Here is a 57,671-nt window from a genome sequence, read left to right as displayed (position 1 = left end):
TCACATTTCAGGTAAGATGCGGATGCACTACATCAAAATTTTACCTGGTGACAAAGTAAAACTAGAGATGTCTCCTTATGATTTAACAAAGGGACGCATCACTTATAGATACAAATAAAATGAAAGTTAGATCATCAATTAAAAAACGTAGCGCTGATTGTAAGATTATTCGCCGTAAAGGTAAACTTTACGTTATCAACAAGAAAAATCCGAAATACAAGCAACGTCAAGGGTAATTAGAAAATATTGTAATATACCGTACAACGGTGGCCCGCCGTTCGGAATTACGTAAAAAATAAATAAATATGGCAAGGATTTCAGGTATTGATTTACCAAGAAACAAAAGAGGAGAGATTGGTTTAACTTATATCTATGGTATTGGTAGAACTACTGCACAACGTATTTTAACTACTGCAGGTATCGATCTTAACAAAAAAGTGCAAGATTGGTCTGATGATGAATTATCAGCTATCCGTACAATGATTAACGATGAAATTAAAGTAGAAGGTGCTTTAAGATCAGAGGTTCAGTTAAACATCAAACGTTTAATGGATATTGGTTGTTACCGTGGTTTACGTCACAGAAAAGGTTTACCTTCTCGTGGTCAGCGTACTAAAAACAACTCACGTACTCGTAAGGGTAAGAGAAAAACAGTTGCTAACAAGAAAAAGGCTACTAAGTAATAGATAGATGTGAGATGTGAGATTTAAGATATGAGTACCATATCTTTAAAATCTGCTCGAAATCTGGAACATAAGAAAAAGTAGGATACTGAGTATCGGGGTAGAGAAAGTCTCATATCTCAAGTCTCATATCTAAAATCTAAAAGATAAAATGGCTAAGAGTAAAAAAGTAACAAAAAAACGTATCGTTGTAATTGAGCCTGTTGGTCAGGCACATATCAATGCTACTTTCAACAACATCATCGTTACGTTAACTAACAACAACGGACAGACTATTTCATGGTCTTCTGCTGGTAAAATGGGCTTTAAAGGTTCTAAAAAGAACACGCCGTATGCAGCTGGTCAAGCAGCTTCAGATTGCGGTAAAGTTGCATTTGATTTAGGTTTACGTAAAGTTGAAGTTTTTGTAAAAGGTCCGGGTTCAGGTCGTGAATCTGCAATCAGAACTTTGCAAGTAGCAGGTATTGAAGTAACATCTATTAAAGATATTACTCCACTTCCACACAACGGATGTCGTCCTCCTAAAAAGAGAAGAGTTTAATTAATTTTAAAGCTAAGAATCTTCAGTTACAGGCTGAATGATACTTTAAAAACAGAAAAAAAATGGCAAGATATACAGGCCCAAAATCAAAAATCGCCCGTAAATTCAGAGAACCAATCTTCGGTCCTGATAAGGTGTTAGACAGAAAAAATTATCCTCCTGGCCAACATGGCGTTTCAAAAAGAAGAGGAAAACAATCTGAGTATGCGATCCAGTTAATGGAGAAACAAAAAGTAAAATACACTTACGGTGTATTAGAAAAGCAGTTCAGTAACTTGTTTAAAAAAGCATCTTCACGTGCAGGTATCACAGGTGATAACTTACTTCAATTGTTAGAAGCACGTTTAGATAACACAGTTTACCGTTTAGGTATTGCAACAACCCGTTCTGGTGCACGCCAGTTAGTTAGCCATAAACACGTAACCGTGAATGGTGAAGTTGTAAATATCCCTTCATATCAGTTAAAAGCTGGTGATGTGGTTGCGGTTCGTGAAAAGTCAAAATCTTTAGAATCAATTAGTAACTCAGTTGCAGGCAGAACCATTAACAAGTTCGCATGGTTAGAGTGGAATGCTAGTGAATTAACTGGTAAATTCTTAACTTACCCACAACGTGATGAGATTCCTGAAAACATCAAGGAAAACTTAATCATCGAGTTATACTCAAAGTAATAAATAAGATAGTTAATTACCTCGAAAGGGTAATTAACTTTTTTCTTGTTACTATATATTCAATAACGAATTTAAAAAAATATAAATGGCAATTTTAGCATTTCAGAAACCTGACAAAGTGATCATGCAGAAATCAACAGATTTCGATGGCACATTTGAATTTCGTCCTTTAGAGCCCGGTTTCGGTGTAACAATTGGTAATGCCTTAAGAAGAATTTTACTTTCTTCGTTAGAAGGTTATGCTATTACTACTATTCGTTTTTCAGGCGTTTCGCATGAGTTTTCTACCATGAAAGGTGTTGTAGAAGATTTAACTGATATCATCTTAAACTTAAAACAAGTTCGTTTTAAGAAAACAGGTGATTCTGGTGATGCTGAAAAAGTTTTCATCATTGTTAATGGTCAAGATCAATTCAAGGCTGGTGATATCACTAAATTCTCTAACAACTTTACAGTATTAAACCCTGAGCATGTAATTTGCAATATGGATAAATCTGTGACTTTAGAAGTGGAATTAACCATCAATAAAGGACGTGGTTATGTACCTGCTGAAGAAAATAAAGTTGCTGATGCTGTTGTAGGTGTTATCGCGATCGATTCGATCTACACGCCAATGAAAAACGTAAAATACACAATTGAAAACTTCCGTGTTGAACAAAAAACGGATTATGAGAAATTGGTATTAGACATTTCAACTGACGGTTCAATTCATCCGGAAGAAGCATTAAAAGAGGCGGCTAAGATTCTTATCCAACACTTTATGTTATTCTCTGATGAGAACTTGGTGTTAGAATCTCAGGCAAAAGAAGAAACTAAAGAAGTTGATGAGGAAATTTTACACATGCGTAAAATCCTTAAAACTGAATTAGTGGATATGGATCTTTCAGTTAGAGCATTAAACTGCTTAAAAGCTGCTGATATCCGTACTTTAGCTGATTTGGTTTCTTACGATGTTGCTGACATGTTAAAATTCAGAAACTTCGGTAAAAAATCTTTAACAGAGATTCAAGAACTTGTAAAATCAAAAGGTTTATCATTTGGTATGAACCTGTCTAAATTCAAATTAGACGAAGAATAATTCAATCTTCAGTTGATAGTTTTCAGTTTGGAAATTTGAAATTGAGATTTGAAAATTAATTAATTTTCACTGTGTATAATTCCCTCTGAGACAGAGACGGTATACACTTAATTTAAAAACAATGAGACACGGTAAAAAAGTTAATCACTTAGGCAGAACCGACAGCCACAGAAAAGCGATGTTAGCTAACATGGCTACTTCACTAATCAAGCACAAAAGAATTTCTACAACTTTAGCTAAAGCTAAAGCTTTACGTACGTATGTTGAGCCACTTATCACTAAGTCAAAAAATGATACTACTCACTCACGTCGTACAGTTTTCTCTTACTTACAAGATAAAGAGGTAGTAACTATTTTGTTCCGCGAGGTTGCTGAGAAAGTTGCTAATCGTCCAGGTGGTTACACTCGTATCATTAAATTAAATAATCGTTTAGGTGATAATGCTGAAATGGCTTTAATTGAATTGGTAGATTATAACGAAGTTTACGGTAAAGATGTAGAGGCTAAAGAAGAGAAGAAAACAACTCGTCGTGGTAGAAGTAAAGCTGCTGCTCCTAAGGCTGCTGAAGCGAAAGCTGAAACTGCAGAAGAAGCTGCTCCAGAAACTACAACTGAAGAAGCTCCAGCTACTGAAGAGCCAAAAGGAGAATAAGTTTTTCCCCTTTAAAATTTTAGAAGTCCTGTGCGAAAGTGCAGGACTTTTTTTGTTTATATTTAATTTTATTCTAACCTTAAAAAATGGCCAGATCAATCTTTTTTATTTTAGCCTTCTTAAGTTTTTCGGCTTCAGCTCAGCAGAAACCTATTTCAATTATAAACAAAGTTATTTCTATTTATGGTCGGGAATTAGAAATCAATGCCGATGGTTTTCCAAAGCAAATAAAGTCTTATTACGATTGGGAGTTTAACAAATTTGGTTTTAAGCCAACAAATTTGCTTTATGAACCCATCCATTTTCATTATTTCACTTCTCCCAAAACACAGGAGAAATTGGTGATCAGTACATTCGATATTATCTCGAATACAACCGATTCTGTGGTTTGGCATGCTACGAGTTCCTCTGACAATATTTCTCAATATGTACGGGCTAAAATGAGTGAAGATGGATTTGTGGATCTCCGTGTACGAATCAAGGCATTAAAGGCTGTTGTGTTTTCAACGATCAACTTTCACATTCCGTTTGAAAAGAATGCTGCCAAATATTTGACTGGACTAGGAAACCATGGGTACTTAAGGCCGGATACCGTAAAATGGAGCTGGAAACTGGCTGATAAAATCAGTCCAGCGGTGTTGATAGGGAATGACAATGCTGCCTTGTATATCAATATAGATCAGTCAAAAAAATCGGAAACCTTATCAGCTCAAAATGGCTGGAGAAATGATGATAAAGGAACGATGCAAGTTAACATTAAAGGTAGCTCAATGTTGACCGAGTTTTCTACCGGAGTTGTTTCATTAAGTGCAGGTGATGAATTGACTTTTAACTTTAGCTTGCTTGTAACGCCAATCGATAGGAAAGACGGCAGAAGAGATCTTCAAAAAAGATTTAATAAATATCATTCGAGATAAATACCTGAAAGAAACTATCGCCTATATTCAATGAAAACAGGCAATAGCTAATTTAGTTAATGTAATCAGCGATATATTTTTGCCAGTCTACATTAAAGGGGATGACAACGTATTTTCCTTGCGGACTAACTAAAAATTTCGATGGCCAGGAGGAAACATTATATTTTCTTTCAATCTGATTGTCAGACATGACAACCGGGAAAGTATAATTTAAGTTCTTCATATATTCTTTTACAGTAGGCTCCCGATCGTTACTCGCAATGGTAATGATATTTAAGTTTTTCATTTCTCCTTGCATTGTATTAAGATAAAGTTTCTGCAAATCAGGATGCTCCTGTCTACATGGCGAACACCAGGTACCCCAAAAATCAATTAAAGTCCATTGTTCTTTGTTTTTCCCTGAAACGTATTGATTACTATCGATTTGAGTTAAAGAAAATAATGGTGCTTGTTGGAACTTCTTATTAAACTCATTTAGCCAATAATCACCAAAATTGATTTTACCTTTATACAATGCCTTTGCCTTTTTTTTAAATGAGGGATTATTCATAGACATTGCCATAACCGTTTTAAATTTTTCTTCATCACTTCCAAGAGCAGACAAATAATCCTCTTCAAAAGAATATTTTTCATTTCCGAATAGAAAAATCATATCATAAAAGTACGCATGAGAAACCGTCTTGTCTAAAATATCAGGACTATGTTCATATGCCAGCTTCAAATATCCTAGCTTTTGATCTTGAGTTAATTTTGCATCCTGTGACATAATAAAGTTGCAGTAGGCAAACATATACCTGTACCAGGCTCGTTTCTCATTAATAGATCTTTGGATGGTAGTCAGATCTTCATTTACTTGATGATCTTGTAGGTTGTTATAAATGAGTTTAATGACCTGATCTGCATCTGGCCGAAGTTTATCATTATTGTACATTAACCTAGCGATCATCAAAGCATATCTTGCTTTGCGTTGAGTATAAAAATTGTTGGTTCCTTTCAAATAACTTATATAAGCTTTTCCAATTTCTTTTAGGTTTTCTGGATTTGAAAAATTCTTTTGCGCTTGTATCCAATAAGAAATAGGAAAAACCATCTCTTTAATGAATTGACTTGTATCATTTTCTAACTTTTCCAGAATAATATAGGCGTTTTTTACCGATTCCCGAGTTATTTTCAGTGCAGAGTCTACCGTCATATTCATCCGTTTTAAGCTTGCTAAAAAAGCAGGATCGGTTCGGTATTTTTCCTCATCACGAGGGATGAACGATTGAGCAAAACTTTCATGAAGTAATTCTTCGGCAGCATCTGGCCGAATTGTGGCTAATGCCTGAAGATACCTGATTGCCGAGTCTGGATACTTATCGCGAGCTCCTTGAAAGCCATTGAAGTTTAAGGCATAGTCTTCCATAGAAGCTTTATTTTGTGCGGAAGCCAGAACCGCAAATAACAGGCAAAAAGATAAGAGCGTTAATTTTTTCATTTTAGTAAGTAAGTAGAGGGTTAAACTTTCACATTTTCCATTCCATATTGTTTCAATACATCCTGTGGAACGCCCGTCCACTGGTTTGGCGCATTGCCTGCATAACCAATATCTTTTACACCAATTTCTGTTGTGTAAAAGCCAGAAGCGGTTAAATTTCGCATTCTATTAAAGAAGGTAACTCCTGCCTGAACCTCAGGTTTCGCTTTTTTAGGATAGGCAATTTCATCGATGATCGAAATTTGTTGATCTGAAGAGGCATCGATAAAAGACTTACTAAACTTGTTGAAACAATAAACATCGAGCCATTTTAAACCACCACGCATAGGTACTTTGTGTTCTGGAATATCTTTTACTATAAATTCAATAAATTCTGGCACTTTAGCATCTGATGCACTTCCAGAAATATCGTCTTTCGGGATAATAATATCTGCCAAAACCGTGATCGTAGCCATTTCATGTTTGGTAAAATAAGTTTCAGCTTTCAGTCTTTTATCCCGGTCAATTTCCCACTGTTCTCGTCCAGCTTCTTTGTTTGTTTCATCAGGAGTTGTTGCAACTTCTGTTTTTGTATCGGGTTGTTTGCAAGCCTCTAACAATACCGCTGTACTTACTGCAGTTAAGCCAATTGCTTTTAGGGAATCACGTCTGTTCATATTGCAATTCTTTAAATGTTTTGTTTTTTCTTTTGAGCTAAAATATATTCAGCGGTGCGCATCGAGAGTGCCAGGATTGTCCAGGTCGCATTTTTATCGCCCTGTTGTACAAATGGACCAGCATCAACTACGAACAAATTCTTGCAATCATGCGCCTGACAATATTTGTTTAAAGCAGATTTTTTAGGATCGTCGCCCATACGTATGGTTCCCACTTCATGGATAATTTTGCCGGGAGGGAGTAAACCATAATTGGTTTCAGGGCCTTGAATTTCAGATGTGACTACGCCACCCATTTCTTTCATCATGTTTAAGAAAGTATCCTGCATGTGTTTCGCTTGCAATATCTCTTCCTTTGCCCATTTATAATGGAAACGCAAAACCGGAATACCGAATTTATCAACCGCATTAGGATCTATTTCACAATAATTGTCTTCACGGGCAATTGCAGTTCCCCGGCCAGCCATGCCCACCGTTGTACCATAAAAACGGCGGTAGTCATCTTTTAATGATTTACCATAACCTCCCGCATCTTTCATTTTCCCATCCCGGCCTGGAACCATACCGTTCATTTGCGCCACGCCGCCGCCAAAGCCATAAGCAGGCATTCCCATTCCACCCCAGTATTCGATATGATAACCGCGTGGGAAATTTAGTTTTTTATTATCCAGCCACCAGGGTGAGTAAATGTGAACACTGCCTAAACCATCTTCATTATACCGTTTGCGATCCATTAACTGTGGAAGAAATCCCGACACACTTACTCCTGTAGAGTCGTGAAGATATTTACCAACAACACCACTACTATTGGCTAAACCATTAGGATGTGCTGAAGATTTTGAATTCAGTAAAATACGGGCAGATTCACAGGCACTGGCACCAAGGATAACCATTTTTCCATTAACCTGGTATTCTTGTAAATCTTTTCTATTTACATAAGAAACACCTTTAGCTGAACCATCTTTGTCAGTAATCACTTCACGCACCATAGCCTCGGTAATCACGGTTAAGTTCCCTGTTTTTACCGCCGGGATGACCAGGCAGGATGACGAAGAAAAATCGCCGTAAACTTTACAACTTCTGCCGCATTGGCCGCAATAGAAACATGGAGCCCTATCGCTGTTGTTGGGTAATGGTTCAGTAAGTACGGAGCCACGACCGGCAATTACTTTCACTCCGGCTTTATCTGCTCCTTTTTTTATAAAAAGTTCCGTTAAACGAGGCTTTGGCGGTTTCATGAAAATCCCGTCGGGTTCATTAGGCAATCCTTCTTTGGTTCCGTAGATGCCAATCATGCGATCAACTTTATCATAAAATGGTTTTACATCATCGTAAGTGATTGGCCAATCATCAGTTAATCCATCCTTCGCCTGAAAGTCCAATGGCCCCATTCTCAGAGATATTCTACCCCAGTGATTTGTTCTACCACCCAGCATTCTTGAGCGGAACCATTCAAATTCAGTTTTGTTTTTAGTGGTATAGGGTTCTCCCTCTAATTCCCAACCTCCATAGGAAGCGTCGAAATCTCCAAACGGACGAACGGTACTTGCACCTCTACGGGGTGATTCCCAAGGCCATTTCAATTGGTGGGCATCTAATCTCGGATCGAAATATTGCCCCGCTTCAAGCATTAAAACTTTTTGTCCGGCATTTGCCAAAACATAGGCTGCCATACCACCACCTGCTCCCGATCCAACAATAATAGCATCGTAAACAGTTGGCGATTTTTTTATCTGAAAGTCACTCATGAAAATTGGTTAGAAATGAATTGATATTCTAATCTAAAGCTAATTTTTTTGAAATAAAAGCGATCGGTGATTTTGGAATGATTACAGATAATATCTTGCATAGTGATATTCCTAAATCGTATTAGCTGAATCTTTTCCCAACCGATCGAAAATCAATTTTTAACAGATTTTTTTAGTCAGATTCTGATATCTCCGCTAACAAAAAGTCGCTCAATTGTTACATTCGATTCTACAGTCGGTTCTGCAGATAAATTGGTTTATCTTTGTGGTTTAAAATTTATCGATGGTATTTTCAGCACATTTAGAACAATTTACATCGGCTTTAACACAAAGCCTCAATGCCCAAATTTTTGTTAAGGTTTCGCTAGGGAATTATAAAGGGAAGGAAAATGCGTTGAAGCAAATTCATGTTCGTAAAGTGACTATCAAACGCGAAGATAGACTGGCTTTTACCTATCGCTACCAAACGCGTGATGTTTTTAAAAACTATAGTTTACATGAAGGTATTCGCCTGATTTCGGAATACCTGAATACGGGTTTTAAAATAGGTACGTTGTTTACTACTGAGAAAGATTTAATCCTGGAACAGTTAAATAATGGTAAGGTTGTATTACGGGAAGCAAAAGCTTCTGCGAAAGAACTTCCTGCTGCGAGCCATGATAAGGAAAAATCAAGACTAATCACAGCTGATTCAAAATCATATTTAACCGAATTAAAAATTACAGATGCCGATGGAAAAGTGTTTAAAAACGCACAGGATAAATATAGGCAGATTAATCATTACATCGAAATTTTAAGTTCCCTGATTAAAGAATTACCCAATGGTACCATTAAAAAAGTTGCGGATATGGGTTCGGGAAAAGGCTACTTAACTTTTGCTTTGTATGATTATTTGCATTCCGTTCTAAAACTAGATTCTGAAGTTGTTGGTGTGGAATATCGTCAGGATATGGTTGATTTATGTAACGATGTCGCCAGGAAATCAAGCTTCAGTAAATTGAACTTTGTTCAGGGAACAATTGAAGACTACCATGCGGATGACGTTAATTTATTAATTGCACTTCATGCATGCGATACGGCTACTGACGATGCGATTTTTAAAGGTATTAAAGCTAATGCTGAATTAATTGTGGTTGCTCCTTGCTGCCATAAACAGATCCGTAGGCAAATAGAACAGCACAAAGTGAAAAATGACGTTTCTTTTTTAACCAAATATGGCATCTTTTTAGAACGTCAGGCCGAAATGGTGACGGATGGAATTAGAGCCTTGATTTTAGAGTATTTTGGTTATAAAACTAAAGTATTCGAATTTATTTCTGATGCGCATACCCCAAAGAATGTGCTGGTAGTTGGGATTAAGAGAAGTCCTAAGTCGTTAGTCGGAAGTCAGATAAGTGAGGAACAGAAAGTATTGCTACAAAGAATTAAAGATAGTAAAGCCTATTTTGGAATTGGGTATCATCATCTAGAGCGTCTGCTCGGTTTATAAGTTGGGCTTAGCCGAATGAATCTGGTCGATATTATAAAATATATATATGCATTTATAAATGCAATAAAATGATTGCTACCAAAGCAGGAATGGATTGAACATAAAGAATTTTCTTGCTAGCGGTGGTAGCACCGTAAATGCCGGCAATAACTATGCAGGTTAAGAAAAATATCGCAACATATAATCTCCAGTGATGATTGCTAATACAAAGTGACCAAATTAAACCAGCCGCCAGAAAACCATTGTACAAGCCCTGGTTTGCCGCCAATGTTTTTGTTGGTGGGAATAAATCTTTAGGGATGGTTTTGAAAACTTTAGGTGCTTTTGTCGTCCATGCGAACATCTCTAACCACATGATATAAATGTGAATGGCGGCAACCAGGCCAATCATGATTTGTGCTGCTAACTGCATTTTAACTTGTTTTGGTGCTTTGAAGATACAATAAATAAGGCAGTTCTGCTATTGGATAACTGTACTGATTCTTTATACGGATTGTAGAAAAGCAAATCTCCTACCTAAAAATCTCCTCTCATTGCTTTAATATTTAAAAAGCTATATCTTTCAGAAAATTTCTGTAAATATTATCTCTTTGGTAATCAGCGGGATAAGTTTGTTTTAACTTTTATTTAACTTTTTTTACTTACTGATGCAACCAATGTTTGTAATCTTCCATCTTCTATATACAAACACACAATGAAATTGACGCGGAGCTATACGATAAACGATTTGATGGAGGGCTGCAAAGCAGGCGACCGGAAGATGCAGGAGTTGCTTTACAAGCAAACTGCATCGAAAATGCTGGCGGTTTGTATGCGCTACGCAAAAGATAGAATGGAGGCTGAAGATGTATTACAAATGGGTTATATCAAAGTTTTTCAAAAAATTAAAGAGTACCGGGGTGAAGGTTCCTTTGAAGGATGGATTAGGAGAGTAATGGTGAATACTGCCATTGAAAGCTACCGCAAAAATTTAAGGAGCCTGAATGTGGTAGAGATTGACGAGGCCTATGAGCAACCATCAACAGGGTTTGATTTCGGAACATTGGGCATGCAGGATTTGATGAAAGTGATACAAAAATTGGCTGATGGTTATCGCATGGTTTTTAATATGTACGCCATAGAAGGCTATTCGCACAAAGAAATAGGAGAAACATTAGGTATCTCTGAAGGCGCTAGCAAATCGCAGTTGTCGAGAGCCAGAGCAATTTTAAAAGAAGAAATTATAAAAATGGAGGGATTTGGTTATGCAACCTATACAGGATAAGGATTTTGATAAGTTATTTAAAGATGCTTTCGAAGAGGCAGAGATTACGCCATCGAGAAACTTATGGACTAATATCGAAAGCGAAATTGAACCAAAGAAAAAAAGGATTGTTCCGGTTTACTGGTTAGCTGCAGCAGCAGTTTTGGTAGTGGCAACAGTTGGAATGTTAGTTTACCAACAGCAAGATGTTGAGCCAAAACAGTTTGCAAATAATGTTGAACAAAGTACAAAACCTATTGTTGAAACGCAACCTGTTCAAGATTCTGTGGAAGTTGTTGAAGCCGTAACGCAGAGAGTTGAACCAGCTTTACCAGTTACTGCGAAGCCCGCTCAGGCTATTGCAAAAACCGAGATTAAAGAAATCGTAAAACCTGTAGAAAAGCAAAAAATAATTTCTGCTCCTGAAATGCAGAAACAGGAAACCATGATGGCTCAGGTGGAAAAACCTAAAGAAGACATCAAGGCAAAAATTGAAGATGCGGTTTCAAGAGTAACTCAAGAAACTGTAATTGCATCTACTGCTACAGCTGTTAAGGCAGATGAAGTGACAGGAGAGGATAACCAATCAGATAATAAAGGCATCCGAAATGTTGGCGATGTGGTAAACCTGATTGTAAATAAGGTTGATAAAAGAAAAGATAAATTTATCCAATTCCGTACGGATGATGATGATTCTTCCATCTCCTCGATCAACATTGGGCCGTTTAAGTTTGGTAAAAGGAAAAAGTAATCAGATTCAAAAATTAAAATCAAGCATCTAGCGCTATCATTCGATAATTCATTCATTCAAAATTCAAAACATAAACACACAAAATATGAAACGTCTAATATTTACAACACTTTTAGTAAGCGGACTTGCTAGTGTTATTGCTCCGGGAGCTTTTGCTCAACAAGATAGTACCAAGAAAAATAAAAAAGATTTAAATTATGGTATTGTTACCATTACCAGAGGTGATAAAGACAGTACTCAAACCGATCCAAAAAAAGGTAGGTTCATAGGCGGGGTAACTTTTACCCGAATTGATTTAGGCTTCTCGAGATTAATTGATAATGGAAGCTTTAATCTATCTCCAAATAACGAATTTTTAGATTATCGCGGCGGTAAAACCAGTACTTTCTCTTTTGATGTTTTACAATTCGGCTATCGTTTTAACTCTAATTTTAAACTTTATGTAGCTGGAGGTTTCGACTGGACATTGATCAGATTGAGAGATAATGTTACCATTCAAAAAAACCTGCCTACGTTAACTGCGCTTCCAGAAAATGTTGATTTTTCTAAAAATCGTTTTTCAAGCAGTTATGTGCACATCCCGCTAAATTTTGAGTTCCGCACCAATGAAACTCGTAAAGGAAAAAGATTCTACTTTATCTTAGGTCCAGAAGTAAGTTTCTTATTGGGTGGAAAGGTTAAACAAATCAGCGAGGAGTTTGGAAAGCAGAAACAATATGATAACTATCACTTTCAATCGGTTCGTTACGGCGGTTCATTCAGATTTGGTTACGGCGGGTTAGGCTTATTTACTAAATACTATTTTAACGATATGTTCGATACAGCGGCTCAGGCAGGCCTGAAAAACATGAGCTTCGGCGTAACATTCGGTTTAAATTAAAATATAACAACACACAAATAAGTTAAATCCTGTTTCGGTTAGGCGAAACAGGATTTTTTTTGTTTAAAACATTTTCTTTAAAGCTTTAGTCTTTCTGCTTTAAGCTTTATATTTACCCTGTGAGCGATACGATAATCAGTGTAAAAAACTTAACAAAACAATACCAATCAGAACAGGCTGGGGGGATAAAAAATATTAGTTTTGACATTAATAGTGGTGATGTGGTTGCCATTATCGGCGAAAGCGGAAGTGGAAAATCGACCTTGTTAAAATCGATTTTCGGTTTGTTGAAAACCGATGAAGGGGATGTTTTCTTTGAAGATAAGCGGGTTTTAGGACCTGATGAGCAACTCATTCCCGGGCATAAACAAATGAAAATGGTTACCCAGGATTTTTCATTGAATATTTATGCAAAAGTTTATGATAACATTGCTTCACAATTATCCAATACCGATTTAAAAACCAAGGCCGAAAAAACTTTGGCCATTATGGAGCATCTGCGCATACTTCCTTTACAAAATAAAAAAATTATAGAGCTAAGTGGCGGTGAACAACAACGTGTTGCTATTGCCAAAGCCATGGTTGCCGATACGAAGGTTTTATTGTTAGATGAACCTTTCAGTCAGGTAGATGCCTTACTTAAAAATCAATTGAGAGCCGATATTAAACGTGTTGCGGCAGAAACAGGAGTAACAGTTATTTTGGTTTCTCATGACCCGGCTGATGGCTTATTTCTGGCCGACCAGTTATTGATTTTAAGAAACGGCGAACTTTTACAAACGGGTAAACCATCTGAAATTTATCAGCATCCGAAGCATATTTACACGGCACAAATTTTAGGTAATGCTGTCGTTTTATCTCGTGGCGATGCCGAAAAGATAGGACTTAAAACTTTTTCAGGAAATGTAGTTTTCTACCCGGAGTGGGCAGAGATCAGCAGCAACTGGAGCAGCAGGCGTTTTGAGGTAAAAGACGTCTATTACAAAGGTTTCTATGATGAACTGTTATTGGAAAGAAACGGCGTAACCGTTCGTGCTTTACAATTGAATAGGGGAGAGCATAAAAAAAACGACCACGTTCAATTGAACATTAGTCGTTTTTTAGAGTTTTAGAATGATTTTTTATAAGTCATTTCCAACGAGTACGATCTTTACTCTTACGGTTGAAGTCGGCCTACGTGGCTGAAGTTGAGAATCGGCACTTTGTACATCAATTGCTACTCCTCCTCTATATACTTCATAGCTAAAAGCATCAATATTATAAACGAATGGCAATGCGATATAGCTTGCACCATTGTTATAAGAAATGTAAACTAGTGTTCCCTCATTATCTATGTGAAATTGGTCAATCTCTGGAACAGAAATTTCAGCGCTATAAGTTTTGTTGTCGCTACTAAGTGCCCAGGCAGTTGTTGGAATATCTTTAACTACAGTTAGGATAGTGTTTGAACTTTGAACTACAGTTTCTTTCTTGCAAGATGCCAAACCTAGTGTGACGATGCAAAGCATTAGGATAGTAAGTTTTTTCATTGTGATTAGTTTTTATTTGTGTGTGTATTGGGCGTAACACAAAACAACTGCCAAAAAATCAGTAAACCAGATTATGGATTAATAATTGTTTATTCAGTAGAACACAACATTGAAAATTGAATTAATATCTTATAAAATGAGAGTGATTTTTAGAGTTTTACCTTGGTTAATTTTATTGGTTGCAGGCTACTTTTTTATTTCAAAAAAGTTTAGTATCAACACTTCAGTAGAGAGTAAACATCAGCTATTGGTCGAAAAAATCGAGGCTATGGGCAAATTAGAGCTGGTTCGTTATCAAATTAGCGATGTAATTGAGCATAAAAATAAAACAGATTTCCTGCCCGAAGCCAGTGTTTTACTTATCGTTAAAGCAGAGGCAGTAGGCTGCGTTGACCTTACTAAAATTACGCGTGAAGATATCAAAGTTGAAGCGGATACCGCTGTAGTAAATTTACCACAGCCAGAGATATGTTATGTAAAAATTGACCATGAAAGCTCACGGGTTTATGATACCAAAATGGCCTATTTCAGAGAAGCAAAACTGGTAGATGAGGCTTACAAAGCGGCAGAACAGAAGATATCTTCAGAAGTTAAGAAGTCGGATATACTGGCTCAAACTAAAACCAATGCATCAAGTGTGTTGAAACCTATCATTGAAGGATTAGGCTATAAAAATGTTCGTTTGACTTTTAACTAAAAAACTAACCACAAAGGGTTAGAAGAAAAATGTTTTCTAGTCTTTGTGGTAAATCTATTTTAAAAAATCCTCACGGTGCGGATTGAAAATATCAATTAACAAACCATCTTTTAAACAAACCACACCATGAAATACATTTGATGGCGCAAAGAAAACATCGCCTTCGTTAAGTATTTTCTTGTCATTGCCCATACTCACTTCAAAACTGCCTTTTGCCACATAACTTAACTGTAAATGGGGGTGATTATGGATGGAACCAATTGCATCTTTTTCAAAGGCAACTTTAACCAGCATTAGGTTGTCATCAAAAGGCATTACCTTTCGCTTTACACCTCCACCTAAATCATCCCAATCGAGGTCGTTATCGGTAATTAGTGTTCTATTGGTTAAATCTTTGAAGTTCATTTTTTGTAGGGTTAAGTCATGTTGAACCTGTAGAAACCTTTTTAATGTTTTCGACAGGCTCAGGCTGACAAAGCTAACTAAACCAAATACTCAAATAAAGTCTGGTCTTGGTTTAATTCTATAATTTCAAATTTAAAATCTTTCATGCGTTGCAGTAAGCTTGCATAATCATCTTTATTGGTCAGCTCAATTCCAACTAAAGCCGGCCCATTTTCTTTGTTTGTCTTTTTAATAAATTCGAAACGGGTAATGTCATCCTGTGGGCCTAAAACCTCATTCACAAATAACTTTAAAGCTCCCGGACGCTGCGGGAAACGAACAATAAAATAATGTTTTAAACCCTCAAATAGCAAAGATTTCTCTTTGATTTCCTGCATGCGTTCAATATCATTATTCCCACCACTCACCACGCATACAACCGTTTTACCCGAAATTTTGTCTTTTACTTGCTCTAAAGCCGCAACGGATAACGCACCTGCAGGTTCTACAACAATGGCATCCTCGTTGTAAAGTTTTAAAATAGTAGTACAAATTTGCCCTTCCGGAATCAGGTAAGTGGAGCTTAGCAATTCCTTACAATACTGGTAAGTAATCCAGCCCATTCTTTTAACTGCTGCACCATCAACAAAACGTTCTATATTTTCAACCGTAATCGGCCCACCATTTTTAAGTGCCTCACTTAATGATGGCGCACCCATGGGCTCTACACCGAAAATTTTCACATCAGGTTTTACGGTTTGCAAATAAGCACTCACGCCAGATGCTAAACCACCACCACCAACTGGTACTACAATCACATCTAAATCCGGCAAATCTTCAAAAATTTCCATCGCAACAGTCGCCTGTCCCTCAATCACTTTTTCATCATCAAATGGCGGAATAAATGTAGATGACTTTTCTTCACAGTATATTAAGGCTTCCTTTAAACAATCATCAAAAGTATCGCCAACCAATACAATTTCAATGTTATCGCCGCCAAACATATTTACCTGTTTAATCTTTTGCTTTGGCGTTATTTCAGGCATAAAAATTACACCTTTAATGCCTAACTTTTTACAGGAATAGGCAACACCTTGGGCGTGGTTACCAGCGCTTGCACACACAATGCCATTTTTTAGCGCATCGGCGGGTAAGGCACTTATCTTGTTATAAGCACCACGCAATTTATAAGAACGCACAATTTGTAAATCTTCTCGTTTGAGATAGATATTTGCGTTATACTTTAACGATAATCCTGCATTAAATTCAAGAGGAGTGCGTTTTACAACGCCAGCCAAAGTTTTAAAAGCGCTTTCAAAGTCGAAAGTGTTTTTTATTGTATCGTTCATTTTTTTACCCCAAACCCCTAAAGGGGCTTTTAAAAATCAGGTGTATATTATGCAAATTTCTTTGCGTTATTTTTTTGGAAAGCATGTTCAGTGCTTTTCAGTTATTGAAGTCATGCTATTCGTTGCTCCCGATTTCATTCGGGATCCACTGCTATCAGATTTATTTAACTCAGGTCATTGAAAGGTAAGAGCCAAGCTTTCTTCTAATAAGTTGCTTCCTACCTCGCAATAACGGTTTTGCGCATAAGCTTTCAGCTTTTAAGCCAAATGCAAAGCTACCAATTGGTTCAAGTCAACATCATTTATACCTTGTTTGCTATCTGCTAAAACCAGGAATTGTTTATACACGATGTCTAAATGTTCTTTTTCTAATTTGTGTCCTAAGCGGTCTAAATGATGTTTCAATGCAGCACGACCACTTCTTGCAGTTAATACAATTGTTGCATCGGGGAAACCAACATCTTGTGGTTTAATAATTTCATAATTTTCACGGTTTTTTAAGAAACCATCCTGGTGAATGCCAGAACTGTGAGAAAAAGCATTACCACCTACAATTGCTTTGTTAGGTTGTACCGGCATGTTCATTTGATTTCTCACCATGTGGCTCATTTCGTAAAAACGAGTCGCATCAATTTGAGTATTCAAACCTAAAACTTTATGCGTTTTTAAAATCATCACCACTTCTTCCATTGAAGTATTGCCGGCACGTTCGCCAATTCCGTTAATGGTACATTCTACCTGACGGGCACCATTTTGTAAACCAGCAATTGAATTTGCAGTTGCCAAACCTAAATCGTTATGGCAATGAACCGAGATAATGGCGTTATCAATATTTTTTACGTTTTCTTTCAAAAACAAAATTTTCGAACCATATTGGTCTGGCAAACAGTAACCATTTGTATCCGGAATGTTCACCACAGTTGCACCGGCAGCAATAACAGCTTCAACCATCTTCGCTAAAAATTCAATATCGGCTCTGCCTGCATCTTCTGCATAGAACTCGATATCTTCAACATACTTTTTAGCATATTTTACGGCATCAACAGCACGCTCTAAAATGTCTTCGCGGGTGCTGTTAAATTTATGTTTAATGTGAAAATCTGAAGCGCCAATTCCAGTATGAATACGAGGGCGTTTTGCATAACGCAAAGCATCAGCAGCTACATCAATATCGTTTTTATTTGCACGCGTTAAAGCACAGATAATTGGATTGTTAACCGCCTTAGATAACTCAATTACGCTGTTAAAATCTCCTGGACTAGAAACCGGAAAACCAGCTTCGATAACATCAACACCTAAAAGCTCGAGTGATTTAGCGATTTCTACTTTCTGGTTTGTATCTAACTGGCAGCCTGGTACCTGCTCACCATCACGTAACGTGGTGTCGAAAATATAAACTTTGTTTGGGTCGTGAATCATAATCTTTTATTTAGGAATTGATTAATTTTTGTGATAAGAATTTTAATACCAATTTTCCCATTTCGGCAGTGCCTAAAACTTTAAATCGGTTGGTGCTTTGGTCGGCAATATCGTGTGTTCTAAAACCATCTTTTAAAACTGCATCAACAGTATCAACCAGTAATTTGGCTTCTTCTTTTAGTCCGAAACCAATTTCGAGCATTAAAGCAGCCGATAGGATAGAGGCCAAAGGATTAGCTAAATCTTTACCGGTAATATCGTGTGCCGAACCGTGAATAGGTTCGAAGAAGCCTGTACTCTCGCCTACAGAAGCTGAAGCCAGCATACCCATCGAACCTGCAATTTGTGAGGCTTCATCCGTTAAGATATCGCCAAATAAATTCGCGGTTAAAACGACATCGAATTTCTTAGGGTTTTTAATCAACTGCATCGCAGCATTATCAATGAACATGTGCTCCGTTTCTACATCAGGATATTGCTTTGCAATTTCCTGAACAGTTTCACGCCACAAGCGAGAACTTTCTAAAACGTTTGCCTTATCAACAGAACATAGCCTTTTGTTACGTTGCTGAGCCGCTTGATAAGCCTTGTGCGCAATACGTTCTACTTCATAACGGTGGTAAATCATCAAATCTGAAGCGGTATTTCTATCCTCAGAGCGAGATTTTTCACCAAAGTAAACGTCGCCGGTTAATTCCCGGAAAAATAAAATATCGGTTCCTTTTAATATTTCAGGTTTAATACTTGATGCCTGAAGAAGCTCATCAAATAGTAATATCGGACGAAGATTTGCAAATAAACCAAGTTCCTTGCGGATTTTCAATAGGCCTTGTTCAGGTCTAACTTTCAAACTTGGGTCGTTATCATATTTGGCATGGCCGATGGCGCCAAAAAGGATTGCATCGCTTTTTCTTGCCTTTTCTAAAGTTTCATCAGGTAAAGGTTCGCCTGTAACTTCAATAGCGGCATGGCCCATTAAAGCCTCATCGAAAACAAATTCGTGGCCGAAAATTTCTGCAATTTTTTTTAATGCTGCTTTTCCCCACGTGGTCACTTCGGGTCCAATACCGTCTCCAGGTATTACTAAAATGTTCTTCTTCATTGTATTAATATTGTCGTCATTGCGAGGTACGAAGCAATCTCTTTTGCTGTACTTCTTAAACGAGATTGCTTCGTGCCTCGCAATGACGAGTTTGGGTATTTAAACTTTCGACGACTTTTACCTCGCCTTTTTCTAATAATATTCTTTTCTCTATGCAGGTTGGCAGCTGCGATTCAAAATGGCCAACATAAATTAAGGTCATCCCATTGCTGCATAGCTCATCAACCAATCGGTTAAAATGTTGCGTTTGCAGCTGGTCTAATCCCTGGCAAGGCTCATCCAGAATCAACAATTCTGGATTTTTAATGATGGTTCTGGCTAGTAAAACCAATCGCTGTTTCCCTAAGGGGAGTGAGGTTAACAACTCATTTTTATTGTCGGTTAATCCAAAATATTCAACCAATTCATCAACTTGCTGGCTTTTGCTGTACGGCAATTGCTGAAATAAACCAACGGTATCATAAAAACCGGAGGCAATGCTCTGCCAAACTGTTGCCGAAGCATCAAAATACCAATGAAATTCAGGAGATATTAAACCGATATGCTGTTTGATATCCCAAATACTTTCGCCACTTCCACGTCTGTTGCCAAATAAATAAAGCTCGTTGGCGTAAGATTGTGGATGGTCGCCGTTTACAAGGCTTAATAATGTTGATTTTCCAGAACCATTATGTCCTTGTAATAACCATTTTTCACCTGCTTTAACTTCCCAGTTGATATTTTTTAAAACCTGTTTTTCGCCATAGTTGATATTTACATCAACCATTTTTACAATTTCTTCTGATGAGTAAAGCGGCGATTCTTTTAAGAAATCTGGAATTTCTTTCAAATCTTTTTCAACAGAAACTGATGTTGCCGCTTTTGCATGTGACATACTAATTTTGCCATCTTTTATCTCCGCAAAGCGATTAATTGAAGTGGGTAATTCGATGTCATTTGAAATCAAAATCAGCTGAACGCCATCTCCTGAAACTTCGTCCAATAAAAGATTAAGGTTTTTACGTGATGCGGCATCCAAGCCTGTGTAAGGTTGGTCGATGATTAACAATTGCGGTTTTAGCCAAAGCGCTTTAACCAATTGCAATTTTTTATGTTCCCCGCTTGATAATTCAATCAGTTGTGAACTGGCAAAGGAAGCAAAGTTTAACGCCTCCAAAATTGGTTCAACCTGATCTAAATGAAGACCTTTCTCTTTTCCATAACTCACCAATTCAGCATGAACCGTTAAGGTGTCTTTTGCCTGTTGGCTGGTATAACGCTGCTGATAGTAGAAGTTTGCAACACCTTCCAAATTTTTAAACTGGTACCAACTTTCTACAAATAGAACCTCTGCAGGTAAATGGCTGTTGTTATCGAAATTAACTTTTAGTTCTCCGATAGCACTTAACTGACCCGATATAATTTTAGCCAATGAAGTTTTTCCACTTCCACTTTCACCAAATAAAACATATTGCTCACCAGTATTTATAGTCCAGTTCAAATCCTTTAACACCGACTTTTGGTGGTGTTTTAGGGTTAAATCTTGGATACTGACGAAACTTTCTTTCATGTTTTTATTTGTTTTTACCTTCAGGGTGATTTCACAGTTTTTATGGTTGGGTCGTCATTGCGAGGTACGAAGCAATCCTACAACTCTAGCAAGGATTTTAACCCATCACTTTAAGATTGCTTCGTGCCTCGCAATGACGGGTGTGTTTGCTTTTCGCTTTAGTCTTTCAGCTTTGGTCTTTAGTCTTTCTACTTCTTCTCAAATTCCTCAATCAAATCCTTCTGAGCCAAGATGAAATCAATATCATCATAGCCATTAATCAAACATGATTTTTTGTATGGGTTAATTTCAAATGATTCTTGTGCTCCAGTTTCAACGATGGTAACGGTTTGATTTTCTAAATCAACTTCTAATGGCGAATTCGCATTGTTTTCCACAGCTGTAAAAATTTGAGCTAAGAATTCTTCGCTTACCTGTATCGGCAATAAGCCATTATTCAAGGCATTGCCTTTAAAAATATCAGCAAAAAAACTACTGATCACTACATCGAAACCCGCATCCTGAATAGCCCAGGCAGCATGTTCACGACTACTTCCGCAACCAAAGTTTTTTCCGGCCACTAAAACTTGTCCATTGTAAGTTGGGTCGTTTAATACGAAATCTGCTTTTGGCTGATTATCGTTTTCATAACGCCAGTCGCGGAATAAGTTTTCGCCAAAACCTTCACGAGTTGTCGCTTTCAAAAACCTCGCAGGAATAATCTGGTCGGTATCGATATTTTCTATATTTAATGGCACAATAGCCGAGGTCAATTTTGTGAATTTTTTCATTTTATTAGTATCAAGTAGCGAGTATCAAGTAGCAAGACTTAACTTTCGCAATTTTATATTTTGCTTTTAGCTTTAGTCTTTTAGTTTAAGCCTTCGGCTTAAATGCTTTAATCCTCAATCTTCTATAATCTGCCACCCATTCTCCATTGATAAAATAATTGGGTTTCAGTATATCTACAGCTAAATTTTTAATAGATTCAGCTTGTTCTTTTGTTAGGGTTTTAAATGCATGTTGTGCAAATTGGTTTATCCAAACGTACATCCCTTCTTCGCCGATGAGCTTTGTTGGTCTATCGAATAACCAAACTTGCTCCACTTCAAAGCCTTTAGATTCTAAAAGCGATGAATAAATGCTAACTGATGGAAAGAACCAAAAATTCGTCAGCACTTTATCTGCAAGGCCTAATTGTTCGGCAGCAGCTGTTATGGCATCGGTGATGCTTTTAACGTTGCCTTTTCCACCAAACTCTGCAACTAATCTTCCGCCGGTTTTCAGGCTTTTAAACAAACCTTCAACTAAAGCATCTTGGTTTTCAATCCAGTGGAAAGTTGCATTACTGAAAATGGCGTCAAATTTTTTATGGTATGGAAGCTGCGTTCCATCAACCACTTCAAAATTTAAATTTGGGTAAGTTGTTTTTGCATTTGCAACCATCTCTGCAGATGCATCAGTTCCTAAAATTATAGCGCCACTTTCAGCAATTTGCGCAGCCAGCTGACCAGTTCCGCAACCGACATCTAAAATGTATTCGTTGGCTTTAGGCGCTAACCATTGCAAAACATCCGCACCGTAATCAGATACGAAGTGATGTTGTTTGTCGTATAATGTTGCATCCCAAACTATCTCTGGCATTTTTACTAATTTTATTTTTTTACCATCTAACAAACTTAAGATCATCTAAAGGTTTTTCCGCGTTATCGTCATTGCGAGGTACGAAGCAATCTATTTCATAAAGAGATTGCTTCGTGCCTCGCAATGACGGGTGTATTAGCGTTCCGCTTTATTCTTTCCGCTTTAATCTTTCTGCTTTTAGCTTTCAGCTAATAACTCTCTCACATCCGTAATCACACCAGTTACAGCAGCAGCGGCAGCAGTTAACGGACTAGCGAGTAAGGTTCTTGCATTTTGTCCCTGTCTGCCTTCAAAGTTTCTGTTTGAAGTGGATACACAGTATTTACCTGCCGGAATTTTATCCTCATTCATACCTAAACAAGCACTACAACCAGGTTCACGTAATTGGAAACCGGCTGCCTCAAAAATTTTATCCAAACCTTCAGTTTTTGCCTGTAGCTCTACTTGTTTCGAACCAGGAACAATCCAGACGGTAACGTTATCCGCCTTGCGTTTGTCTTTAACAAAGTCAGCTACTTCTCGTAAATCTTCAATACGAGAGTTGGTGCAACTTCCAATGAAAACATAATCAATCGGTTTGCCGATTAAAGAAGCATCATCATCAAAGCCCATGTAATCTAAAGCCTTTTGATAAGAAAGCTTCTCTTTCTCAGGCTGAGCATTCGTTGCTGGTATATTTTCCTGGATTCCCATTCCCATTCCTGGATTGGTTCCGTAAGTAATCATTGGCGCAATATCTGCTGCGTCGAAAGTTAAAACGCTGTCAAATGTTGCATCAGCATCGCTGTATAAAGTTTTCCAGTAAGCTAAAGCTTTATCCCACTCTTCCCCTGCTGGTGCAAATTCTCTACCTTTAATATAATCGAAAGTGGTTTGGTCTGGCGCTATTAAGCCACCTCTTGCACCCATTTCAATACTCATGTTGCAAATCGTCATCCGGGCTTCCATGCTCAAACTTTCAATTGCCGAACCCGCATATTCAATAAAATAACCTGTTCCACCAGCGGCTGAAATCTGAGAAATGATGTAAAGGATAATATCTTTTGCACCAACACCTTTTCCAAGCTCGCCATTTACCTCAATTTTCATTGTTTTAGGTTTCGACTGCAATAAACATTGCGTAGCGAAAACCTGCTCTACCTGCGATGTTCCGATACCGAAAGCAATTGCTCCGAAAGCGCCATGCGTAGAAGTGTGACTATCGCCACAAACCATCGTTTTTCCTGGTAGGGTAATACCCAATTCCGGACCGATTACGTGAACAATTCCTTGAAATGGATGACCTAAGCCATAAAGCTCAATCCCAAATTCTGCACAATTTTTAGTCAGCATATCTACCTGGTAGCGAGAAAGCTCTTCTTTAATTGGCAACAACTGGTTTAAGGTTGGCACATTATGGTCGGCCGTTGCCACCGTTTGCTGTGGACGAAAAACAGGCAAGCCCCTCTTGCGCAAGCCATCAAAGGCCTGCGGAGAAGTTACCTCGTGTATTAAGTGTGTATCAATGTATAAAATATCAGGAAACCCCTCTTCACTTTTTACAACGTGTGCATCCCAAATTTTTTCTACTAATGTTTTTGACATTTTACCCCCTAACCCCCTAAAGGGGGAATTTAAAGTTTATAATTTTATTTTTTTAACCGTCCAAAAAGCCCCCTTTAGGGGGTTGGGGGTTATGCAGTTTTAATCGCTTTCATTGCAGTCATCGCTTTACGCAGTGTTGCACCAATTTGTTCAACTTCATGAGAGCGGATTGCTTCGTTAACATCAATTAATTTTCTGTTATCAACAGCGCCATCTTTGCCTTCGTTAAAGTTTTTACCCACTAAATCAGTATCTACTTTTTTCATGAAATCAGCCAATAATGGTTTACAAGCCTGATCAAATAAGTAACAGCCGTATTCAGCAGTGTCAGAAATTACGCGGTTCATTTCGAACAATTTCTTACGGGCAATCGTGTTTGCAATAAGTGGCGTTTCGTGTAACGATTCGTAGTAAGCAGATTCTGGTTTGATACCTGCCTGAACCATTGTTTCAAAAGCCAATTCAACACCAGCACGAACAAAAGCAACCATCAATAAATAGTTATCGAAATATTCCTGCTCACCAATTTTAACATCACCGGCAGGTGTTTTTTCGAAAGCAGTTTCGCCTGTTTCAGCTCTCCATTTCAGTAAGTTTTTATCGCCGTTGGCCCAATCTTCCATCATTGTGCGACTAAATTCGCCACTCATGATATCATCCTGATGTTTTTGAAACAACGGGCGCATGATGTCTTTCAATTCTTCCGAAATTTCGAAAGCTTTGATTTTGGCAACATTGCTCAATCTATCCATCATTGCAGTAATACCACCTTGCTTTAAAGCTTCCGTAATTACTTCAACACCATATTGAACCAGTTTAGAAGCGTAACCCGCATCAATTCCTTTTTCAACCATTTTATCGAAAGATAGGATAGAACCTGTTTGCAATAAACCACAAAGAATGGTCTGCTCACCCATTAAATCAGATTTAACCTCCGCAACAAAAGATGATTTTAAAACACCAGCTCTGTGACCGCCTGTACCTACACAATAAGCTTTAGCCTGTGCTAGTCCTTTTCCTTGTGGGTCGTTTTCAGGGTGAACCGCAATTAAAGTAGGTACACCAAAACCGCGAACATACTCTGCTCTAACTTCGCTACCTGGGCATTTAGGTGCCACCATAATAACCGTTAAATCTTTACGGATTTGCATGCCTTCTTCCACAATGTTGAAACCGTGAGAGTACAATAAAGTGGCGCCATCTTTCATCAAAGGCATAATTGCATTTACAACTGCAGTGTGTTGTTTATCTGGCGTAAGGTTAATTACCACATCAGCAGTAGGGATTAATTCTTCGTAAGTACCAACTTTGAAGTTGTTTTCAGTCGCATTTTTCCATGAATCTCTTTTGCCTTCAATTGCCTCTTTGCGCAACGTGTAACTTACATCTAAACCACTATCTCTTAAATTTAAACCTTGGTTTAAGCCTTGTGCGCCACATCCTACAATCACTAGCTTTTTGCCTTTCAAAGCGCTAACGCCGTCTAAAAATTCGTTGCTATCCATGAAATCGCATACGCCTAATTGGTTTAATTTTTCTCTAAGAGGTAATGTGTTAAAATAATTTGACATCGTTTTTGTTATTTATTTTATGGTTCTATTTTCTAATTAGTTGTTCTTTTGAAAAGCAATTTCCAGTGCTTTTCGGTTATTTCAGCCCCGCTTTTCGTTTCAATCTTTTTTAAACGCTTGTCCTTCTATTCCATTTTCGTCACTGCGAAGAGGAACGACCTGGCAATCTTTTTCGTCAACCATCAAAAAAGTATTTCCACTCCAATCGGGTTTATTTTATTTAGGTTTGGTGTTTTCCCTAAACCCTTTCCACACCTTTTTTCAGCGCCCATGCATATCCATAATGCACATTATCATGCCCGACAGTTGTAATTAATACTTCCTCAATACTTTTCATTTCAACGCCGTAAGTAGAAGTTGAAAATGGCGTTATGTTTGCAAATACACCGTTTGCATAATCTTCTTTTATTTTTTGGATGCTTTCTAAGGCAATTAATTTTAGTTCTGCAACCTCTTCCGTTGTTACCGTATAAGTCGGGCGAGTGTCTTTCTTATAAAAGTCATTAAATTTTACTCCATGGGCATCGGCTAAAATTCCTGTGCGTACATAACAAAGTGTTTGCGTACTTACCACAATATGCCCGAAATTCCAGATGATATTATTATTGTAACCATCAGGAATTTTATTCAATTGTTCAATAGTTAAGCTATCCACCAATTGAATAAAAGCTTTGCGGGAGTTTATTATAAAATCAAATACTTCGTTCATCATTTTAAGCTTCTATTTCTGATTCGTCCAAAGGTTGGTTAAAAGTGATCTTATTAAAAAACGGGTCATTTACCGTAACGGCCCAACTTCCATAAAATGTTCTTTCCAAACCTGGTCTGTTATATTTATATTTTTTATCGATTAGCACTTTATGAAATTCCTTCAATCCAGAACAATCGATATGAATATGCGCACCGGGAGAACAATCGCCATGATGCTCACTTAAATGTAATTCAATTCCACCCAATGAAATTTGCATATAAATAGGAGTGTTATCGTCAAAACGATGCTCCCAATCTACTGTGAAACCCAACCAATTCACATAAAACTCGATTGCTTTGTGATAATCGAATATTCTAAGAATGGGTTTTACATTATTGCATTTCATCTTTCTTGAATTTTCATCATTGCGAGGTTCGGTTCATTCGTACCTCGCAATGATGACTTAATTTTTTTGTGCTTCGACAAGCTCGGCATGAAAATTCACTTTAGTCTGTCGGCTTTTGGCTTTCAGCCTGCTTACATAGTAAATATCTTCTCGCCTTTATCTAAAAACTCATTTTCTACCAGTTCTTCTCCAGGTTCAAATGCCTCAAATTCTTTTAATTTTTCATGGAAACCAGCGCTGTCTTTAATAATGGCAACCCTAGCCGAACGAACGAATTCAATCAGTTCATACGGTTCCAATGCTTTTACCAAAGCATCGGTTTCTTCTCTGTGACCTGTTACAGCGAAAACGGTATAATCTTTACGAATTACCACTGCACTTGCACCATATTGTCTTAATAACCTTTCTACAGTTACCTTTTCAGCAATTTCATCTGTAGAAACTTTGTATAAAGCCAATTCCTGCCAGATTATTTCATCATTGGTATTAAAATAAACTTTCAATACTTCGATTTGCTTTTCAATCTGACGGGCAAGTTTCCTCACCACTTCATAACTTTCGTTAATAACGATGTTGAAACGATGGATACCATCAATTTCAGAGGCCGAACTGTTTAAGCTTTCAATATTGATTTTTCTTTTCGAAAAGATAATCGCAATCCTGTTTAATAAACCAATGCGGTTTTCAGCATATACAATAATGTTGTATTCCTGCTTTCCCTCTAAATCAGCTTTATCTATTTTATGTTCTAATGTGTTTTCAGTACTCATGTTTCTTGTGGCAATTATTTATTTGAATTGACTTTCTATCGCTTTAAGATTGCTTCGTGCCTCGCAATGACGGCCCAGGCTAGGCAGTGGGCTTTTAACCTTTAACCTTCTACCTTAACACCCTCAACCTTACTTCAACCTAATCTCGCTTACGCTCATTCCTTGTGGAACCATTGGGAAAACATTATTTTCTCGTCCAACCATTACCTCAAGTAGATATGAACCTTCATGGTTAATCATCGTTTCCAATGCTGCCCTTAAGTTGGCACGCTCATCAACCTTATCAGCTTCGATATAATATGCTTTAGCTAAAGCCACAAAATCGGGGCTGGTAATGTTCACAAAAGAATAGCGTTTATCATGAAATAATTGTTGCCACTGGCGAACCATTCCTAGGAAACGGTTGTTTAAAATCAGGATTTTAACAGCTGCACCAAACTGCATGATGGTACCTAGTTCTTGCGGCGTCATTTGAAAACCACCATCGCCGATAATGGCAATTACAGTTTTATCTGGCGCACCATACTTAGCACCAATTGCTGCAGGCAAGCCAAAGCCCATTGTACCTAAACCACCAGAAGTAATATTGCTGCGGGTGTTGTTAAATTTAGCGTAACGGCAAGCCACCATCTGGTGTTGGCCAACGTCTGTTACAATTACAGCATCGCCACCACAAATCTCATTGATGTTGCGCAATACCTCACCCATGGTCATCTCATCACCTTCAGGATAAAGTTCGGGTGTAATGACCTGGTCAATTTCCTGCTGATTATAATCTTTGAATTTTGCTAACCAATCGTCATGTTTGTTTTCATTAACTAAGTTGGTTAATAGGGGTAAAGTTTCTTTACAGTCTCCCCAAACGCCAACTTCAGCCTTAACATTTTTATCAATTTCTGCCGGGTCAATATCGAAGTGAATTACTTTAGCCTGTTTCGCATATTTATCTAAACGGCCTGTTACGCGGTCATCAAAACGCATCCCGATGGCAATTAACACATCACATTCGTTAGTTAAAACGTTTGGTCCATAATTACCATGCATACCTAACATACCAACATTCAGCGGGTGTGAGGTTGGAATGGCGCCATCGCCCATAATCGTCCATGCAGATGGAATTCCGGCTTTTTCTATAAAGGCTTTAAATTCTGCTTCGGCTTTACCTAAAATAACACCCTGGCCAAATAACACGAATGGTTTTTTCGCTGCATTGATTAATTCGGCAGCCTGTTCAATATATTCAACCCTAACTTTTGGTTTTGGACGGTAAGAGCGGATATGGTTACACTTTACATATTCGGGAAATTCCTCCACTTGTAACTGTGCATTTTTGGTAATATCAATTAAAACTGGTCCTGGTCTTCCGCTTTTAGCAATGTAAAAAGCTTTGGCTAAAACTTCAGGAATTTCCTTTGCATCGGTAACCTGATAATTCCATTTGGTTACTGGTGTAGTAATGTTAATTACATCGGTTTCCTGGAATGCATCAGTTCCTAATAGATGTGCAAAAACTTGCCCGGTGATACAAACCAGGGGAGTACTATCAATTTGAGCATCTGCCAAACCAGTTACTAAATTTGTTGCACCAGGTCCGCTGGTAGCAAAACACACCCCAACTTTACCACTTGTTCTGGCAAAGCCTTGGGCAGCATGAATACCACCTTGTTCATGGCGGACCAATATATGTTGTAGTTTATCTGCGTAATCGTAAAGTGCATCGTAGATGGGCATGATTGCGCCGCCTGGATAGCCGAAAATGGTGGTTACACCCTCTTCAATCAATCCATTCAATAAAACCTGTGAGCCAGTTCCTTTGAATAAGGTTTTTGAGGTTTCTGCTTGTGCCTCCGTTTGTATTTCTTGTGCAGTTTCCATAATCTCTATTCTATATTCGTTTTACCGAATTGTTGAAATATTAGTTTAAGTTTTGGACCGTGATTTTATTTCAGACCCAGATTAATATTCATCAGTTACGCAACCACTAGCTGCATCTGAAACTGTTTTGGCATATTTATAAAGCACACCTTTGCTAACTTTTAAAGGAGGTTGAATATAGTTTTTTCTTCGCTCTGCGATAATCTCCTCACTGACTTTTAAGTCAATGGTATTATTTACCGCATCTATTTCAATCAGGTCATCATCTTGTACTAAGCTAATCAAGCCGCCTTTGTAAGCTTCAGGAGTGATGTGCCCAACAACGAAACCGTGTGTTCCACCCGAAAAACGGCCATCAGTAATCAATGCAATAGATTTACCCAAACCTGCACCGATAATTAGTGAAGTAGGCTTTAACATTTCAGGCATACCTGGAGCGCCAACCGGACCTTCGTTTTTAATTACTACAACATCACCTGGTTTGATTCTTCCAGAGGAAATACCTTTAACCAAATCCTTCTCACCATCAAATACACGTGCAGGTCCTTCAAACTTTTCACCTTCCTTACCAGAGATTTTTGCAACTGAACCTTTCTCCGCTAAATTTCCATAAAGAATCTGTAGGTGGCCAGTCGCTTTAATAGGCTCACTTAATTTTTGAACAATTTTCTGGTCGTAATCCATAATCGATTTTACGTCAGCTAAATTCTCCGCTACGGTTTTACCGGTTACTGTCAAGCAGTCGCCGTGTAATAAACCTTCGTTCAATAAAAACTTTAATACTGCAGGGATACCACCATACTGATGTAAATCCTGCATCAGGTATTTTCCGCTTGGTTTAAAATCAGCCAATACAGGCGTAACATCACTCATCCTTTGGAAATCATCTTGCGTAATTTCTACACCGATAGCTTTTCCCATTGCAATAAAGTGCAACACCGCATTAGTACTTCCTCCTAATATGATGATTGAGCGAATGGCATTCTCGAATGCTTTCCTCGTCATAATATCAGATGGTTTAATGTCTTTTTCCAATAAAACTTTGATGTATTTACCAGCGTCTAAGCACTCTTGCTTTTTCTCTGGACTCACTGCTGGGTTGGATGAAGAATAAGGCAAGCTCATTCCTAAAGCCTCAATCGCTGATGCCATTGTATTTGCCGTGTACATCCCGCCGCAAGCCCCTGCACCCGGGCAAGTATGTTTGATAATGCCCTGGTAGTCCTCATCTGATAGATTACCGCATATTTTCTGTCCTAACGCCTCAAAAGCAGAAACAATGTTTAATTCTTCACCCTTGTAATGACCAGGAGCAATTGTACCACCGTAAACCATAATTGATGGACGGTCTAAACGAGCCATGGCCATGATTGCACCCGGCATATTTTTGTCACAACCAGGAATGGAGATAATTCCATCATAATATTGTCCACCGCAAATAGTTTCAATACTATCAGCAATTACATCGCGGCTTACCAATGAATAACGCATACCATCGGTTCCGTTGCTCATTCCGTCACTCACCCCAATCGTATTGAAAACCAAGCCTACTAAATCATTTTTCCAAACCCCTGCTTTAACGTCTTTTGCAAGGTCGTTAAGGTGCATATTGCAGGTGTTACCGTCGTAACCCATACTCGCAATTCCGACCTGCGCTTTAGCCATATCTGCATCGGTTAATCCGATTCCGTAAAGCATGGCCTGCGCTGCAGGTTGTGTTGGGTCTTGTGTAAATGTTTTACTGTACTTGTTTAATTCGCTCATTGTTAAAATATATTGTGGTTCTGTTAGTTGTTGTTAAGTTTAGTGTTAAAACTGTCCTGATACTCGATACTTAGTGCCTGTTACTAAATAATCACCTCATAATTAACTTTCTCAAGGACAAGATTTTTATAAGCACGTTGTATCGTATAGCCAATCGATTCTCTCCAAAGGGTGCGGAAAACGATATCATCAATTGAAGCTATCCCAGCAATTTCCGTAGCTGTTCCACATAAGAATGCACTATCTGCTTGTCTTAAATCTTCTATAGTCAATTTTTTTTCGATGCATTCAATATCCAGCACACTGCAAAGTTCTTTAACTGTAGCCCGGGTAATGCCAGGTAAAATATTTCCTAAAGACGGGGTGTAGAGTTTGCCATCTTTCTCCAGGAAGATGTTTGCTCCAGATGCTTCGGCTACAAAACCATGCATATCCAATAATAAAGCTTCATCATATCCTTTGATATTGGCCGCAGTTGTTGCCAAAATTGAATTCACATAATTTCCACTCAATTTCGCTTCCATTGGGGTGGATTTTGGATTCGGTCTTTCGTAATCGGAAATGGTTAATTTCAATAATTTATTTCCCGAATAGGCATCCCAATCCCAGGCACAAATTAGAATTGAAACACCGCTTGGTTCATTCAATTTCATATTTGGGTGGCAAAATACTAAAGGGCGGATGTAGGCATCTTTCAGTTTATTTAAGGTGAGAAGTTTATAAGTTTCTTTGATTAATTCTTGTTTATCCCATGGGAAAGGAATATTTGCCAGTTGACAAGAGCGTTCTAAACGATCAAAATGTGCAGCAGCTTTAAAAATGCGATTGCCATTGTGTGTTTTGTATGCTCTTATTCCTTCGAAAGCTGCATAACCATAATGCAAAGACTGACCATAAAGATCCGTGCTACTATCTACAGCTTTTTCAAACTTTCCATCAAGGTAAATAATCGTGTTCGAATTATAATATTTCATCACGTTTTGTTATTTAAAAAAAGCGTCCTGTTTGTATCAGGACGCTTTAGGTATATTTAATTTCTTTTAAATCTATTATAAGCAGTCCGTCTTCTTCCCTAAAATATCTAGGAGTAGCAGGTTAAGTAAAATGACAGGCAATAACACAACATTTCCGGCTGCAATTGCAGTAGAGTTGTTTAAAAATGTGTTGCCTTGATTAGTCATTATTTCCTTAGTGTTTATAAATACCAATTTAGTTTTTGGTTCATTAATTTGCAAGAGAAATAAGAAAAAATTAAAATAAGAATATAATTCGTTATTTAGAGCACAAAACAAAATGTTGTTCGTTATGATGATGGGATTAGTGATTTAATGCCGCTAGCCGTAGACCGAATATCAAAACGGTATACGGTATGTTTATTATGCTTGCATTATAAATTTTCTGTTTTTCTTCTTAAAATGGATTATTTCATGCGAATTCTTATAAATTCCTGATTTTTGCAAGGGAAATAAAAGGTTGGGTTTTTCTTATTAATCGGTTTATGTTAGTAAAAATAAAGGTTAACAAAAAAGCCTTTCCGAAATTAATCGAAAAGGCTTCTTTTGAATGCTGAATCAATCAGCATGAAGAATTTTAATTAAGCAATACCTTCTGCTAAAACAACAATCTTATTATGGATGGCTTCAACTACACCACCTTTAATAAAAAAACGTTGTTCTTCATCTTTGCCTGCTTTTATAATAACTTCTCCATCTTCTAAAGTTGAGATGATCGCCGCATGGTCTCTCAAAATTTGAAAAGAACCTAAAGTCCCCGGAACCGTAACAGCTGTTACTTCACCTTCGAACACTTTTTTATCTGGAGTTAATATTTCTAAATTCATTTTTAAAGTTTTACGTTCTACGTTTTAAGTTTAAAGTCAACCGACTTGCATTTAAAACGTATAACTTATTACGTACAACGTACTAGTTAGCTTCTGCTAATAATTTTTTACCTTTTTCGATCGCATCTTCAATGCTACCAACTAAGTTAAATGCAGCTTCAGGATATTCATCAACTTCACCATCCATAATCATGTTGAAACCTTTGATGGTATCTTTAATGTCAACCAATACACCTTTTAAGCCTGTAAATTGCTCTGCTACGTGGAAAGGTTGAGATAAGAAACGTTGAACACGACGAGCTCTTGATACTACTAATTTATCTTCTTCAGATAATTCGTCCATACCTAAGATCGCGATGATATCTTGTAATTCTTTATAACGTTGTAAAGTTTCTTTAACACGTTGTGCAGTGTTATAGTGCTCATCACCTAAAACAGCAGGAGAAAGGATACGTGAAGTAGAATCCAATGGATCTACCGCAGGGTAAATACCTAACTCAGCAATTTTACGAGAAAGTACTGTAGTTGCATCTAAGTGGGCGAAAGTTGTAGCCGGTGCAGGGTCAGTTAAATCATCCGCAGGTACGTATACCGCTTGTACCGATGTAATTGAACCGCGTTTAGTTGAAGTAATACGCTCCTGCATTAAACCCATCTCAGTTGCCAATGTTGGTTGGTAACCTACTGCTGATGGCATACGACCTAATAAAGCCGACACCTCAGAACCTGCCTGAGTAAAACGGAAGATGTTATCAACGAAGAAAAGGATATCTTTTCCAGCGCCTTCACCATCACCATCACGGAAATATTCTGCAACTGTTAATCCTGATAATGCTACACGAGCACGTGCACCAGGAGGCTCGTTCATTTGACCGAAAACCAATGTTGCTTTTGATTCTTTTAATTTTTCAGTATCCACTGATTTTAAATCCCATCCACCTTTTTCCATTGAGTGTAAGAATTCATCACCATAGTTAATAACGCCTGATTCGATAAACTCACGAAGTAAATCGTTACCCTCACGAGTACGCTCACCAACACCTGCGAATACTGACAAACCAGCATAAGCTTTAGCGATGTTGTTTACCAACTCCATAATTAATACTGTTTTACCAACACCAGCACCACCGAACAAACCAATTTTACCACCTTTTGCATAAGGCTCTAATAAATCGATTACTTTAATACCTGTAAAAAGTACTTCAGTTTCAGTTGATAAATCTTCGAACTTAGGAGGAGTAGCGTGAATCGGACGACCGTCAGCTTTATCTACTGCAGTGATTCCGTCAATTGCGTCACCAACTACATTAAATAAACGACCTTTGATTTGGTCGCCAACTGGCATTTTAATCGCTGAACCAGTATCAAGTACCTTCATTCCACGAACTAAACCATCAGTAGAATCCATAGAGATTGCACGTACGCGGTCTTCACCTAAGTGCTGTTGAACTTCTAAAACAATTTTTTGTCCATTTTCTTTTGTTATCTCTAACGCATCGAAAATTTTAGGTAGATGGGCATCATCAGCAAAGCTAACGTCAACCACTGGGCCGATAATTTGTGCTATTTTTCCTAAGTTAGGCATATCTGTTGTGAGTAAATTTATTACAGTCAATGAATTAAAGCTGTTTGCAGGGGCTCCAATTCGGTTGGCAAAGTTAAGTTATTATTAGTAAATTTTAAATATATATTGGAAATTTTTCTTAGGTGATTTTAATCGGTAATTTAGGGGCGTAAAATCAATCCATGAAAACCATTTTAACCACAGGTAGCAACGGCCTTTTGGGTCAAAAAATAACAGAAAAAGTATTAGCGGAAGGAAGGGTGAGGTTGGTCGCCACATCCAGGGGGTTCAATCGTTATCCTGTAAGCCATGGTTATGAATATGCAGAGATGGATATCCTGGATGTAGATCAGGTAAGGTCCGTAATTGAAAGATATCAGCCAGACGCAATAATACACACGGCAGCAATGACAAATGTAGATACTGCCGAAGCCAGCAAGGAATCTTGTTATGAGTTGAATGTAAGCGCTGTTCAAACACTATTATCGCTTTGCGAAGAAAAAAATATTCAATTAATACATTTGAGTACTGACTTCGTTTTTGATGGGGCAAATGGACCTTATAAGGAAGAAGATGCAGTAAATCCTGTAAGTTATTATGGTGAATCGAAAGTTTTGGCCGAAGAATTATTGAGAAAATCAACGGCCAATTGGGCAATCTTGAGGACAATACTGGTATATGGCATTACTAATGATATGAGTAGAAGTAATATCGTACTTTGGGCCAAAGGTGCATTGGAGAAGGGCCTCCCGATTAATGTTGTGAACGATCAGTGGCGTATGCCAACCTTGGCAGAAGATTTAGCAGAAGCCTGCTTGCTGGCGGTAGAGAAGAATGCGCAGGGTGTTTATCACGTATCAGGGAAAGATTACATGAGCATTGCAGATTTAGTGAGAAAAGTTGCCGATTATTGGTCGCTCGATAAATCGATAATTTCTGAAATAAGTTCTGAGAGTTTAAATCAAACTGCAAAACGGCCGGTAAAAACTGGCTTTGTGTTAGATAAAACAATTAGAGATTTAGATTATAAGCCACATAGCTTTGAAGAAGGTTTAAAGCTGGTGGATGAGCAGATGAAAAGTAGAAAGTAGAGAGCGGAAGGTAGAAGGTATTTAGTATCAAGTATCCAGACTGGATGGTAATTTGCACTGGAAATGGATAACAGAAATTGGTAAACAAGCTAGTTTTTTTTAAAAACTTTGTGTTATGATTAAACAATTAACCAGTCAAACAATTTAACAATTACAACAATTTAACAATATAATATATGTCACTACAAATTGGCGATCAAGCCCCTGATTTTAAATTATACAGCTCGGATTTAACTGAAGTTTCTTTAGCCGCATTTAAAGGTAAAAAAGTAATTATTCATTTCTTTCCAATGGCTTTTACCGGTGTATGTACCGAACAGTTATGTGCCATGCGTGATAATTTTAGCTTTTACGAGGGGATAAATGCACAGGTTTTAGGAGTCTCTGTCGATTCTCCATTTTCATTAGCGAAATTTAAGGAAGTTCAAAACTATCAGTTCCCGTTATTATCTGATTTTAACAAGAATGTGTCTGAAGCTTATAATGCTTTATATCCTGAATTTGTATTTGGTTTGAAAGGAGTTTCTAAAAGAGCAGCGTTTGTGATTGATGAAGAAGGGAAGATTGCTTATGCAGAAGTTTTGGAGGATGCAAAGGATTTGCCTGATTTTAAAGCAATTGATGATGCCTTAAAAGCATAAACAACATGCAGTAAGATTTTTTTGAATATTTTTTTTCAAAATTATTTTGAATTTAAATCTCAAACCTTACCTTTGCAGTCCGTTAACGAACGGAAATGCATTTGTAGCTCAATTGGATAGAGCATCTCACTACGGATGAGAAGGTTTGGGGTTCGAATCCCTACAAGTGCACTTGAAGGGAGGATTGAAAAATCTTCCCTTTTTTTATGCACAATCAATACGCCTAATTCTCTCATTTTAAGATGTTTAGATGATAAGATATTCATCATCGTGGGTGTTCGATACATGCCGTTTTCGTAATAGAGATTCGAGTCGAACACCAGATCTATAAACTCCCGTTTTTCTAACGTATCAAACTTGTGATAGATTGATTTTAAGTCTGTCAATAATTCTAACTCCTTATTGAGTATTTCATATGCTTCGCTATGATTGGTATTTAGCCTTTCTATTGTAATCTCTAAATTGTCTATAGTGGTTTTATATTTGTCGTGCCATCTTTTGTAGGTCTCCTGATCGATTTCACTTTTAATCCATTTTTCTTCAACTGCATATAACAGATCCCGTTCTTTTGTTAGTTCTAATTTTTTTTCTGCTATTACTTTACGATTATGTTCGAGCTCTTTCTCAATTTCTTTTTTTGAACTGTCTTTTATTATTTGAATTGATCTTGCAGGTAGGCTCATTAACTCAAGTGCTGCGTCAAATTGCATATGGGCTTTCTTGGCACTAATATTATTGTGTTTCGAAAACCTGCATTTGTAATAATAAAAATATTGTCCTGATTTGCCACGAGAAGGTGCTCCGGTCAACAAATTACCACAGTGGCATTTTAAAATACCACGCAAGGGTAGGGAATCATCAACTATTGTACGCGGTTTAGATATGCTTTTAAATTTGCTTTGCACCATTTTCCAGGAAATCATATCAATGATGGGCTCATGGATAGCGGGAAATAGCCCTCCAGGGTGTTCCTTATATGCCTTGGCGTATACTAGTCCTGCATATACAGGATTATTTAAAACCCTTTCAACCGCCATGTTCCCCTTTCTATCAAATCCTATTTCTTCAGCCTTTTGTTTAATCAGGTATAGCGGAACGTTTTTTAAATAAGCATCGTAAATAAATCGAACAATTTTTGCTTGTGGCTCATTGATGATTAATCTGCGATTACGCGGCTCACCAATTTTGTCGTATCCAAATGGTGTAATTCGAAAAACGAATTTTCCCTCCTTCGTCTTTTTGGAATATATGCCTGAACGTATTTTGATGCTGCGATTGATGTTATCCTCCTCCGCTAATAAAAGTTGTAGACCTGCTCTGAAAAAACTCCCGGGCTTATCATAGTCAAATTCGATGCCCTCAGAAACACTTATAATCTGTATGCCATATTTTGATTGTAAAGTTTTAACCATTCCCATGGCTTCACCGGCATCCCTGCTGAATCTGTCCATCTGATCAACCAAAAGGTAATCAACATTCTTGTGATATAGGCTGATAAATTCCTGCAACTTAATAAAATCAGGTCGGTCAAATGTTTTAGCGCTTCTCCCTCGATCGATGAAAGTGTCTATGAGGTTTATTTTGTTCAATTGGATATAATGATCCGTAACTACCCGCTGACGCTCGATCGAATTTTCACTCTGTTTTTTGTCGCTGAATCTTAAATATCTAATAGCTTTCTTTTCCATACAACTGTTCCAATGTCGACTTAATGATAACTTTTACTATTAAATTTAGTAATTTAGTTTCTTTTTCTCGAGATATTTTTTCAATATTATCATAACTTCTTTCCACATTTTCTTTGGCTTGTATGGTGTTCTTTGGGTATGGTTTGGAGATACTATTTTTTGAATTTATTATTGATGGTTTTGGTTGTAATTTTCGGTATCCCTTTGTGTGACTTTTATCAAAATCTTTCGCTGATGATTGTGGTAGAAAATGCTTTCTTTTCTGTGGGATGTTGCTAATTTCTTCTTTATTTTCCATACATAAGACTTTTGGTATCCTAGCTATTATTTCATGATTTGCCGGCTGATTCTCTATCAACCGTAGGTCCATTTAAGGTTAATAATCAGAAGAAAATCTATGATCAACTGGGTATCCTGTTAAGGATTACGCAATATTTGTCAAATGCGAACGATTTCTGATTCCTGAAAAGATCTTCAAATCTTTCATTTGAAAATCATTATTACCTGAAACTTCTTTCTAGTACTTCCCTTGATAATAAAAATATTATAGCTAATTTTCAGTTATCTAGCTTGACAGCTTTGGGGATTTGAAAAAGGAATTTATTTTTGCGGCATGACTATAACTGTATTGGCAATACTGGAGACCGATTTTAAGCCGGAGAAGAATCTTGCGAAGATGATGAATGATCGGTTGGTGCGTGTAGCAAAGGAATTGCAGGAGCAGGTATAGATTTTTATATTGGTATGACCTAGGTATTGGCAACCTTTAGACCCCATAATAGAAGCAGAGAACGACGGGCGGAGAGGCCCTTATGATATAAATATTATTTATTGAGGTTGGCCAAAGAACATATTCATGTAATGCCTCATCAGGGATTTTTATTACATTCAAACATATTGTGATGAAAAGTAAAATGATCCTTTTATTTTTGAGTGGTTTTGTTACCCTTAAATAATTACCAGTTAAATTAATGGATTCGATCATTATAAAACCCAGGAATGAATTGTTAAAAAAATATGTCCAATATTTTTTGTTCTTCAGGAAGTCATCTGCCGGGCTTGTGCGTTATTCCACCTTTCCGAATAACAACCTTTGCCTTGCCATTTATAAGGAAAATAAAATCGATTATACCAGCCATTCCAAATTAAATCATTGCCTGGTTACTAAGGCACAGGTGGTTTCAAGAGTAGGCTATTCGGCTTTCATAAGATGCCTTTTCATGTTGATGTCCATTCAGCCCTGGATCAGATTTGTATCTTATTTGAACCTGCGGCCCTGACCGCTTTTACAGGTGAATCTTATCATGATCTGTTGGAATCAGATCATGTGTTTGATATCTTCGGGCGCAACAGTCATTATTTACTGGAAGAAATTTTTGACGAGGAAGATTTTTCTACAAGGGTAGAGAAATTGGAACATATCCTGTTGGAAAACCTAAAGGTCAGTGAGCCTGAAAAGCTCAAAGAAGCTTTAGCGCTCATCACAACAGGTGGTGAAGACCTCAGCGTTGAAACGCTGGCTAAGAAACTTGGCATTAGTCCACCCACATTATTTCGCCTGTTCAAAAATCATGTTGGGTTGAATCCTAAATCTTACATTAAGACCAATCGCTTCAGGAATATACTGAATGAAATTCTTCAAAAGCGACAAACCTTAACGAGTGCTGCTCATGCAAACCTGTATTACGATCAGGCGCACTTTATAAAAGATTTTAAGGTATTTTCTGGTTATTCCCCCAAACAGCTTTTAAATAAAATTTCCATAGAACAGAACAATCTTGCCTGGATTTATGGAAACAACAATCATTGCTGAACGATTTTTACAATTTTTAGCTCTTTCTCATGGGTTTCTTTGTGAAAAAATTACAGATGAAATACCTTTTTCTAGTTGTTTTCTCTTTTCTCGTGGCTGAATGCAGTATTGCTAAAGCTCAGGATAAGCTTAAGGAGAACTTTCCAAAATTATCTTATGCAGAGATGTTAAGCGAGTATGATTCGCTTGTGTCCTATATCAAACAGACAAGCCCCGTGATCTATTACAACAAAGAGGTACGGGGTATTGACTTTGGCCGATACGCCAACGGACTGAAAAAAAAGATCACGCCCAAAACTACCATGGGTGAATATCTGCAAATTATTAAAAAAACACTAAATGTTGCACAGGATGGCCATATCAGTCAGCTAAACACCACTTTGCTGGATATTGTAAAAAGGTACTGGATACCCGCTAAACTGGTGTCCTTTGACAGTGCCAGCACCGCTAACATGTACCGCTATGTCAAATATTTAAAGGATGCTTTTTATGCCAAGCCAGAACTAAATCTAATCTATACATCAGGAGAATATTATAATTTGCTTCCTTTTAGTTATAAGTGACATCACTATCCTGCCGGAATGAAACTCCTGAGTTGTAATGGCAAAAGTATTCATCGTTTTGTGCATACACTTACCGCATTTGTTTCACCCTTACGTTGGGACAGGGTGAGAAATAGGGTGTATGATGAAAATTTTTACTGGCCGGCAGAACTCTATAAAAATGGCACGCTTAAACTTGTTTTTTCCGATAAAAACAAAAACAGGTACCTGTTAAATATCGCTAAACAGGATACAGTTACTTACCTAACCAAGAAAAGTAATGAATATGGCTATTTTAGCCAGACAGATACTGTGATAACCCATTATTTTGAGAAAGCAGGTATCTTCTATGCCAAAATTCCTGCCATGAGGGAAGAACTTGGCGACACCGTTAAACGCCGCTTGGTGGATGTTTTTCGCGACCACCAGGTGAAAAGTGTAGTGATAGATATCAGGGGGAATGGTGGGGGAAGTGATAATACTTATGGGAAATTCCTAAGTAAGCTGGTTCAGGATACTTTAAAGAAAAAGGTAGTTGTGGCCAGAAATTTCAGCCCTTATATCCAGACCCATTATCATATCAACAAAGATTCTGTTTTGAATAACGCTACTCAAACTTTCGATCCGGGTATACCGATATTGAAATCGCAGGCTATGTATTACATCAGGCAGGATTTTAATTTTGTTGTACCAGACAGTGTAACCTTGCCTTTTGAGGGGAAGATATATGTGCTTCAGGATAAATTTATTTATTCCTCGGCGAGCAACCTTTCCAGTCTGGCAAAGAACAGTAAGCAACTGGTCAGTATTGGAGAAACGCCCGATTTACTTGGTGGACTTCAGGCAAGCACACTCATGATCATGTTGCCTTACAGCAAATTTATTTTTAGGGTAGAGCCTCAGATCGATCTGACAGACATTAAAAATGTGGATGATATCTTTCAGAATCACGTCGAATACCCAGTTCAGTATTCTATTGACCATTTATATCTGCGAACGACAACTCAAGAAGACATTTATGGGAAAGATTTTCTGCAAAAGCATGACCCGATGTTTGGAAAAGTGGTTGAACTTGAGCAACAAAAATAATGCTAAATCCCGTTAAATTGCAATAGTTGGCAAAGAGTGGCGCTGCTTTAAGATAGATTGTGACTGCTTTCTCTTGAAATAATTTTTTTTAACAATGATGGAGATTTCAGTAGCTTTGACCACATCGTTTCGAAATTGCAGATCAGTATTTTTCGGTCAAAACCGACCATCCCAATAGACTAGTAGAGAATAGGTTAAGAATAAATCGGGTTTTTCTTAAACTGGTCAATCCTACACGGAATCAATTGGTCAACGGAGCCGAAATCTCCACTCTGAATCCAGTAAATAATTTGCTGGAATAAATCTTATTCCATATCACATTGTTACAGTTTTACCTGTAAATGGTATGAATTTTATAAAGTGCACATTTCCATCAACCTGTTCGCTATTAGTTTGCGACTATTAAATTCACTAGTCACTTTTGACGTTGACTAATAAAAAAATCTACAAAAATAGGTAGATCGGTCACGTACATAGATATATTCTTTAGTTTAGCATTAACTTTTTAGTATTATGTAAAGAAAACAAATGGAATTAACGACTCAACAATGCAATGAGAGTATGTCTGCTGCAACTAATGTCTTACTTTTTGAAGATGACTATTTAGAGATTAAAAACGCAATTGAACGGCTTCACTCGCTTTTTGCCGGCGTAACGGGTATAAATGCGGGTAACATTACAGATCAGGATATTTATCTGCCAAGCGGTAAAGCAGTTTCAACCATTAAAGCTGCACATTGTCTTAAAGAATTGGAGCGCACACGTAGATTTGTTAGAGGCATCTATCATGCGATTAATCATTTATTAGATACAATTCCCGGGCATATCATCAATATATTATATGCTGGTTGTGGTCCTTACGGCACATTGCTTACACCCTTAACATCTCAATTTACCGCAGCGCAAGTCAATTTCATTTTATTAGATATCAATCCTGATTCGTTGGAAGCAGCAAAAGTTCTTTATGAAAAATTAGACCTTTTAGATTATGTGGTTGATTTTGTTTGCGCCGATGCAACAACTTATAAATTTCCTGATGGTGTGCGTATTGATATGGTGATTTCAGAAACGATGCTAAATGCTTTACGGAAAGAACCTCAGGTGGCAATTATGAATAATTTAATTCCGAAAATGCGTCCGGAAGCTATTTTTATTCCGGAAAAAATAGCTGTCGAAGCGGTATTAACCCGTTGGGAAGAAGAATACAAGCATTTTACCGTGCTTGATTATCAGCCGAAACGCATAAGAGTTGGGTTGGTTTATTGTGCGAGTCGTGAATTTAAGCTACCACAGCCAGTGGTTATAGAGGTGCCTGCTTCTAAAACTCATAACCGGCTAGATTTATTTACAGAAATCAAAGTGTTTGGTAGAGAGGTACTAACAACGTATAACTGCAGTTTAACAACGCCATTTGCCGTGTGTAAATTAGAAAATCAAAGTGATAGTATCAAGATTGCATTTGAATATATACTATCAGATGATCCGGGCTTTACATATATGATTTAAAATTGGGATTATGACCAGTTGATACACCTTCTTAAGGTGTATCAACAATTACAATATACTTAATGCCAAGTTGATTGCGATCACTTCCTAGTGATGGACTTGTAATCTCTGATATCTCAGCCGGGCTTTGGTATGGTAATATATTGTTTGCCGGAGGTAGTTTGTTAGTTACTATACAGGATTGGGTAATCGCAGGATTGATCTGAGAAACGGAAAATATAACCTGTCGTTGTCCTAACTAAGTATCAGATGATAGATTATTATTGTAGCAGAATCAATTGGAAAAGCGTTTTCCTTGATTTTTAAAACTAGATAAGCAGAGCTACTTATGCTGATAAGCCATAAAAGCGTCTGGCTCAGTTAAGTTAAGGCACATCCTGTTTTTGATACTGTATACTTTATTCAGAATATTAACAGCAATGCGGGTACAAGCCATTTTTTGAAAACAATTTACCATTGATGCCATTATCATCAGATAGATTATTTACAAAAAAGCTTCCTGAAGGCTCTTTTTATGATAAAAGCGGCGATATTTATTTCTCGTTATCTATTATGATATTATCAGCAGTTACGACAGTACTTATTCCTTTAATACCGATACTGTTTCCTTTGGTCCTGTTTGTCACAGTTACCCATACCAAGCTGCAAATCAATAAAGCTACACGAGATATCAACTGTCCATACACTGTGTTATACTCGCGATAAGGCACCTTCGTTACCCATTGTAATTTTAAATGCAGAATTGAAAATTGCCATTTTTCGATATAATTATGTTTTTACTTTTACCAGGCATGTAATTGAATTTCATCCATACCCAACTAGGACGGCGGTTATGTTAAGATTAATGAGCGCATTAACGGCCTGTTTTCAAATTTGCATATTATAAATGAAATAATATCGTTGTTCATGAACAGGTTATCTCGAATATAGCTTTATCCTTTTTAGGTTAGCATACTGATATATTAAATGAAGTGAAGATGTAATAATTAAATTTTATACTATTGATTAAATTTAGCAACATGATATCATGACCTACATCCACCTCTTCTGAACCGTAAAATCAGCAGGTTGATAGTTGATATATTGCACAAATCGCGGTTTTGTCGAAGTATTTGGACTACTACCATGGGGTAAAGCCTGATGCCAGATAATAAAATCTCCGGCCTCGGCAGCGATTGGTAAGCTGCCCAGCGCATGCAGGTCCTCTGTTCTTGGATTGGCGCCCGCAGGAAGGGAGGGAAGCCATGTAGAAATACGATGATGAAATCCGGGAACTAATGTAAAAGCACCTTGATTTGGCGCCGTATCAGCAAGGTATAATAAGCCCTGCAGGTTAAATGGAATAGGCAAGTCCAGGCTGCAATCCCAATGTAAATCCGGACCAGGAAATTTCCATTTTTCTGTTTCCGGAGGATTAAAACCCACGCGATCTGTTGTTACCCATATATCGGTACGCTGCCATAGCTGTTCATAAGCCATCCTAATACGTGCTGATTGCCTGTTTTTTTGTAATAAAGGATGCTGAAATAATTGGACCATAATTCCCTGCCTTGAGGTATTGGATCCATACCAGGTGTTAGCATCCTGAAGATTTATTTTTAGAAAATCACAAATTACATTAATAGTGGCCTGGCAATCTTCTTTAGGAATCGCATTTTTAAGAATCAGATAGCCATTTTCTGTCCAAAATGCAAGTTCTTCCACACTGATTACTGATGGGATGGGTTGGCTAATCCTTGGTGTCTCGCTAAATAAGCTATTAAATCTATTGATCTGTTCGCTTGTAGGAATGCCTGAGGTTTGCACGATCCATTGTTCAAATTCTTCAAATGCCGGAGCATATTGAAAAACATAAGTAAGCGTTTGTTCAAGGCCTAGTCCTAGCACACTCAATAAGGTTTTGTCCAGCTCCCATTCTTTTTTCCAAAAGTCCACATCTATCTGGTTCGTCCTTTTAAGCATAACTTTGCTCCAGAAACGCTTCACATGCATCAGGCCAAAAGCGCTAGTGTCTGTTGATGGTGATAAAGAAAAATCTGATATCATCGCTATTCCTTTGTGTAGTTGATATGCATGTTTTTTTTACAGGTCCAGTTGATCATTTGCGGAAAAGCCAGCTGATCTTCCTGACCTGAAGGATAGGTCATCCCGTTCCATTGTAATAAAGGAACCCCGAAAAAATGACCCTGTGTAAAGTTCTCCACAAGATTTTTGCCCCCACCTTTATATCCGTCATCATGGAAAACGATATGAGGATCGATACCTAAATGAACAGATGCGGCATATGACCAGGCAATGGCCATCATTTCGCCGCCATTGTTAAGGTCATTGATCGGTAGCGAATCGCTCATCCCCATGCGTATTTCAGGAGGCATGCAGGCCAGGTGCCCGGCCTCATGTAAAATATCGCCTGGATATAATAGTTTTTCCGGATCTACAATCAATATGCCACCGCTAAGTTTAAGGCCTGGCAAAAATGTTTCTTCGGTTATAGATTCCAGTTGGTATTGTAAACCAATTTCGGAAATAAAATCGAGCAGTTTGGCCGTCAATTGATTAATTTGCAGTTCTTTTTCCATCTGATCGGCCAGGTGATCTGAATTTGTTGTATTTGCCATTCTCAAGCTTTTAATTACCTGGTGCGTAGTTTCTGCATCTTTTTTTAGAAAAACTGTTTTTTTCATGCCAGTAGCAATTTGCTTGGTAAGCCATTTATTTACTTTACAATCGATAACCAGATGTATTCTATCGGTTGGGCCATTATTTGTTACACGATGTTTTATATTGGCATTAATGTACCAACAGTCGCCTTCATTCATCACTACACGGTCTTCAGCTACAAAAAATTCAACTTCCGGATTGGTAAATATGGGAATATGCAGGCGTGCCTCGCCCTGTTCAAAGGCCAGCTCAATATCTCTGTGTGCTTTAATCACTGAGCCTGCATGAAGATTGAGTAAGCGGACGGAAAGTTTTTCACATTTAAATTTTTCCAAAAATCTGCTCGTTTCAGGAAGATTGATCAGTAAAGCTGTATTTTCAAAATGCTTATGGCTTAATAGATCAGCGAAAGGATTGTCGCTGTTTCCGCCGGGAGTGCGCAAAGGCAAAACGTGCCAGTTACCTGTATAATCGGTAGTGCTGTAATGTGGCATCCATTGATTACCGGTTAATAAATCTTTCAACTCATGCTGGAGCAGCTGAACGTTAATGTTGAGGTTTAATTTAGAGAAGCAAATCATGATGTTTGCAAATTATGAAATTATTTAATACCAATACATCTATTGCACCTGATAAAAAAAGCGATAATGCTTCAGCAGGTGTTTCTACTATAGGCATCCCTTTACGATTGAGAGATGTGTTTAATAAAACGCCAATACCTGTTATGGCTTCAAAATCGCTGATGAGCTGATAGAAATCAGGATTAAAGGCGCTGGTTACGGTTTGTACCCGGCAGGTACCATCCCGGTGAACGATTCCATCAAGCTGATTTTTCCATTCGGGCTTTATCTCATCTATCAATATCATATAGGGGCTTTCCCATCCATGGATAAAGTATTTTTGCACATCATCAATTCTTACAGATGGGGCAAATGGCCTGAAATCTTCCCTGAATTTAATTGCGCTATTAATGTGGTTTTTGATGTCTTTAATACGCGGATCTGCCAATATGCTCCGATGCCCTAATGCTCTTGGTCCAAATTCGGCGCCTCCCTGAAACCATCCTACCACTTTGCCACGGCCAAGTTCTTCAGCCGTAAGCGCTACAAATTTTGTCGTTTGGTTGATTGAAAATGCGGTATTTCCAATAATGCCAGCATCTGATAGAGCCTTTTCCACATCATCATTGGAGTAACTACGGCCGAAAAAAACATGGTCGGGAATGCTTGCTTTCTGCTGGCCCAAAATTTCATGCCAACCATAATAAGCACAGCCAATGGCGATTCCGTTATCTCCCGCTGCGGGTTGGGTGTATAAATTTTTTACAATGCCCGAACGCCGCAATTTGAAGTTGGCTACAGCATTTAAGGCTACTCCACCGGCATAAGCAAAGTTGGCATGCGGATATAGTTTAGACCGCTCTTTAAAGAGATAAATAATAGCCTTTTCAGTTTCATCCTGTACCCAACGTGCCATGTCGGCATAGTGTTTAAAGTCATTTTTAAAAGTATCATAACCTGATGAGGGTTTATTGAAATACGCATCAACATTTTTGTAAAGTACTTCGATGATGCCACTCTCTAATTTAAATAGGGGTGGTTTTCCATTCAAAATGCCAAAGGGAGCCAAACCCATCAGTTTCCCAACATCATTCATGTTGCCAAAGCAATACTGACTGGCTGCGTGATAAAGTCCTCCGATGGAATGATAATTAGTTGGCAATTTTAAGGAGTGACACTCTTGAAACAGCTTAACTTCGGAGAAATCTTTAAATAGTGGAATCAACGTTTTTCCGTTGAAGTGATAAAAACTATCTTTTTCACAATACATGCCATTACTAAATGGATACGACGGTGTTGTCGTACCTTCGAGATCTAAACACTGCGCATAAGGGCTACCTGCACCATCAACTATCATTACATTACATTCTTCGAACGGAGACATACCCACTGCACTCCAGGCATGTGCCAGATGGTGTGACAGGGTAATTACGGGCGTTTGAATATATCCGTCGAAATATCGACGTCCGGCATATTGGCCTGGTGAGATGTTGTTTTCGAAGTTTGACGCTTGCACAATTAATGCCAAATCGCTGGCTTTGATTCCTGCAAAATCCAAACAATATTGAACAGTATTAAAATCGTTACCTCCATCATGTTTTACACGGGTAAGCCTCTCCTTTTCAATAGCGACTAAGATCTTACCGTTCTTTAATAAAACTGTTGATCCGTCGTGTGATAAACCTGTTCCTAAAATATAGGTGTCCATTGGTACTTTATAATTTGAATGCGACTAATGCCAGTATAAACATATAAAGAATTTTAGAATGATTTAGGATTATGGGTGTATGTCTGTTTAGGATTATAGGTCTATGTCTGTTAAAGTAGACTGCCCATTGGGAAAAGTTATTGATTAATGTCAAATATTTTAGCGGTTATTATATCAAATTTTAAAAGTTATTATTAAATTTACACTTAATCTAAATCGCCCTCTTCAATGAATGCTCAGTTTGTAACCGCAAGTGAAAAAAATCAGTGTATTTTAAACGGTACCTATCTGTATATAAAAAAACTCCTCAGCGAAGAAGAAGTCAATCATATTAATTTCCTTTTTAAATCAGGTGCATTTGATGATGGCAAATTAACTGCATACAGTGCTGCAAAAGAAGTAAAAAGCAATTTGCAGCTCAATAATCAGACACAAGAGCATGCTGTCATTCAACAACGTATTTTAGAAGCGCTTAATCGCAACGCTTTATTCAGAAATGCTGTCTTGCCCCAAAGTGTTCATCCCTTTATCATCAGTAATTATAAACATGGTATGCATTATGGCTGGCATGTAGATCGTCCGGTGATGGGTAATATGATCCGTACGGATGTTGCCATTACGATTTGCCTGAATGATCCTGAAGAGTATGATGGAGGCGAACTGGAATTACAAACTGCAAATGGAAACGTATTGTATAAACTGAATAAGGGGGATGCCATCTGTTATCCATGTACTCAGGTTCATCGGGTGAGGGAAGTTACCCGTGGCGAACGGAACGTTGCGGTAACTTGGGTCCAGTCGCTGGTCAAAGAAGCTGTACACCGAAAAATGTTATTTGACATTTTCCAGATCACTGAAAACCTCTTTAATAAAGAACTGATGGAGGAAGAATATCTTTTATTGCAGCAACATTATAGTAACCTGTTGCGGATGTGGGCAAATTAATTAGAATTAATGGAAACTAAAAAATTAACGGTGGGCGTTTTGCTTTCCAACTCAAGTATTCTGCCAATGGCTAAACAATTTAGTACAGGGCTAAAAAATGGCTTAAAGGAATTAAGCCAGGAGGTTGAATTGGAAATTGTGCCAGAATTTATTGGCCAGGGATCGCGTGATCTTGCTGAAGCCGCTATCACCAAGCTGGTCAGCTTTGACGATGCAGATGTGATTACAGGCATCGTTTCTAATAAAGTTGGTACTGATCTTTCAGAAAAAATAGCAAATGTAAAACGGCCGTTCATTATTAATAACATAGGTGAGCATTTGCCGGAACCTGGAAAGTTTAATGATTACATGTTTCTCAACTCCATTCATACCTGGCAACAATTGTGGTCTGTTGGCCAATGGGGGGTTAAGCAATTTGGGAAAAAAGGCATGTATGTTTCTGGTTTGTACGACTGTGGCTATTCATTTCAAAGTATGTTGAGCGCTGGTATGGAATCGGCAGCGGGTGAAGTAACCATGCCATTTGTGATTGCGCCAACACCCAATCCTAAAGAAACTGGCGATATTGCCGCCGTATTTGAACATATACAACATTACAAACCGGATTTTATTCTGGCTACTTTTTGCGGAAAAGAAGCTACGATGTTTTTAACGCAATATGTGGAGCAAGGCTTACATAAAACTATTCCATTACTTGGTTTGCCGTTTCTGTTGGAAGCATTTACCACACCTGAGCCAATTGAAGTTTACACTACATTATCAATAAATCGTGAACTTAAACCAGAGCAGTTGGATGAGGTGAGTAATGCCATGGCAAATCCTTTTTCCCAGTTTGGGTTTGAAACGGGTTTACTGATCGCCCAGGCGGTTAAAGATCAGGGTGGAAAATCTCTACAAAAAGCCATTGCCGAAGCAGCCATCGAAACAGCGCGTGGCTGTGTTGAAATTACACCGGAATCAAATGCCTCGCAAAGCAGAGTTTACCTGGTTAAAAATACCTTTACCGGGATTAAAAGTGATATATCCAGGGAGCTGATCAGTGAACTGGAAACCATTGATATTCATCATGAAGATGTGCAACGTATTAGCAGCCAAGCTTCTTCATTTTGGATGAACCCTTACCTTGGCATATAATGAAGAAAATAGCAGTTATCTGCAATTCAGATTCGCTTGCATTTCCAACAGTCCAAGCATTGGACTCACGAGCACTTTTAGGTGGTGTGGCTATTCTGGATCGAAGTAGCAAAGCGCTGCTGAAACCTTTGCAAGCCATGGGTTTATCTGGAAATCAGATATTGCAATTGAATCAGGGGTCATGGGAGCATGAACTAAAACACTGGTTGACAAGATTGGATGCAGATGCCGTATGGGTATTTGGTTTTCCTTGGATGATTCCTGATCACCTGCTACAAAGTGTACGCAGTGGTTACCTGAATTTTCATTTTGGTGAATTACCTAAATACCGTGGTGCCGATCCTATATTCTGGCAACTCAGAAACAATGAGCCCTATGCAAGCCTGACGGTACATCAAATGACCGAAAATACAGATGCCGGACCCATTGTATGGACAAAGCAACTACCTATTATAAAAGGTGAGAATTATGGGCTGCTTTGCCAGCGATTGGGGTTTTTGGCTGTAGAAGCGATAGATAAGCTGCTGAATAACACGCAGTACTTACCTGTTGTGAATGAAAATAATTTAGCGAATACGGCTTGGGAGAAAAAACCTGGCAATAAAGAATTAGCAATCAATTGGCGGGAGCAATCTGCCGATGAAATAGAATGTTTGATTAATGCAGCCAATTCAAAATATGATGGTGCAACTGCCTGGATTAAAAACACAGAAGTACGCATATTAGAAGGATCGCCAGCAGAAATTCAATTGCCGGAAGGGACGAAGCCAGAACCCGGCACTATAGTTTACGCTGATGCACTTTATGGATTGATTGTAGCATGTCTTGAAAATCGTTTTTTAAAGATTAATATTTTACACATGCGCGAAGGCTATTTTTCAGGAAGTAAGCTTTTTCAGATGGGTATAAAAGCAGGGGAGAAATTTATAAACCTAAATTAAATTATATGGAAGGAACAATTGCAGAAGTACGGATTTTTGCCGGCGATTTTGCGCCGAAAGGCTGGGCTTTGTGCCAGGGTCAGCTATTAAACTTAAACAGTAACCAGGCGGTATATGCCATCCTGGGAACTTTATACGGTGGAGATGGGCGCACTACATTTGGATTGCCAGATTTGCGTAGCAGAACTGTAGTGGGTGTAGGAGCGGGTGCAAACTTGTCTGTTTATACACCAGGGGAAAAAATAGGTGTAGAAAAGGTGCCGCTTAACATAAACCAAATACCTGCGCATACACATATTGCAGCTATTACGCCGGGCACGGGCAACGGCATAGGGAATGCTACATTTTATGGTAATCCTAGCGAAAGTACGCAAGAAAACGGGCAAAATGCTTTTATCAGCAAGGATGCTTCAAACCAGATGGCAGTTTACGCTAAAAGTGGTACAACAACTGCTTTGAGTGATAAATCCATTCAAATAAGTAATGTTAACATACCCAATCCAAGTATTGCCCTAGAGAGTGCCGGGACTAGCGGAGCGCATAATAACATCATGCCAAGCATTGCACTCAATTATATCATTTGTATTCAAGGATATTTCCCATCACGGAATTAATTACACAACCTAAATTAAGATAAAAATATGGAAGGAACAATTGGCGAAATCCGTGCTTTTGCAGGCAATTTCGCACCAAGAACTTGGCTTTTTTGCCAGGGACAAAATATGCAGTTGGCGCAATATCAGGCTCTTTTTGCAATAATCGGTACTAACTATGGTGGTGATGGCGTAAATACTTTCCAATTACCCAACATTGCCAGTCGGATTGTGGTAGGAGCAGGCCAGGGTATTGGCCTTAGTAACTATAATCTGGGCCAGGTTACTGGTGAGGAGAGTCATGCGCTGAATTCATTAGAGCTGCCGGTTCATACACACCAAATAACCCCTGATTTTAGTACAACTGCAGCTTCAGTAAACATTTCATTAAATGCTGTTGCATCTTCTGGTACTGAATTCGGCCCGGTAGGCAATTATTTGGCACAAGACTCATCAGGTACTAACAATGTTTATGCTAATCCAACTAATTCTCCAAATCTTGTTGACCTTAATAGCAATGCTGCACAGGTGAGCAACCTGTCGCCTCCGATACCGCAGGTAGTTATTGGTATAGCTGGGAATAGCCTGCCGCACAATAATATACAACCTGTACTTGCAATAAATTATATTATTTGCGTAGATGGGATTTTTCCCTCAAGAAACTAAAATTAATTAACACTAACTTTTATCACAATGGAAGGAACTATAGGAGAAATAAGAATGTTCGCAGGGACGTTTGCACCAATGAGTTGGGCTATATGCAACGGGCAAACTTTAGCAATACGTACTTACACCACATTGTATGCTGTAATTGGTACTTACTACGGTGGCGATGGTACAAGCACTTTTAAGCTACCTGATCTTCAGGGACGTACTATCGTAGGCGCAGGTCAGGGCCAGGGATTAACAGCGTACAGTCTAGGCGATGCAGAAGGTACTGAAGCAGTAGCTGTTGGCATGTCAGAAATGTCGGCACACACTCACAATTTAACATATTTACCAGCTGCAGGTTCAGCAACTGTAACGATTAAGGCATCTGCAGATCAATTCGATGAGCCAAGTCCTGCAGGTAATCTTTTAGGTGCACCAAGTGGATTGGGGGAAATGTTATATGGTGTAGCGCAACCGCCGGCACAACAAGCGCCTATGGCAAATGGCACACTGAGTATACAAAGTGTAACCGGACCACAGTTAACTAGCCTGGCTATAGCAGCTTCCGGCTCAGCAACACCTGCTATCCATGAGAATAGGCAGCCTTCAATGGCACTTAATTACGTGATCTGTATGGTAGGACTTTTTCCTTCGAGAGATTAAAATCTGGGGCTTATGATAGCCTTTTTATAAGTATAACCGGTCTTCTTCAATCCCGGTTATACTTTTTATTATCTACCACAACGTATCGTATTGAAGATTTAGAAAGGTTATTTATATGAAGAAATTTTACAAAAAAGTATTTCGTTTTTTATTCATTATCCCATTGCTTTTAATCAGTATATTAAATGCCAGGGCAGCTTTATCTAAGGGGGATCTTGCGGTAATTGGGATGAATAGTGACCCTGATGCCGGAACAACGATACGTAGTTTTGCGATAGTGGCACTTAATAATATTGCGGCGAATGAGGTGATTTATATTACTGATCGTGGATGGGTAAACACCTATGGCTCAACCCCAGGACATTTTGTGGGTGCAATAACAACACCACAACCATCGATTGTTACGACAAATGAGGGGACTTTGCAATGGCAACCTTCAGTAACTATATCTGCAGGTACGGTGATCATTATCAAGCTTGACTTAGCCATCAGGAGTGCATCAGGTCTAAAAGGTGATGGTAGTGTACTTCCTGCTGCAGATTTTTCAATACTTCCAGGCACATGGACAAATACTACGCTTTCTGCCAACCCATGGCCTACAGCAACAGGTGATCAATTAATAATCTATCAGGGGGCTGATACTAACCCATCATTTATTTTTGCATTTAATAATATCAGACTAAATGCTACGAATGTTTCAAACGGATGGCATATAAATTCCACCAGTACTGAGCCTATTAATCAGCTTCAGGCTTATAGCGAATTACCATCTGACTTAGGTACGACTTATTCTACCGCCTTTTTTACTAATACAGCTAATTCACGCTATCCCAATGAAAAATATAATCCCAGTTCGTCAAGCGGGTCCAAAGCCACAATTTTAGCGGATATTACCAATACGGCTAACTGGGTCAATCCAACTACTTCTGGCACAGCATATAACTTTAGTCTGGGCTTCGGCGCTAACAGTACAACACAATTCAATCTTGATAATACGACGGTGCCAACGGTAACGGCTTTGAACCCAACCAGCGGGCCGACTAATGGAGGCACTAACGTGACCATTACCGGCACCAACTTCAGCGGGACTACCGCGGTGAGCTTTGGCGCTACGGCGGCTACAGGCTTCACCGTTAACTCGGCAACACAGATCACCGCGACCGCACCGGCAGGAACAGGCACCGTTGATGTCCGCATCACTACAACCGGGGGTACCAGCGCGACCAGTGCCAGCGACCAGTTTACCTATATCGCAAGACCAGCGGTAACGGCCTTGAGCCCAACCAGCGGGCCGACCAGTGGAGGCACTAGCGTGACCATTACCGGTACCAACTTCATCGGGGCTACCGCGGTCACCTTTGGCGCTACGGCGGCTACAGGCTTCACCGTTAACTCGGCAACACAGATCACGGCGACCGCACCGGCAGGAACAGGCACCATTGATGTCCGCATCACTACAATTGGGGGTACCAGCGCGACCAGTGCCAGCGACCAGTTTACCTATATCGCAAGACCAGCGGTAGCGGCTTTGAGCCCAACCAGCGGCCCGACCAGTGGAGGCACAAGCGTAATCATTACCGGCACCAACTTCACCGGAGCGACCGCGGTGGCCTTTGGCGCTACGGCGGCTATAGGGTTCACCGTTAACTCGGCAACACAGATCACGGCGACCGCACCGGCAGGAACAGGCACAGTTGATGTCCGCGTCACTACATTAGGGGGCACCAGTGCGACCAGTGCAAGTGACCAGTTTACGTATGTCGCAAGACCAACGGTAACTGCTTTGAGCCCAACCAGCGGCCCGACCAGTGGAGGCACAAGCGTAATCATTACCGGCAATAACTTCAGTGGGGCGACCGCTGTGACTTTTGGTGTTACGGTGGCAACAGGCTTTACCGTTAACTCGGCAACGCAAATCACGGCGACCGCACCGGCAGGAACAGGCACAGTTGATGTCAGCGTCACTACTTTAGGGGGCACCAGTGCGACCAGCGCAAGTGACCAGTTTACGTATGTCACAAGACCAACGGTAACTGCTTTGAGTCCAACCAGTGGCCCGACCAGTGGAGGCACTACTGTGACCATTACCGGTAATAACTTCAATGGGGCGACCGCTGTGACCTTCGGTGCTACGGCGGCTACAGGCTTTACTGTTAACTCGGCAACGCAAATCACCGCGACCGCACCTGCAGGAACAGGAACTGTTGATGTCCGCATCACTACGACAGGAGGCACCAGTGTGACCAGTGCGAGCGACCAGTTTACCTATGTCGCCGCACCAACAGTTACAGCTGCACGAATCAACATCAGCGGCGCAAACGGTACAGGTGGTGCATACAAAATTGGTGATGTAGTAACAGCTACCTGGAATAATACAGCAAGTGGTGATAATAATCCGGGTGTTACAGCAGTCACAATAGACTTCAGTCAGTTTGGTGGAGGTGTTGCAGTTGCAGCAACTAACAGTAACGAAACCTGGACAGCTACTTACACTATTGTAGCCGGAAATATAGCTGCTACCAGTAGAAATGTGGCTGTAAGCGCCACAAATTCAGTTGGACTAACCACTGTTACAGATGATGCTAATGTTACCGTAGATAATGTGGCACCGACAGTGGCGATCAGCAGTACGGCTGCTCCCTCGGGTGGATCGACAAGTACTTCACCAATTCCGTTTACAGTTACCTTTTCAGAATCCGTAACCGGATTTGTGACAGGAGATATTACATCTGGAAATTCCACTATCAGTGGATTTTCGGGCAGTGGAACTACCTATACTTTTAATGCAACACCAACCGCAAATGGTGCAGTGACGATGAATATTGCAGCTAATGTGGCGCAGGATGCTGCGGGCAATGGCAATACGGCTGCCAGTCCGTTTTCCATTACCTATGTGCAAGCCAATCAAGTCCCTATAGTTACCGCCACCGGTGGTTCAACTGCATTTACAGGTTCGGCTATAGCAATAGATAACGGGTTAACGGTTACCGATGCTGATAATATCACATTAAGTTATGCTACGGTCGGTATCATCGGAAACTTCATTGCCGGAGAGGATATGTTAACCTTCATGAATAATTCTTCATCGCTATATGGCAATATTATCGGTAGCTATAATGGCGGTACAGGTGTACTAACATTAACGTCAAATAGTGCTGCGGCAACGATTGCACAATGGCAGGCTGCTTTAAGATCAGTAATCTATAATAATACGGCGGGTTCACCAAATACCGCAACAAGAACAATAAGTTTTAGCGTAAATGATGGTATGGCAAATAGTAATACGGCTACCAAAAATGTAACCGTTATCAACCCGGCCACAGTAACTTCAATTGTTCGTGCGGCATCAAATCCAACTAATGCTGCTGCAGTAACCTATACCATAAGTTTTAATAAATCGGTAACAGGTCTGAGCATAACTAATTTTTCCATCACCACAAGTGGTACCATAAACGGTATTTCGCCTTCCGTATCTGGTTCAGGTACTACTTATACGGTTACCATTAATACGGGCACAGGTTCTGGAACGATTAGGCTAAATCTTGCTAATTCTACCGGTATCTCGCCTGGCCCAATTACTAATCTGCCCTTTATTGGAGAAACATATACCATAGATAAAATTGCACCTTCCGTTACCTCGGTAGCTGTTCCGGCTAATGGTACTTATACCGCTTCACAAAATCTTGATTTCACGGTTAATTTTTCAGAAGCGGTTACGGTAGATGCCACACTTAATACACCCTTTATTGCTCTAACATTAAATACTGGCGGTACTGTACGCGCAAACTATATTTCAGGTAGCGGCACCTCTGCACTTGTATTTCGATACACAATTGCCAGTACAGACAGAGATTTGGATGGCATTGTTTTAGGTGCATTAAATATCAATGGTGCTACGATCAGAGATGCGGTAGGTAATAATGCAAATACAATCTTAAATAATGTGGGCAGTACTGCCGGTGTACTGGTAGATGGAACTCCGAGCACTTCTCAAACGATTACATTCAATACCTTGCCTCCAAAAACTTATGGTGATGTAGACTTTGATCCTGGAGCTACGAGCAATAACTCAGGCATTCCGATTACCTATACCAGTAGCAATACCAACGTTGCAACTATTGTAAATGGTAAAATTCATATCATTGCTGTTGGCTCGTCAACAATTACGGCCAGTCAGGCAGGAGATGCCTCTCATAATGCAGCAACAGATGTGCAGCTGACACTAGTGGTTAATGCAAAAACTATCACGGTAACGGCTGCAGCGCAGAGCAAGACCTATGGAGATGCTGATCCTGCGTTGAGCTATACCTTTGCTCCGGCTTTAGTTGGAACAGATACTTTCACAGGAAGTTTAACCAGAATACCAGGTGAAAACGTAGGTACATATGCGATCAACCAGGGTTCATTGGCCTTGAGCAGCAACTATACCCTTACTTATGTTGGTGCCGACTTAACGATTGGTGCAAAAACCATCACGGTAACAGCTACAGCAAAGAGCAAGACCTTTGGAGATGCTGAACCTGCGTTGACCTATACCTTTGCTCCGGGTTTAGTTGGAACAGATACTTTCAGCGGAAGCCTGACCAAAATACCAGGTGAAAACGTAGGTACTTATGCGATCAACCAGGGTACATTGGCCTTGAGCAGCAATTATACCGTTAATTATGTTGGTGCTGATTTAACGATTGCAGCGAAAACCATCACGGTAACGGCTGCAGCAAAAAGTAAAACCTACGGTGATACCGATCCTGCGTTGACCTATACCTTTGCTCCGGCACTGGCTACAGGTGATACTTTCACAGGTTCACAGGCTAGGGTACCTGGCGAAAACGTAGGCACTTATGCAATCAATAAGGGAACACTCTCTTTAAGTGGTAATTATGCATTGACTTATGTTGGTGCTGACTTAACGATTGCAGCGAAAACCATTACGGTAACAGCG

At 38.8% G+C, this 57,671-nt stretch carries 53 protein-coding genes, 1 tRNA gene and 1 pseudogene (1 of these 55 running past the window's edge); 28 read left to right on the top strand and 27 right to left on the bottom strand.

The annotated features are described in order from the left end of the window. From infA to EA772_RS02220, 8 genes are all read left to right on the top strand, one after another. Nucleotides 1-118, top strand: the 3' portion of a protein-coding gene (gene infA, locus EA772_RS02255; protein ID WP_010599888.1) for a translation initiation factor IF-1. 101 nt of this gene lie to the left of the window's left edge; the window shows 118 of its 219 coding nt (coding positions 102-219); its start codon lies beyond the left edge, outside the window; it ends in the stop codon at nucleotides 116-118. A 1-nt stretch (nucleotide 119) separates the two neighbouring features. Continuing rightward, entirely contained in the window at nucleotides 120-236 is a 117-nt protein-coding gene (gene rpmJ, locus EA772_RS02250; protein ID WP_010599887.1) for a 50S ribosomal protein L36, read from the top strand. Between the two features lie 69 nt (nucleotides 237-305). Continuing rightward, the gene (rpsM, locus tag EA772_RS02245) at nucleotides 306-683 is read left to right on the top strand and encodes a 30S ribosomal protein S13 (RefSeq protein WP_010599886.1); all 378 of its coding nucleotides are present in this window, start codon (nucleotides 306-308) and stop codon (nucleotides 681-683) included. Between the two features lie 151 nt (nucleotides 684-834). After that, the gene (rpsK, locus tag EA772_RS02240; protein ID WP_010599885.1) at nucleotides 835-1,224 is read left to right on the top strand and encodes a 30S ribosomal protein S11; all 390 of its coding nucleotides are present in this window, start codon (nucleotides 835-837) and stop codon (nucleotides 1,222-1,224) included. A gap of 62 nt (nucleotides 1,225-1,286) precedes the next feature. After that, on the top strand, nucleotides 1,287-1,895 hold the full coding sequence (gene rpsD / locus EA772_RS02235; RefSeq protein WP_010599884.1) for a 30S ribosomal protein S4: 609 nt from the start codon (nucleotides 1,287-1,289) through the stop codon (nucleotides 1,893-1,895). Nucleotides 1,896-1,980: 85 nt separating this feature from the next. Beyond that, on the top strand, nucleotides 1,981-2,973 hold the full coding sequence (locus tag EA772_RS02230) for a DNA-directed RNA polymerase subunit alpha (RefSeq protein ID WP_056848536.1): 993 nt from the start codon (nucleotides 1,981-1,983) through the stop codon (nucleotides 2,971-2,973). 121 nt (nucleotides 2,974-3,094) lie between these two features. After that, entirely contained in the window at nucleotides 3,095-3,625 is a 531-nt protein-coding gene (gene rplQ, locus EA772_RS02225) for a 50S ribosomal protein L17 (protein WP_010603291.1), read from the top strand. Between the two features lie 86 nt (nucleotides 3,626-3,711). Then, a complete protein-coding gene (locus tag EA772_RS02220; protein WP_124911042.1) occupies nucleotides 3,712-4,542 on the top strand; it encodes a glycoside hydrolase domain-containing protein in 831 nt (276 codons plus the stop codon). A gap of 52 nt (nucleotides 4,543-4,594) precedes the next feature. Here EA772_RS02220 and EA772_RS02215 read toward each other — a convergent pair whose 3' ends face one another. From EA772_RS02215 to EA772_RS02205, 3 genes are read right to left on the bottom strand one after another with little or no spacing between them, the layout of a single operon-like run. Then, nucleotides 4,595-6,019: a TlpA disulfide reductase family protein gene (locus tag EA772_RS02215; protein ID WP_124911041.1), complete on the bottom strand. Its 1,425-nt coding sequence runs from the start codon at nucleotides 6,017-6,019 to the stop codon at nucleotides 4,595-4,597. Between the two features lie 20 nt (nucleotides 6,020-6,039). Next, a complete protein-coding gene (locus EA772_RS02210) occupies nucleotides 6,040-6,675 on the bottom strand; it encodes a gluconate 2-dehydrogenase subunit 3 family protein (RefSeq protein ID WP_124911040.1) in 636 nt (211 codons plus the stop codon). Between the two features lie 11 nt (nucleotides 6,676-6,686). Further along, nucleotides 6,687-8,423, bottom strand: coding sequence for a GMC family oxidoreductase (locus tag EA772_RS02205; RefSeq protein ID WP_116169310.1), 1,737 nt, complete (start codon nucleotides 8,421-8,423; stop codon nucleotides 6,687-6,689). 283 nt (nucleotides 8,424-8,706) lie between these two features. Between EA772_RS02205 and EA772_RS02200 the strand changes: the two genes are divergently transcribed. Next, the gene (locus tag EA772_RS02200; RefSeq protein ID WP_124911039.1) at nucleotides 8,707-9,912 is read left to right on the top strand and encodes an SAM-dependent methyltransferase; all 1,206 of its coding nucleotides are present in this window, start codon (nucleotides 8,707-8,709) and stop codon (nucleotides 9,910-9,912) included. 52 nt (nucleotides 9,913-9,964) lie between these two features. Here the strand turns inward: EA772_RS02200 and EA772_RS02195 are convergent, their stop codons facing one another. Beyond that, the gene (locus tag EA772_RS02195) at nucleotides 9,965-10,324 is read right to left on the bottom strand and encodes a DUF1304 domain-containing protein (protein ID WP_124911038.1); all 360 of its coding nucleotides are present in this window, start codon (nucleotides 10,322-10,324) and stop codon (nucleotides 9,965-9,967) included. Between the two features lie 282 nt (nucleotides 10,325-10,606). On the opposite strand from EA772_RS02195, the gene EA772_RS02190 reads away from it, so the two are divergent. The 4 genes from EA772_RS02190 (at nucleotide 10,607) to EA772_RS02175 (ending at nucleotide 13,898) form a co-directional block, all read left to right on the top strand. Continuing rightward, nucleotides 10,607-11,176, top strand: coding sequence for an RNA polymerase sigma factor (locus tag EA772_RS02190; protein WP_010601060.1), 570 nt, complete (start codon nucleotides 10,607-10,609; stop codon nucleotides 11,174-11,176). Beyond that, a complete protein-coding gene (locus EA772_RS02185; RefSeq protein WP_124911037.1) occupies nucleotides 11,157-11,906 on the top strand; it encodes a hypothetical protein in 750 nt (249 codons plus the stop codon). The genes EA772_RS02190 and EA772_RS02185 overlap by 20 nt, the downstream gene beginning before the upstream one ends. An 85-nt stretch (nucleotides 11,907-11,991) precedes the next feature. Then, entirely contained in the window at nucleotides 11,992-12,786 is a 795-nt protein-coding gene (locus EA772_RS02180; protein WP_010601058.1) for an outer membrane beta-barrel protein, read from the top strand. Nucleotides 12,787-12,905: 119 nt separating this feature from the next. Next, on the top strand, nucleotides 12,906-13,898 hold the full coding sequence (locus EA772_RS02175; protein WP_116169315.1) for an ABC transporter ATP-binding protein: 993 nt from the start codon (nucleotides 12,906-12,908) through the stop codon (nucleotides 13,896-13,898). A gap of 9 nt (nucleotides 13,899-13,907) precedes the next feature. On the opposite strand, the gene EA772_RS02170 is transcribed toward EA772_RS02175, so the two are convergent. Further along, nucleotides 13,908-14,294 carry a hypothetical protein gene (locus EA772_RS02170; RefSeq protein WP_124911036.1) on the bottom strand — a complete coding sequence of 129 codons (387 nt, stop codon included), beginning with the start codon at nucleotides 14,292-14,294 and terminating at the stop codon, nucleotides 13,908-13,910. 157 nt (nucleotides 14,295-14,451) lie between these two features. Between EA772_RS02170 and EA772_RS02165 the strand changes: the two genes are divergently transcribed. Beyond that, nucleotides 14,452-15,012 (top strand): DUF4230 domain-containing protein, encoded by a 561-nt coding sequence (locus EA772_RS02165; RefSeq protein WP_124911035.1) that lies wholly within the window; start codon nucleotides 14,452-14,454, stop codon nucleotides 15,010-15,012. Between the two features lie 54 nt (nucleotides 15,013-15,066). Here the strand turns inward: EA772_RS02165 and EA772_RS02160 are convergent, their stop codons facing one another. The 17 genes from EA772_RS02160 to atpD form a co-directional block, all read right to left on the bottom strand. Beyond that, the gene (locus EA772_RS02160; protein ID WP_124911034.1) at nucleotides 15,067-15,417 is read right to left on the bottom strand and encodes a cupin domain-containing protein; all 351 of its coding nucleotides are present in this window, start codon (nucleotides 15,415-15,417) and stop codon (nucleotides 15,067-15,069) included. Nucleotides 15,418-15,494: 77 nt separating this feature from the next. Then, the gene (gene ilvA / locus EA772_RS02155; protein WP_116169319.1) at nucleotides 15,495-16,745 is read right to left on the bottom strand and encodes a threonine ammonia-lyase IlvA; all 1,251 of its coding nucleotides are present in this window, start codon (nucleotides 16,743-16,745) and stop codon (nucleotides 15,495-15,497) included. Between the two features lie 258 nt (nucleotides 16,746-17,003). Next, entirely contained in the window at nucleotides 17,004-18,164 is a 1,161-nt protein-coding gene (locus tag EA772_RS02150) for a 2-isopropylmalate synthase (RefSeq protein ID WP_010601052.1), read from the bottom strand. 10 nt (nucleotides 18,165-18,174) lie between these two features. After that, nucleotides 18,175-19,266, bottom strand: coding sequence for a 3-isopropylmalate dehydrogenase (gene leuB, locus EA772_RS02145; RefSeq protein ID WP_124911033.1), 1,092 nt, complete (start codon nucleotides 19,264-19,266; stop codon nucleotides 18,175-18,177). A gap of 55 nt (nucleotides 19,267-19,321) precedes the next feature. Further along, nucleotides 19,322-20,815 carry an ATP-binding cassette domain-containing protein gene (locus EA772_RS02140; RefSeq protein WP_124911032.1) on the bottom strand — a complete coding sequence of 498 codons (1,494 nt, stop codon included), beginning with the start codon at nucleotides 20,813-20,815 and terminating at the stop codon, nucleotides 19,322-19,324. A gap of 188 nt (nucleotides 20,816-21,003) precedes the next feature. Then, nucleotides 21,004-21,585 (bottom strand): 3-isopropylmalate dehydratase small subunit, encoded by a 582-nt coding sequence (gene leuD / locus EA772_RS02135; protein WP_124911031.1) that lies wholly within the window; start codon nucleotides 21,583-21,585, stop codon nucleotides 21,004-21,006. An 85-nt stretch (nucleotides 21,586-21,670) separates the two neighbouring features. Then, nucleotides 21,671-22,438 (bottom strand): trans-aconitate 2-methyltransferase, encoded by a 768-nt coding sequence (locus tag EA772_RS02130; RefSeq protein WP_124911030.1) that lies wholly within the window; start codon nucleotides 22,436-22,438, stop codon nucleotides 21,671-21,673. A gap of 177 nt (nucleotides 22,439-22,615) precedes the next feature. Further along, nucleotides 22,616-24,022 carry a 3-isopropylmalate dehydratase large subunit gene (leuC, locus tag EA772_RS02125; protein ID WP_124911029.1) on the bottom strand — a complete coding sequence of 469 codons (1,407 nt, stop codon included), beginning with the start codon at nucleotides 24,020-24,022 and terminating at the stop codon, nucleotides 22,616-22,618. An 89-nt stretch (nucleotides 24,023-24,111) separates the two neighbouring features. Continuing rightward, nucleotides 24,112-25,593, bottom strand: coding sequence for a ketol-acid reductoisomerase (gene ilvC, locus EA772_RS02120; protein ID WP_116169325.1), 1,482 nt, complete (start codon nucleotides 25,591-25,593; stop codon nucleotides 24,112-24,114). 238 nt (nucleotides 25,594-25,831) lie between these two features. Next, nucleotides 25,832-26,305 (bottom strand): DinB family protein, encoded by a 474-nt coding sequence (locus EA772_RS02115; RefSeq protein WP_124911028.1) that lies wholly within the window; start codon nucleotides 26,303-26,305, stop codon nucleotides 25,832-25,834. A 1-nt stretch (nucleotide 26,306) separates the two neighbouring features. After that, complete coding sequence (locus EA772_RS02110; RefSeq protein WP_124911027.1) at nucleotides 26,307-26,690, bottom strand: glyoxalase superfamily protein; 384 nt, start codon at nucleotides 26,688-26,690, stop codon at nucleotides 26,307-26,309. A 131-nt stretch (nucleotides 26,691-26,821) separates the two neighbouring features. Then, a complete protein-coding gene (gene ilvN / locus EA772_RS02105) occupies nucleotides 26,822-27,460 on the bottom strand; it encodes an acetolactate synthase small subunit (RefSeq protein ID WP_010601043.1) in 639 nt (212 codons plus the stop codon). Between the two features lie 129 nt (nucleotides 27,461-27,589). After that, nucleotides 27,590-29,335, bottom strand: coding sequence for a biosynthetic-type acetolactate synthase large subunit (ilvB, locus tag EA772_RS02100; RefSeq protein WP_010601042.1), 1,746 nt, complete (start codon nucleotides 29,333-29,335; stop codon nucleotides 27,590-27,592). Nucleotides 29,336-29,416: 81 nt separating this feature from the next. Then, on the bottom strand, nucleotides 29,417-31,099 hold the full coding sequence (gene ilvD / locus EA772_RS02095) for a dihydroxy-acid dehydratase (protein WP_124911026.1): 1,683 nt from the start codon (nucleotides 31,097-31,099) through the stop codon (nucleotides 29,417-29,419). An 83-nt stretch (nucleotides 31,100-31,182) separates the two neighbouring features. Further along, the gene (gene ilvE / locus EA772_RS02090; RefSeq protein ID WP_010601040.1) at nucleotides 31,183-32,073 is read right to left on the bottom strand and encodes a branched-chain-amino-acid transaminase; all 891 of its coding nucleotides are present in this window, start codon (nucleotides 32,071-32,073) and stop codon (nucleotides 31,183-31,185) included. 620 nt (nucleotides 32,074-32,693) lie between these two features. Continuing rightward, on the bottom strand, nucleotides 32,694-32,939 hold the full coding sequence (gene atpC / locus EA772_RS02085; RefSeq protein WP_010601039.1) for an ATP synthase F1 subunit epsilon: 246 nt from the start codon (nucleotides 32,937-32,939) through the stop codon (nucleotides 32,694-32,696). Between the two features lie 82 nt (nucleotides 32,940-33,021). Continuing rightward, nucleotides 33,022-34,524 (bottom strand): F0F1 ATP synthase subunit beta, encoded by a 1,503-nt coding sequence (atpD, locus tag EA772_RS02080; protein WP_116169329.1) that lies wholly within the window; start codon nucleotides 34,522-34,524, stop codon nucleotides 33,022-33,024. Between the two features lie 161 nt (nucleotides 34,525-34,685). On the opposite strand from atpD, the gene EA772_RS02075 reads away from it, so the two are divergent. The 3 genes from EA772_RS02075 (at nucleotide 34,686) to EA772_RS02065 (ending at nucleotide 36,406) form a co-directional block, all read left to right on the top strand. Next, nucleotides 34,686-35,594: an SDR family oxidoreductase gene (locus tag EA772_RS02075; protein WP_124911025.1), complete on the top strand. Its 909-nt coding sequence runs from the start codon at nucleotides 34,686-34,688 to the stop codon at nucleotides 35,592-35,594. A gap of 176 nt (nucleotides 35,595-35,770) precedes the next feature. Beyond that, nucleotides 35,771-36,235 carry a redoxin domain-containing protein gene (locus EA772_RS02070; protein ID WP_124911024.1) on the top strand — a complete coding sequence of 155 codons (465 nt, stop codon included), beginning with the start codon at nucleotides 35,771-35,773 and terminating at the stop codon, nucleotides 36,233-36,235. A 97-nt stretch (nucleotides 36,236-36,332) separates the two neighbouring features. Continuing rightward, nucleotides 36,333-36,406 (top strand) — tRNA-Arg (locus tag EA772_RS02065). A gap of 728 nt (nucleotides 36,407-37,134) precedes the next feature. On the opposite strand, the pseudogene EA772_RS22435 reads toward EA772_RS02065, so the two are convergent. Next, nucleotides 37,135-37,923: pseudogene (locus EA772_RS22435) on the bottom strand (recombinase family protein); the annotation flags it as partial. After that, the gene (locus EA772_RS02055; RefSeq protein ID WP_124911023.1) at nucleotides 37,904-38,221 is read right to left on the bottom strand and encodes a hypothetical protein; all 318 of its coding nucleotides are present in this window, start codon (nucleotides 38,219-38,221) and stop codon (nucleotides 37,904-37,906) included. The pseudogene EA772_RS22435 and the gene EA772_RS02055, both read right to left, overlap by 20 nt. 912 nt (nucleotides 38,222-39,133) lie before the next feature. On the opposite strand from EA772_RS02055, the gene EA772_RS02050 reads away from it, so the two are divergent. The 4 genes from EA772_RS02050 (at nucleotide 39,134) to EA772_RS02035 (ending at nucleotide 42,873) form a co-directional block, all read left to right on the top strand. Then, entirely contained in the window at nucleotides 39,134-39,736 is a 603-nt protein-coding gene (locus EA772_RS02050) for an AraC family transcriptional regulator (RefSeq protein ID WP_124911022.1), read from the top strand. Between the two features lie 56 nt (nucleotides 39,737-39,792). Next, on the top strand, nucleotides 39,793-40,299 hold the full coding sequence (locus EA772_RS02045; protein ID WP_124911021.1) for a hypothetical protein: 507 nt from the start codon (nucleotides 39,793-39,795) through the stop codon (nucleotides 40,297-40,299). Nucleotides 40,300-40,317: 18 nt separating this feature from the next. Next, entirely contained in the window at nucleotides 40,318-41,367 is a 1,050-nt protein-coding gene (locus tag EA772_RS02040; protein ID WP_124911020.1) for a S41 family peptidase, read from the top strand. 528 nt (nucleotides 41,368-41,895) lie between these two features. Continuing rightward, a complete protein-coding gene (locus tag EA772_RS02035) occupies nucleotides 41,896-42,873 on the top strand; it encodes a class I SAM-dependent methyltransferase (RefSeq protein WP_124911019.1) in 978 nt (325 codons plus the stop codon). Between the two features lie 1,032 nt (nucleotides 42,874-43,905). Here EA772_RS02035 and EA772_RS02030 read toward each other — a convergent pair. From EA772_RS02030 to EA772_RS02020, 3 genes are read right to left on the bottom strand one after another with little or no spacing between them, the layout of a single operon-like run. Continuing rightward, entirely contained in the window at nucleotides 43,906-44,919 is a 1,014-nt protein-coding gene (locus EA772_RS02030) for a phytanoyl-CoA dioxygenase family protein (RefSeq protein WP_124911018.1), read from the bottom strand. A gap of 2 nt (nucleotides 44,920-44,921) precedes the next feature. Further along, nucleotides 44,922-46,115, bottom strand: a complete 1,194-nt coding sequence (locus EA772_RS02025; protein WP_124911017.1) for an aspartyl/asparaginyl beta-hydroxylase domain-containing protein — start codon at nucleotides 46,113-46,115, stop codon at nucleotides 44,922-44,924. Continuing rightward, nucleotides 46,099-47,802 carry a carbamoyltransferase C-terminal domain-containing protein gene (locus EA772_RS02020; RefSeq protein ID WP_124911016.1) on the bottom strand — a complete coding sequence of 568 codons (1,704 nt, stop codon included), beginning with the start codon at nucleotides 47,800-47,802 and terminating at the stop codon, nucleotides 46,099-46,101. The genes EA772_RS02025 and EA772_RS02020 overlap by 17 nt, the downstream gene beginning before the upstream one ends. 228 nt (nucleotides 47,803-48,030) lie before the next feature. Here EA772_RS02020 and EA772_RS02015 point away from each other — a divergent pair, with 228 nt between their 5' ends. From EA772_RS02015 to EA772_RS01985, 7 genes are all read left to right on the top strand, one after another. Next, on the top strand, nucleotides 48,031-48,747 hold the full coding sequence (locus EA772_RS02015) for a Fe2+-dependent dioxygenase (RefSeq protein WP_124911015.1): 717 nt from the start codon (nucleotides 48,031-48,033) through the stop codon (nucleotides 48,745-48,747). Nucleotides 48,748-48,756: 9 nt separating this feature from the next. Continuing rightward, nucleotides 48,757-49,881 carry an ABC transporter substrate-binding protein gene (locus EA772_RS02010; protein WP_124911014.1) on the top strand — a complete coding sequence of 375 codons (1,125 nt, stop codon included), beginning with the start codon at nucleotides 48,757-48,759 and terminating at the stop codon, nucleotides 49,879-49,881. After that, entirely contained in the window at nucleotides 49,881-50,822 is a 942-nt protein-coding gene (locus EA772_RS02005) for a formyltransferase family protein (protein WP_124911013.1), read from the top strand. Before EA772_RS02010 ends, EA772_RS02005 begins: the two co-directional genes overlap by 1 nt. A 5-nt stretch (nucleotides 50,823-50,827) precedes the next feature. Then, nucleotides 50,828-51,436, top strand: coding sequence for a phage tail protein (locus EA772_RS02000; protein ID WP_124911012.1), 609 nt, complete (start codon nucleotides 50,828-50,830; stop codon nucleotides 51,434-51,436). Between the two features lie 27 nt (nucleotides 51,437-51,463). Further along, nucleotides 51,464-52,081, top strand: a complete 618-nt coding sequence (locus tag EA772_RS01995) for a phage tail protein (protein WP_124911011.1) — start codon at nucleotides 51,464-51,466, stop codon at nucleotides 52,079-52,081. A 27-nt stretch (nucleotides 52,082-52,108) separates the two neighbouring features. Then, nucleotides 52,109-52,729 carry a phage tail protein gene (locus EA772_RS01990; protein ID WP_124911010.1) on the top strand — a complete coding sequence of 207 codons (621 nt, stop codon included), beginning with the start codon at nucleotides 52,109-52,111 and terminating at the stop codon, nucleotides 52,727-52,729. Between the two features lie 115 nt (nucleotides 52,730-52,844). Further along, nucleotides 52,845-57,671 (top strand): S-layer family protein (locus tag EA772_RS01985; protein WP_124914958.1); only part of this gene is annotated, 4,827 nt, incomplete at its 3' end.

The organism is Pedobacter sp. G11 (assembly GCF_003860265.1).
GTDB lineage: Bacteria > Bacteroidota > Bacteroidia > Sphingobacteriales > Sphingobacteriaceae > Pedobacter > Pedobacter agri.
Note: the sequence above shows the minus strand (reverse complement) of the source record. Positions and strands in the feature narration are given on the sequence as shown.

Excerpts from the sequence above, each read along its gene's own strand:
- rpsM (WP_010599886.1), top strand. The coding sequence starts at position 306 with ATGGCAAGGATTTCAGGTATTGATTTACCAAGAAACAAAAGAGGAGAG.
- EA772_RS02215 (WP_124911041.1), bottom strand. The coding sequence starts at position 6,019 with ATGAAAAAATTAACGCTCTTATCTTTTTGCCTGTTATTTGCGGTTCTG.
- atpD (WP_116169329.1), bottom strand. The coding sequence starts at position 34,524 with ATGCCTAACTTAGGAAAAATAGCACAAATTATCGGCCCAGTGGTTGAC.
- EA772_RS02170 (WP_124911036.1), bottom strand. The coding sequence starts at position 14,294 with ATGCTTTGCATCGTCACACTAGGTTTGGCATCTTGCAAGAAAGAAACT.
- atpC (WP_010601039.1), bottom strand. The coding sequence starts at position 32,939 with ATGAATTTAGAAATATTAACTCCAGATAAAAAAGTGTTCGAAGGTGAA.
- EA772_RS02050 (WP_124911022.1), top strand. The coding sequence starts at position 39,134 with ATGCCTTTTCATGTTGATGTCCATTCAGCCCTGGATCAGATTTGTATC.
- leuD (WP_124911031.1), bottom strand. The coding sequence starts at position 21,585 with ATGAAAAAATTCACAAAATTGACCTCGGCTATTGTGCCATTAAATATA.
- EA772_RS02025 (WP_124911017.1), bottom strand. The coding sequence starts at position 46,115 with ATGATTTGCTTCTCTAAATTAAACCTCAACATTAACGTTCAGCTGCTC.
- leuC (WP_124911029.1), bottom strand. The coding sequence starts at position 24,022 with ATGTCAAAAACATTAGTAGAAAAAATTTGGGATGCACACGTTGTAAAA.
- ilvN (WP_010601043.1), bottom strand. The coding sequence starts at position 27,460 with ATGAGTACTGAAAACACATTAGAACATAAAATAGATAAAGCTGATTTA.
- EA772_RS02180 (WP_010601058.1), top strand. The coding sequence starts at position 11,992 with ATGAAACGTCTAATATTTACAACACTTTTAGTAAGCGGACTTGCTAGT.
- leuB (WP_124911033.1), bottom strand. The coding sequence starts at position 19,266 with ATGAAGAAGAACATTTTAGTAATACCTGGAGACGGTATTGGACCCGAA.
- EA772_RS02030 (WP_124911018.1), bottom strand. The coding sequence starts at position 44,919 with ATGATATCAGATTTTTCTTTATCACCATCAACAGACACTAGCGCTTTT.
- EA772_RS02200 (WP_124911039.1), top strand. The coding sequence starts at position 8,707 with ATGGTATTTTCAGCACATTTAGAACAATTTACATCGGCTTTAACACAA.
- EA772_RS02115 (WP_124911028.1), bottom strand. The coding sequence starts at position 26,305 with ATGATGAACGAAGTATTTGATTTTATAATAAACTCCCGCAAAGCTTTT.
- EA772_RS02110 (WP_124911027.1), bottom strand. The coding sequence starts at position 26,690 with ATGAAATGCAATAATGTAAAACCCATTCTTAGAATATTCGATTATCAC.
- EA772_RS02070 (WP_124911024.1), top strand. The coding sequence starts at position 35,771 with ATGTCACTACAAATTGGCGATCAAGCCCCTGATTTTAAATTATACAGC.
- EA772_RS02040 (WP_124911020.1), top strand. The coding sequence starts at position 40,318 with ATGAAACTCCTGAGTTGTAATGGCAAAAGTATTCATCGTTTTGTGCAT.
- EA772_RS02000 (WP_124911012.1), top strand. The coding sequence starts at position 50,828 with ATGGAAGGAACAATTGCAGAAGTACGGATTTTTGCCGGCGATTTTGCG.
- rpsD (WP_010599884.1), top strand. The coding sequence starts at position 1,287 with ATGGCAAGATATACAGGCCCAAAATCAAAAATCGCCCGTAAATTCAGA.
- EA772_RS02230 (WP_056848536.1), top strand. The coding sequence starts at position 1,981 with ATGGCAATTTTAGCATTTCAGAAACCTGACAAAGTGATCATGCAGAAA.
- rplQ (WP_010603291.1), top strand. The coding sequence starts at position 3,095 with ATGAGACACGGTAAAAAAGTTAATCACTTAGGCAGAACCGACAGCCAC.
- EA772_RS02220 (WP_124911042.1), top strand. The coding sequence starts at position 3,712 with ATGGCCAGATCAATCTTTTTTATTTTAGCCTTCTTAAGTTTTTCGGCT.
- ilvD (WP_124911026.1), bottom strand. The coding sequence starts at position 31,099 with ATGAGCGAATTAAACAAGTACAGTAAAACATTTACACAAGACCCAACA.
- EA772_RS02035 (WP_124911019.1), top strand. The coding sequence starts at position 41,896 with ATGGAATTAACGACTCAACAATGCAATGAGAGTATGTCTGCTGCAACT.
- ilvA (WP_116169319.1), bottom strand. The coding sequence starts at position 16,745 with ATGAACGATACAATAAAAAACACTTTCGACTTTGAAAGCGCTTTTAAA.
- EA772_RS02210 (WP_124911040.1), bottom strand. The coding sequence starts at position 6,675 with ATGAACAGACGTGATTCCCTAAAAGCAATTGGCTTAACTGCAGTAAGT.
- ilvE (WP_010601040.1), bottom strand. The coding sequence starts at position 32,073 with ATGAAATATTATAATTCGAACACGATTATTTACCTTGATGGAAAGTTT.
- EA772_RS02140 (WP_124911032.1), bottom strand. The coding sequence starts at position 20,815 with ATGAAAGAAAGTTTCGTCAGTATCCAAGATTTAACCCTAAAACACCAC.
- EA772_RS02195 (WP_124911038.1), bottom strand. The coding sequence starts at position 10,324 with ATGCAGTTAGCAGCACAAATCATGATTGGCCTGGTTGCCGCCATTCAC.
- EA772_RS02190 (WP_010601060.1), top strand. The coding sequence starts at position 10,607 with ATGAAATTGACGCGGAGCTATACGATAAACGATTTGATGGAGGGCTGC.
- EA772_RS02130 (WP_124911030.1), bottom strand. The coding sequence starts at position 22,438 with ATGCCAGAGATAGTTTGGGATGCAACATTATACGACAAACAACATCAC.
- EA772_RS02020 (WP_124911016.1), bottom strand. The coding sequence starts at position 47,802 with ATGGACACCTATATTTTAGGAACAGGTTTATCACACGACGGATCAACA.
- rpsK (WP_010599885.1), top strand. The coding sequence starts at position 835 with ATGGCTAAGAGTAAAAAAGTAACAAAAAAACGTATCGTTGTAATTGAG.
- EA772_RS02150 (WP_010601052.1), bottom strand. The coding sequence starts at position 18,164 with ATGATTCACGACCCAAACAAAGTTTATATTTTCGACACCACGTTACGT.
- EA772_RS02205 (WP_116169310.1), bottom strand. The coding sequence starts at position 8,423 with ATGAGTGACTTTCAGATAAAAAAATCGCCAACTGTTTACGATGCTATT.
- EA772_RS02165 (WP_124911035.1), top strand. The coding sequence starts at position 14,452 with ATGAGAGTGATTTTTAGAGTTTTACCTTGGTTAATTTTATTGGTTGCA.
- EA772_RS02045 (WP_124911021.1), top strand. The coding sequence starts at position 39,793 with ATGAAATACCTTTTTCTAGTTGTTTTCTCTTTTCTCGTGGCTGAATGC.
- EA772_RS02015 (WP_124911015.1), top strand. The coding sequence starts at position 48,031 with ATGAATGCTCAGTTTGTAACCGCAAGTGAAAAAAATCAGTGTATTTTA.
- rpmJ (WP_010599887.1), top strand. The coding sequence starts at position 120 with ATGAAAGTTAGATCATCAATTAAAAAACGTAGCGCTGATTGTAAGATT.
- EA772_RS01995 (WP_124911011.1), top strand. The coding sequence starts at position 51,464 with ATGGAAGGAACAATTGGCGAAATCCGTGCTTTTGCAGGCAATTTCGCA.
- EA772_RS02075 (WP_124911025.1), top strand. The coding sequence starts at position 34,686 with ATGAAAACCATTTTAACCACAGGTAGCAACGGCCTTTTGGGTCAAAAA.
- ilvC (WP_116169325.1), bottom strand. The coding sequence starts at position 25,593 with ATGTCAAATTATTTTAACACATTACCTCTTAGAGAAAAATTAAACCAA.
- EA772_RS02010 (WP_124911014.1), top strand. The coding sequence starts at position 48,757 with ATGGAAACTAAAAAATTAACGGTGGGCGTTTTGCTTTCCAACTCAAGT.
- ilvB (WP_010601042.1), bottom strand. The coding sequence starts at position 29,335 with ATGGAAACTGCACAAGAAATACAAACGGAGGCACAAGCAGAAACCTCA.
- EA772_RS02055 (WP_124911023.1), bottom strand. The coding sequence starts at position 38,221 with ATGGAAAATAAAGAAGAAATTAGCAACATCCCACAGAAAAGAAAGCAT.
- EA772_RS02005 (WP_124911013.1), top strand. The coding sequence starts at position 49,881 with ATGAAGAAAATAGCAGTTATCTGCAATTCAGATTCGCTTGCATTTCCA.
- EA772_RS01990 (WP_124911010.1), top strand. The coding sequence starts at position 52,109 with ATGGAAGGAACTATAGGAGAAATAAGAATGTTCGCAGGGACGTTTGCA.
- EA772_RS02160 (WP_124911034.1), bottom strand. The coding sequence starts at position 15,417 with ATGAACTTCAAAGATTTAACCAATAGAACACTAATTACCGATAACGAC.
- EA772_RS02185 (WP_124911037.1), top strand. The coding sequence starts at position 11,157 with ATGCAACCTATACAGGATAAGGATTTTGATAAGTTATTTAAAGATGCT.